This is a genomic window from Telluribacter sp., assembly GCF_035998675.1.
Classification (GTDB): Bacteria; Bacteroidota; Bacteroidia; order Cytophagales; family Spirosomataceae; genus Telluribacter.
In genome coordinates this window covers 173,014-217,360 of the sequence record NZ_DASYHI010000023.1, presented here as the reverse complement: position 1 = coordinate 217,360, position 44,347 = coordinate 173,014, and the positions used below count along the sequence as shown (strand labels likewise).

At 50.4% G+C, this 44,347-nt stretch carries 26 protein-coding genes (1 of these 26 cut by a window edge); 11 read left to right on the top strand and 15 right to left on the bottom strand.

Annotated features, from left to right (window positions below; all coding sequences use genetic code 11):
* The 5 genes from VGN67_RS21685 to VGN67_RS21665 all read left to right on the top strand — a co-directional run.
* A partial coding sequence (locus VGN67_RS21685) for a beta-N-acetylhexosaminidase (RefSeq protein ID WP_327489077.1) occupies positions 1-2,191 on the top strand: 2,191 nt, incomplete at its 5' end.
* A 305-nt stretch (positions 2,192-2,496) separates the two neighbouring features.
* Complete coding sequence (locus tag VGN67_RS21680) at positions 2,497-3,369, top strand: ROK family protein (protein ID WP_327489075.1); 873 nt, start codon at positions 2,497-2,499, stop codon at positions 3,367-3,369.
* A 119-nt stretch (positions 3,370-3,488) separates the two neighbouring features.
* The gene (locus VGN67_RS21675) at positions 3,489-4,739 is read left to right on the top strand and encodes an MFS transporter (RefSeq protein WP_327489073.1); all 1,251 of its coding nucleotides are present in this window, start codon (positions 3,489-3,491) and stop codon (positions 4,737-4,739) included.
* Between the two features lie 43 nt (positions 4,740-4,782).
* On the top strand, positions 4,783-5,946 hold the full coding sequence (locus VGN67_RS21670; RefSeq protein WP_327489071.1) for a DNA-binding transcriptional regulator: 1,164 nt from the start codon (positions 4,783-4,785) through the stop codon (positions 5,944-5,946).
* 53 nt (positions 5,947-5,999) lie between these two features.
* Positions 6,000-6,701, top strand: coding sequence for a DUF1080 domain-containing protein (locus tag VGN67_RS21665; protein WP_327489069.1), 702 nt, complete (start codon positions 6,000-6,002; stop codon positions 6,699-6,701).
* A 40-nt stretch (positions 6,702-6,741) separates the two neighbouring features.
* Here the strand turns inward: VGN67_RS21665 and VGN67_RS21660 are convergent, their stop codons facing one another.
* Positions 6,742-9,429, bottom strand: coding sequence for a glycosyl hydrolase 2 galactose-binding domain-containing protein (locus tag VGN67_RS21660; RefSeq protein WP_327489067.1), 2,688 nt, complete (start codon positions 9,427-9,429; stop codon positions 6,742-6,744).
* 49 nt (positions 9,430-9,478) lie between these two features.
* Entirely contained in the window at positions 9,479-10,708 is a 1,230-nt protein-coding gene (locus tag VGN67_RS21655) for a DegT/DnrJ/EryC1/StrS family aminotransferase (protein ID WP_327489065.1), read from the bottom strand.
* A gap of 208 nt (positions 10,709-10,916) precedes the next feature.
* On the opposite strand from VGN67_RS21655, the gene VGN67_RS21650 reads away from it, so the two are divergent.
* Positions 10,917-12,227, top strand: a complete 1,311-nt coding sequence (locus VGN67_RS21650) for a hypothetical protein (RefSeq protein ID WP_327489063.1) — start codon at positions 10,917-10,919, stop codon at positions 12,225-12,227.
* Positions 12,228-12,240: 13 nt separating this feature from the next.
* Here the strand turns inward: VGN67_RS21650 and VGN67_RS21645 are convergent, their stop codons facing one another.
* The 6 genes from VGN67_RS21645 to VGN67_RS21620 all read right to left on the bottom strand — a co-directional run bounded on the left by VGN67_RS21645 (position 12,241) and on the right by VGN67_RS21620 (position 22,807).
* On the bottom strand, positions 12,241-13,590 hold the full coding sequence (locus VGN67_RS21645) for a metallophosphoesterase family protein (RefSeq protein WP_327489061.1): 1,350 nt from the start codon (positions 13,588-13,590) through the stop codon (positions 12,241-12,243).
* A 108-nt stretch (positions 13,591-13,698) separates the two neighbouring features.
* Positions 13,699-15,387, bottom strand: a complete 1,689-nt coding sequence (locus VGN67_RS21640; protein ID WP_327489059.1) for a SusD/RagB family nutrient-binding outer membrane lipoprotein — start codon at positions 15,385-15,387, stop codon at positions 13,699-13,701.
* A gap of 31 nt (positions 15,388-15,418) precedes the next feature.
* Positions 15,419-18,694, bottom strand: a complete 3,276-nt coding sequence (locus VGN67_RS21635) for a SusC/RagA family TonB-linked outer membrane protein (protein WP_414717357.1) — start codon at positions 18,692-18,694, stop codon at positions 15,419-15,421.
* A 295-nt stretch (positions 18,695-18,989) separates the two neighbouring features.
* A complete protein-coding gene (locus tag VGN67_RS21630) occupies positions 18,990-20,348 on the bottom strand; it encodes a PhoPQ-activated pathogenicity-related family protein (RefSeq protein ID WP_327489057.1) in 1,359 nt (452 codons plus the stop codon).
* Between the two features lie 34 nt (positions 20,349-20,382).
* Entirely contained in the window at positions 20,383-21,669 is a 1,287-nt protein-coding gene (locus VGN67_RS21625) for a hypothetical protein (RefSeq protein WP_327489055.1), read from the bottom strand.
* Positions 21,670-22,240: 571 nt separating this feature from the next.
* Positions 22,241-22,807 carry an RNA polymerase sigma-70 factor gene (locus VGN67_RS21620; RefSeq protein ID WP_327489053.1) on the bottom strand — a complete coding sequence of 189 codons (567 nt, stop codon included), beginning with the start codon at positions 22,805-22,807 and terminating at the stop codon, positions 22,241-22,243.
* Between the two features lie 530 nt (positions 22,808-23,337).
* Between VGN67_RS21620 and VGN67_RS21615 the strand changes: the two genes are divergently transcribed.
* The 3 genes from VGN67_RS21615 to VGN67_RS21605 all read left to right on the top strand — a co-directional run bounded on the left by VGN67_RS21615 (position 23,338) and on the right by VGN67_RS21605 (position 28,821).
* The gene (locus VGN67_RS21615; RefSeq protein WP_327489051.1) at positions 23,338-25,278 is read left to right on the top strand and encodes a PfkB family carbohydrate kinase; all 1,941 of its coding nucleotides are present in this window, start codon (positions 23,338-23,340) and stop codon (positions 25,276-25,278) included.
* Entirely contained in the window at positions 25,275-26,465 is a 1,191-nt protein-coding gene (locus VGN67_RS21610) for a sialidase family protein (protein WP_327489049.1), read from the top strand. Before VGN67_RS21615 ends, VGN67_RS21610 begins: the two co-directional genes overlap by 4 nt.
* Before the next feature lie 124 nt (positions 26,466-26,589).
* A complete protein-coding gene (locus VGN67_RS21605) occupies positions 26,590-28,821 on the top strand; it encodes a hypothetical protein (protein WP_327489047.1) in 2,232 nt (743 codons plus the stop codon).
* Positions 28,822-28,860: 39 nt separating this feature from the next.
* Here the strand turns inward: VGN67_RS21605 and VGN67_RS21600 are convergent, their stop codons facing one another.
* The 7 genes from VGN67_RS21600 to parS form a co-directional block, all read right to left on the bottom strand.
* Positions 28,861-29,526: a bifunctional 4-hydroxy-2-oxoglutarate aldolase/2-dehydro-3-deoxy-phosphogluconate aldolase gene (locus tag VGN67_RS21600; RefSeq protein WP_327489045.1), complete on the bottom strand. Its 666-nt coding sequence runs from the start codon at positions 29,524-29,526 to the stop codon at positions 28,861-28,863.
* 52 nt (positions 29,527-29,578) lie between these two features.
* Positions 29,579-30,007: a response regulator gene (locus tag VGN67_RS21595; RefSeq protein WP_327489043.1), complete on the bottom strand. Its 429-nt coding sequence runs from the start codon at positions 30,005-30,007 to the stop codon at positions 29,579-29,581.
* 93 nt (positions 30,008-30,100) lie between these two features.
* Entirely contained in the window at positions 30,101-36,082 is a 5,982-nt protein-coding gene (locus VGN67_RS21590) for a PAS domain S-box protein (protein WP_327489041.1), read from the bottom strand.
* A 218-nt stretch (positions 36,083-36,300) separates the two neighbouring features.
* Entirely contained in the window at positions 36,301-39,486 is a 3,186-nt protein-coding gene (locus VGN67_RS21585; RefSeq protein WP_327489039.1) for a PVC-type heme-binding CxxCH protein, read from the bottom strand.
* Between the two features lie 94 nt (positions 39,487-39,580).
* The gene (locus VGN67_RS21580) at positions 39,581-40,453 is read right to left on the bottom strand and encodes a ThuA domain-containing protein (protein WP_327489037.1); all 873 of its coding nucleotides are present in this window, start codon (positions 40,451-40,453) and stop codon (positions 39,581-39,583) included.
* 156 nt (positions 40,454-40,609) lie between these two features.
* A complete protein-coding gene (locus VGN67_RS21575) occupies positions 40,610-41,095 on the bottom strand; it encodes an RES family NAD+ phosphorylase (protein WP_327489035.1) in 486 nt (161 codons plus the stop codon).
* Positions 41,073-41,498, bottom strand: coding sequence for a type II toxin-antitoxin system Xre/ParS family antitoxin (gene parS, locus VGN67_RS21570; RefSeq protein ID WP_327489033.1), 426 nt, complete (start codon positions 41,496-41,498; stop codon positions 41,073-41,075). Before parS ends, VGN67_RS21575 begins: the two co-directional genes overlap by 23 nt.
* Positions 41,499-41,760: 262 nt before the next feature.
* Between parS and VGN67_RS21565 the strand changes: the two genes are divergently transcribed.
* A complete protein-coding gene (locus tag VGN67_RS21565) occupies positions 41,761-42,942 on the top strand; it encodes a VCBS repeat-containing protein (RefSeq protein WP_327489031.1) in 1,182 nt (393 codons plus the stop codon).
* 78 nt (positions 42,943-43,020) lie between these two features.
* On the top strand, positions 43,021-44,347 hold the 5' portion of the coding sequence (locus VGN67_RS21560) for an FAD-dependent oxidoreductase (RefSeq protein ID WP_327489029.1). 389 nt of this gene lie beyond the right edge of the window; the window shows 1,327 of its 1,716 coding nt (coding positions 1-1,327); it begins with the start codon at positions 43,021-43,023; its stop codon lies off the right edge, out of view.

Here is a 44,347-nt window from a genome sequence, read left to right as displayed (position 1 = left end):
TGGGAAAAAGGAGCAAATCGTGCAGGTGGATGATTATTCCATCCGGCCCTTTACCCGAACCGAACAGGTACGCCGCAGCGTGGATGATGAGGAGCCGCTGCCTTCGCCGGCGCAAACCTACCGCGACAACCTGGGCATGAGCCTGCTGCCCGCTGACTCGCTTTTACCCATTATTCCGTCGCCGGTGCGGGTGGTGCAGGGTACCCGCACTTTTCCCCTGGACCGACGGTTGACCATTCACTACGAAAAGGATTTCGAAAGCGAAGCTCGGTTTCTGCGCGACAAACTACGTTCGGTTACCGGTGCCAATTTTCGGCTGAGTGATACCCAACCCGTAGCCCAAACTGGTATCTACCTCCGGTCGGGAGAGGTTCTCATCAACGGGAGAAAGGAGGAAGCTTACCGCTTACAGATTGGTGAGTCCGGAATCTCCATTACGGCCAATGATCCGGCGGGGGCATTTTACGGCGTTCAAAGCCTCCTCGCCCTGATACCCAATGAACATATCCGGGACGATACCCGGCCCATTCCCCTGAAATTTGTACGGGTAGAGGATGTTCCCCGCTTCCCTTTTCGTAGCCTGCATCTGGATGTGAGCCGTAATTTTCAGACCAAAGAGTCCATTCTTCGGGTCTTGGATTTACTGGCTTTTTACAAAATCAATCACTTCCTGTTTTATACCACCGAAGACGAAGGCTGGCGGCTTGAGATAGATGGTTTGCCCGAATTGACCGAGGTAGGCGCCCAGCGGAAACATACGGCCGACTGGCGGGACCCGGTCCTGCACCCGGCCTACGGCTCGGGACCTTTTGCCAATGAGCAAGGCAGGTATGGCGGCGGGTACTACAGTCGCCAGGATTTTGTTGAAATATTGAAATACGCCCGGGAGCGGCATATCAAAGTAATACCGGAGCTTAATTTTCCGGGACACGCTCGGGCTGCCATCAAGGCCATGGAGGCCCGGTACCACCGGCTGATGAAGGCCGGAAACGAGCAGGAGGCAAATGAGTACCGGCTGGTTGATCCGGAAGACCAATCGGAGTACCTATCGGCGCAGGGCTACAAGGATAACGTGGTAAACGTGGCGAGTGAGTCAACCTACCGGTTTTACGAAAAAGTAGTGGACGAAATCGCGGAGATGTACCAGGAAGCCGGACTTAAGATGGATGTGATCCACGCCGGGGGTGATGAGGTACCCGAAGGAGCCTGGACCCGGTCACCCCAGGCCAGCCAGCTCCTGAAACAGCTACCGGATATCAAAGATCCCAAAAACCTACAGACGCATTTTTTTCGGGAGTTGCTCAAAAGACTGGAAAAACGTAACCTGACCGTGCATGTATGGGAGGAGGCAGTCCTCAGGAAGGAGCCGGATGGTACCATGGCACCCAATGCCGAGTTTGTGGGGCGCAAGGTAGTACCCTACATCTGGAACAACATGTTCGACTACCCGGACCTGGGCTACCGCCTGGCTAATGCCGGGTACCAGGTGGTGCTTTGTAATGTTTCCAACTTCTACTTTGACCTGGCTTATTCCAACGATCCCCGTGAGCCGGGACTGTACTGGGCCGGATTTGTCGATACCCGCAAGGCCTGGACCTTTGCCCCTTATGAAATGTACAAAACTACCTTCACTACCAACATGGGTAAACCGCTCAATACGGCCCAGGTACCTCCGGGCTGGACCAGCCTTAAACCCGAAGCCCGGAAGAATATAATCGGCCTGGAAGCACAGCTGTGGAGTGAAACCATAAAGGGGCGGGAGATGATGGAGTACTACCTGTTACCAAAGCTCCTGGGCTTTGCCGAAAGCGCCTGGTCTCCGGAAAAAGATTGGGAAACCAGTATAAGTCCCCGTGTACGGGAGCAGAAAATACAGAAGCAGTGGACAATTTTTGCCAATACAGTTGCCCAAAAAGAACTGCCCCGGCTGAGCCGGTTCAACGGGGGGTATACTTACTGGTTGCCCCAGCCGGGAGCGGTCGTAGAAGGAGGGGTACTTAGGGCGAATGTTGCCTTTCCGGGGCTGATTATCAGGTATACTACCGATGGTACTGAGCCTACCGTCGAATCGGTCCGTTACGCGGAACCAGTAAAAGTAGCAGGTACCATAAAATTGAAAAGTTTTGATGCCGCGGGCAAATCCAGCCGGACGGCGGTAGTACCGGCCAAAGAAATCCTCACCAACCGATAGTACATTCCTTTTGCTTTTGGGTATACCTACTAAAAAACGGGTACTCAGCTACGAAGCTGGAGGAAGGGAAAACCTAAATCAGGATTCAGGGTAAAATTCAAAAGGGTCAAAATGGCCTGTTTGGATTGTACAAGTACTTAGTGGCTGGATTTCTGTATAAGCCATTCAGTATTAGTAGTCTGCGATTGTGACTGAAAGGATGCAAATTCGGAAAGAACAATTTTGACAAATATGAAATCCCGGAAGTACATCTATCGAAAACTTTGAAGGAACTAATACAACGGCATTAACCAATATATTCAGATATGACCATAGGTGTAGACGTAGGGGGAACAAACATCCGGGCAGGTATCGAGATAGGAGGCTCACTATCCCGACACAGCAGCGTAACCTTACAGAACAAAGACTCACTGTCGGCAACCTTAAACCAGCTTATTGAACTGATCCGGCCCCTGACGGAGTTTCCGGTGACGGGAATTGGTATTGGAGTACCTTCGGTGGTCGATATTTCTCAGGGCATTGTTTATAACGTCGTCAATATTCCATCCTGGGAAAAAGTAGAACTCAAGGACATTCTGGAAGAGGAGTTTGGCCTACCGGTGTACATCAATAACGATGTAAACTGCTTTACCCTGGGCGAACACCGCTTTGGGCTGGCCAAAGGGTATAGTTCAGTAGTAGGAATTGCCATGGGAACCGGCCTGGGCTCGGGACTGATTACCAACAACGAGCTATACATGGGCCATAATTGTGGCGCCGGGGAAATTGGGATGCTGCCCTACCTGGACAACAACATAGAGTACTATGTTTGTAGTGGTTTCTTTGAAAACACCTATGGCACAACGGCGCTGGAAACGTACCAGGCCGCCTTGCGCGGTAACCGGAAGGCATTTGAAATCTGGGATGAATTTGGTAAGCACCTCGGCTTCGCCGTAAAAACCATTCTCTATACTTACGATCCGGAAATAATTGTTTTAGGTGGTTCCATCGCCAAAGGCTACGAATTTTTCCGGTATTCCATGCTGCGCAGCCTGGACGATTTCGCCTATCCGCAGTCTCTAAAGAAATTGAAAATTGTACCTTCCCAAAACGACGGAATTACCCTGCTGGGAGCCGCTGCGCTGGTTCATCAGCAAATAGGCCAACCTATAAAGGTCAAGGCAGAGTCAAGTACCTGAGTTTTTTGGAAACCAGATAATCCTGCTACTTTCTCAGGTCTACATGTAAATTGCAGCTCCAGCCCTATTTTTACAAAAGATTCAACCCAAACCCTTCTTTATCACTTTTAAATGTTCACATGAAAAGGAACTCCCTGCTTGTCGGATTAATATTCATCATATTCTTTGTCATTTCCTTTTTAAGTAACATTTTAGGTCCCATTATTCCGGATATTGTCGATAGTTTTCAACTGAGTATCGGTTTAGCCGGGTTCCTGCCTTTTGCCTTCTTTGTCGCCTACGGCCTCATGTCCATTCCATCGGGTATTCTGGTGGAAAAGTACCGGGAGAAAAAAATTCTTTTTTGGGCGTTCGTGCTGGCTTTTGCCGGGGCCCTGCTTTTTGCCCTGGTACCTGGTTTCCGGGTCGCGCTGTTTTCGCTCTTCCTCATTGGTGTTGGTATGGCCATGCTACAGGTCGTGATCAATCCCTTGCTACGGGTCGCGGGAGGAGAGGAGCATTTCGCATTTAACTCGGTATTGGCGCAGCTATTTTTTGGTGCTGCTTCTTTTCTCAGCCCTTTGTTGTACAGCTACCTGGTGCGTAATGTACACTCAGAAAATAGGTCTTCTCTCATCAGCCTGTTCAACCAATTGGTACCGGCTGACCTTAAGTGGGTGTCGCTCTATTGGGTATTTGCGCTGGTAGCGTTTCTGATGGTGGTAGTTATAAAGCTGGTGAAGTTCCCGGTGGTGGATCTTCGGGACGATGAACGAATGGGTACCGGCGAGGCCTTCCGGGAGTTGTTGTCCAACCGGATGGTACTGTTCTTCTTTCTGGGAATTTTCTCCTACGTGGGTACCGAGCAGGGCATTGCCAACTGGACTTCCCAGTTTTTGCAAACCTACCACGGGGTAGATCCGGCAACTACCGGTGCCAGCGTTATGTCCTACTTCTGGGGGCTGCTCACCATTGGCTGCGTGCTGGGGCTGGTACTTCTTAAATTCATTGACAGCCGACGAGTACTTATGTTTTTTACCGCTGGTGCGGTGCTGGCGCTGCTCGTGGCCTTGTTTGGTTCCAGGGATGCGGCCATTTATGCCTTCCCCATCACCGGTTTTTTTGCCTCGGTCATGTGGTCCATAATTGTCTCGCTAGCTCTGAATTCGGTGCCCCACCACCACGGTACCTTCTCCGGAATTTTGTGCTCGGGTATTGCCGGTGGAGCCATAGTTCCCCTCATCATCGGGGGACTGGGCGAACTGGTCGGTCTTAGGATGGCCATGTTGTTTAATCTGGTAACGCTGGGTTATATTCTGAGCATCGGGTTCTGGGCCAAACCCCTGATCAATAACGCTACGGTAAGTAGTTTTAAAGACCTTTTTAAGTAGAAAAATTCTTCCTGGTTATTTAGTATGCAAATAGCTTTGAAGCATGTACAAGATTATACTGCTTATTGATTTTGCGGAAGAATACAGTAAGGAGCTCCTGAAAGGAATTAGTAAGTACTCCAGTGAGTACGGTCCCTGGATCTTTTGCCGGATGCCCCTTTTTCACCGCGAAACGCTTGGTATAGACGGTATTCTGCACTGGGCCCTTGAGTGGGAAGCCGACGGTATCATCGGGCAGCTCTACAACGATAAAGATATTCAAAACTTCGTACAGGCGGGAATACCGGTAATTGCGCAGGATTTTAAGGAACGCTTTACCGATATTCCCAACATAACAGGTGCCTACCACGAAACTGGAGTTATGGCGGCAGACTACTTTCTGAAGAAGGGTTTTACCAATTTTGCCTACTACGGTTTTAGTGATATTGTATGGTCAAGGGAACGGTCGGAGGGGTTTGAGAGCCGGATACAACGAGCCGGGTACCAGGTACATTATTTTGAAAACCGGATGGACCGCTCGAGTGAGCTGTGGTACTACAAGCCCAGTTCACTGGGTCAATGGCTGAAATCGCTACCCAAGCCGGTCGCCCTCATGGCCTGCGACGATAATCAGGGACAGCATATCACCGAAGCCTGCCGGCTTTCAGGCATCAGAATCCCCGAGGAGGTTGCAGTACTGGGGGTAGACAATGACGTCATGCTTTGTGAACTGTCGGACCCGCCGCTGTCCAGTATTGGTCTGGATGCCGAAAAGGGTGGTTACGACGCCGCCCGATTGCTCGATTACATGATTCGAAACGGCATATCGGAGTACCAGGATATAGTCGTAAAACCCACGCAGGTAATAACACGGCAGTCAACCGACATTTACGCGACCCATGACCACCACATTGCGTCATCGTTGAAGTACATTCACCAGAATATTGAGAAAAATCTCAACGTAGATGACGTAGTAAAACAAGTACCTCTTTCCCGGCGTTCTCTCGAAAAGCGGTTTCAGGATATTACGGGTTACCCCATTTATAAGTACATCTTTAATCTCCGGATTGAGAAATTCACGCAGAAATTGCTGGACACGGATCAAACAGTTTTTGAAATTGCGTTGGATATGGGCCTCAACGACAGCAAGAATATCGCCCGGCAATTCAGGCAGGTAAAGGGCTGTAATCCCATTGAGTACCGTAACAAGTACCTGGCCGGGAAGTAGTTTCCGAGCTCACATTTTTCGAAGTACCTAATATAACCTTAGACCCCAAATCAATGCAACCATTTATTGCCTGTCTGGCGCTACTCAGCATCCTGTTACCTTCTCCCGCGGCAGTACCGCCTTCGGAAATCCTCCAGGAGAAATGGACCTGGCTTTTTGACGGAAAAAACACCGACCAGTGGGTCAGTACCCGGTACAGACAATTTCCGGAGCAGGGCTGGGTTGTGGCTGACAATACCCTGACCGTCAATAAGGGCGGAGATAAATCAAAGCGCGGCGGTGATATTATTTCCAAAAAGCAATACGCTGATTTTGACCTCCAGTTTGAGTTCAAGCTGGCACCGGGTGCTAATACGGGATTAAAATATGCGGTCAGGAAATACCCGGATGGGGCCTTACTGGGGCCCGAGTACCAGCTCATTGACGATACAGGAAATAAGGATATTGCCAACGACAAAGATGATAAACGCCGAACCGCCAGCCTGTACGAAATGGTGGCGCCTTCGTCCCGGAAACTGAAACCAGCGGGCCAGTGGAACACGGGAAGAATAGTGGTAAAGGGAAATGAGGTTGAGCACTGGCTAAATGGTACCAAAGTGGTGGAGTACCAGCGGGGAAGTGCCCAATTTATGAAAGCAAAAGCGGGAAGTAAGTTCAAAGATGTAGAAGGTTTTGGAATGGGGGAGGGGTACCTGCTCCTGCAGGACCACGGCGACGAAGCCTCCTTCCGGAATATCAAAATACGGGAGCTGTAGTCGCAGACTATTCTTTTTTTACTGCGAAGTACCTTTCCATTTACAGGAGTAGGGGCTTCTGCAGGTTGTATCCTTTGACCCGGACCGCCAGCCCCTTTTGATCTGTGTTCTTTGAGCTGCACCGTACCGTCAGGGTTTTGCTTTCACCGGGTAGTAGTGACACGTAATTATCCGACCAGAAAACGGGTAGTACCGCCGAACCGTCCGGCCCCTGAGCCAGTTCAAGTTCCACAAAGAAGGCCACCTTATCCGAAGGATTCTTTAGCGTGACAGCTACTTCGTATTCGTCCTCGTGTCGGACAACTTTCTTTTCGGCCTGTACTGGTACCCGTGGTAAAGTATTCAGGGCCGTGAAGTCAGCGTATTGTTTCTGTGGGGTATAGTACCAGAAGTACTTCGACCAGTCTAGCAGGTCGGGTCGGGAAGCCAGCCAATAGAAGTTTTCGGCTACTGCATTACCGGCTTCGTCCTTTAATTTCAAATCCAGAAAGTACACTTGCTGCGCACCGGTGAGAGCGGGAAGCTGCATTAGCTCAAGTACCTTATTTTCGCCAACCCGAAGTACCGTGTCCTTTCTCATGACCACCCTGGATTGCTGGTCCAATAGCTGGATCTCCGCTCTAAAATTCGAAATAGGCTCGCGGGTGTCATTGCTTACGTGAATGGTGTGGTGGTGGTAGTCATAAATCAGGTTACGGGGTTGTCCAGCTTTTTTGGTACCGTAGTAGGCGCCCGTGGGCATGAGGTAGTAGTCGTAAAGCTGCCAGTAAAACTCCGGCCAGGGTGAGTTAAGCATCCACTGTACTACTCCGGTAGCGGCAGGCCGATTGACCACAAAAGCCTCGAACATAGGCCGAATGGCTTCGTAGTTCATCAGCTGCGCTTTCAGGGCTAATTCTTCCAGGTTTTTGGGGGTACCGTACTTGTTGTTCAGGGCGGTTAGGTACACCCCTATACTGTTAAAGTCCTTCCGGCCCGAGTGGTAATTCCACTGACTATTGTCGGGTGGCCACAGGTCGGCCTCGGGTATCATTTTCCGGATACTTTCGAGCGGAGGTACCTGCGGGCCGGGTCCGGTTTCGGAGTTAAACCCAAAGGCACCACCCAGTTTTTTATCTTCGTACCAGTACACGGGCGGAACGTACTCGTAGGGGCCGTTCATCTTCATGCCGGAACTACCCGTTACTTCACTTTTAAAATCTCCCGCTGACACCAGGAACGGTCGGGTAGGGTCGTATTTTCTTAGCGTTTCGAGGTACCTCTTTTCCAGGCCGGGTTTGGGCATGGCGTCGCTGCCACCCGCCCAGGTGAAGATGCTCGGATGATTGCGCAACCACTTGACCTGGTCCCGGAAGTAGTCAGACAGGAGGGTTTCTTCGGACGGAGTCAGTTTTACCGCGTATAGGTCCACCCCTTCGTTAATGGGCAGGTTTTCGTCACCGGGCTTTATGTTGAGTTCCAGACCGAGGTAATCGGGCCATTCCCACTGACAGCTCCAGCCCACCATCAGCAGGATTCCGTTTTCGTCGCAGAGGTCATAAATATGTTGGTTGTTGCCCCAAAATCCTTCAAAGCGCAGGGAGTTCAGGTTCATTTCTTTGACGTAGCGAATCTGGGCGGCATCTTTTTCGGGCATATAGCGCAGAAAAAGGTCATCAACCCAACCTCCGCTTTTTATGAGTACTTCCCGGCCGTTTACTTTATAGCCTCTTACGCCTTTGTCGTTCAGGTAGGTTTCTATTTTCCGGATACCAAATCGGGTTTGATGCTGGTCCAGGAGGGTACCTTCCTCCGATAGTTCAAGCTGAATGGTATACAGTTCGGGGTTACCCAGTCCGTTGGGCCACCAGAGCCGGGGATTATTGATCCGGAGCTGCTCAAATTCTTCCGGACTAAACCCGACTTCGGTTTTTTGGTGGGGGGCCAGGGTAACTTCTTTTTGGAGGGTACTATTCTCCAGAGTACCTTTCACGACTACCGTTCTGGCAGCATCGCTATGGTTGATGAGTTCGGTACTTACTGTCAGCGTAGCTTCCGTTAGTTTTTGTGGGTCCAGATCCGATTGGACAAAAGGAGTAGTCATGGAAACCTTGCCGGTTCGTTTCAGGCGAATTTCCCGGTAAATACCCATGTAGTGGTCGGGTGGGGTAGGGGCCCAGTCCACAAAGCCCATGTAAAAATCGCGCACCTGCGGCGGATATACCTTCACCAGCAGCGTGTTCTTTCCCGTTTTGGTAACCCCGCTTATATCTAGTTCAAATTGACGAAAAGCGCCATAAAGTGAATCCTGAGAGGCAATCTGCTGACCATTGAGCCAGAAGTCAGCTCGGTAATTGATACCGTCCACGAGCAGGCGTAGCTGCTCCTGGTCGTAGTTAAATCCATCCACCTCAAAGGTTGTCCGAAACCACCAGGGGTTTTCAAAGGGTGCGCGGGGAATGGCTTCCAGATTTTTACCAAAGAAAGGGTCTTTGTGGATTCCCGCCTCCACGAGTGCACCCAGGACCGTGGTCGGAACGGCGGCTTTAACCCAATTAGCAGGGGAGAAATTGTCGGCAGAAAGTTGTTGTACGCTTTCATTCACCTCTTTTGTGGAGGCAATCGTCCAGTTTTCGCTCAGGGTCCGTTCTTCTACCCGGACTCCGCTCGTGCATCCGGAAAGAAATAGGGACACCAAAAGCGCAAAGGAAAGAAGTAAGTTGGTTAAGAAGGGTTTATGGCTAATCATGGGGGTAGTTAAAACTAAAAAATAGGGTCATTAAACCAATAAAGAATAGTCAGGAAACAGAGCGTTGGATTTTGACAATGGCCCGGGCAAAGGCCTCCATGTCCTCACGGGTACCCAACATCGCGTGCTGAAGTATCCAGACCGCCTCTTCTTGGCAGGCCCGCTCGGCTACCGGGCAGTGTACCTGGGTATAGTCAACGGTCTCGGGAATGGCGTAGCACATAAAGTTTTTTTGTTGAAACAGGGGCTGCCGGTACAAAGGGTGCGGGTAGCCCCGGAAACAAGGTACTCCTTCGGCCGCCAGCATGTCAACGAACCGGTTCTTGGGAACACCACCGAACTTTGACGAACTATATTTGAAAATATACAGGTGGTAAGAGTGTAAGGTTTCGCCCAAACCACGCTCCAGGGGAGTAATGCCTTCAATGGGTTGAAGCAGGTCGTTGAGGTACAGCCCGTTTCTATTCCTAAGTTGGGTTTGCTCCTCCAGCCGTTTGAGTTGCCGGGAAAGAAGTACCGCCTGCATTTGGGTAATGCGGTAGTTGCAACCCGGGTAATAATGGTCATACCACTGCCCTCCTTCAATTCTCCCTACATTACGCAGCGAATCCATCTGCCGGTACAGTGCCTCGTCGTTGGTTACGACTATGCCGCCCTCGCCGCTGGTGAGGTTCTTGGAGGACTGAAAGCTAAAACTGCCCACATCCCCGATTGAGCCCAGCTTCCGACCCTGATATTCCGCTCCGTGGGCGTGGGCCGCATCTTCAATGACCCGCAGGTTATGTCGGCGCGCAAGGGCCATGATTGCATCCATATCGCAGGCCTGTCCTCCAAAATGGACGGGAATAATGACCCGCGTTCTTTCGGTTATGGCTGCTTCAATGGCCTTGGGGTCAATATTATAGGTAGCCGGATCAATGTCCACGAAAACCGGAACGCAGTTTGCCTCAATCACCGTGGACGCCGTGGCAATGAAAGTATAAGGTGGTACAATCACTTCATCACCCGGCTTTACTCCGCAGGCTATCAGCGCCAGTCGCAGCGACACGGAGCCATTGACACAACTGACGGCGTATCTGGTCCCACAGTAGGCCGCAAAGGCTTGTTCAAAGGCTTCTACTTCCCCTTTGCAGTCGGGATTGCCCCAGGCCCCGCTTTGCACGACCTGGGTTACCGCCTGTACGTCACTTTCATCAAAAACAGGCCAGGGAAAATGGGTGGTTACTGTCTTCGCCCCGCCATGAATAGCCAGAGGAACCAGGTCCGTTTGAGGATTCATAAATCTGATTTCTTTTTACTAAAAGTAAGAAGTTCGTGGACAATACTACTCCTTTTAAGTACTTGGAATTTTGCGATTCAGGCTATTTTAGGAGGAAAGATTTAAAGGAATAGCCTGTTTGATAGCGAGGTAAGTAGTATGGTGGATAGCCCGCAATCACTATTCCTAAACCTTCCTCCAACTAAAAATCGGATAAACCTCTTCTGTCATGAAAAGTAAACTACCCCTGTCGGCTATGGTACTGGCAGGTTTATCATTGGGTACGGCCTGGGCCATCCGGGGACAGTTCGGTCACGAGCAGGGCGCGGCCTGGGCGGGAGCAATTGGTTCTCTTAGTGTGCTGCTACTGGCCAGGCGGCAGGACTGGTACAACCGGGCCTTCAAAGCAACCCTTGCCGGTGCTTTGGGTTGGGGAATTGGCGGCATTATGAGTTACGGTATAATAGTTGGCTACGGGCGGGACGCAGAGTTTGTAAACGTGTACTATGGGTTCCTGATGCTTTTTGTGATTGGCGGCTTGTACGGCTTTCTGGGAGGCGGTTTATTTGGACTTGCCCTGTCCGACGGAACGAGGGGAAGAGGAGTAAGCTGGTCCAGCCTTATAGTGGAGATGACAGTCGGGGCACTCCTGTTCTACTTTTTCCTGATTGAACAATTTGGCTGGCTCATGACACCTCCGCGTTCGGAACTGTGGGCGGCCTGTATGGGAGCAGCGGCCGCCTTAACCTGGTACCTGGTACGCAATCGGTACTATGCGGCCCTGCGCGTGGCGGTATTTGCGGGGCTGGGCGGAGGTTTCGGTTTTGCCTTCGGGAATTTTCTGCAGGTACTGGGGCAGGTTTCGGGTATTGAATTCAACTTCTGGAACTTAATGGAGTACTCCCTTGGATTTTTTGGCGGAGCCGGAATGGCCTACGGTACTTTCACCTCACTTTGGGAAGAGCCGGAAGGTGAAGCCACCCGAAACGGTACTTTGTTCCCCCTGCTACTACTAGCCGTGGTAATCCCGTTTATCGTATGGGATCAATCCTTTGGTATCGAGCGCCTCACCGAAACTTTTGTTACTATCGGAGGTTCCGAAACGATTGTAGGGCTGGTGCAATGGGTAACCCTTTTGTTAATTTTGGTTCTGGCTGTTTTCTGGATAAATAAGTACTACTGGTCCAGGCCTTTGGGTACGGTGGTGTACAGTCATTCAGCGATTAAGGCCTTTTTTCTGGGGCACTTCGTCCTGTATATCGTGTTCAGCCTCCTGATAACGGGGGCTTTCTTAAGTACCTACCGGATTGAGCAATACCTGTACCTCCTGAATTTTGGGGTCATCCTGCTCATGATAAATAAAGTAGAGGCTAATTTTTCGGAAAACGGACTTCACCCCAAAAAGTGGGGCATCGGGTTGGTCACGGTGGGGCTTGTGGTAGCCCTGCTGGCCTTTATTGCCATCAATACCCACGATGAACTACCCAATGCTCACAAACGATTCGGCCAGCATTCGGCCGATCCCAAGGCGGGTACTTAGTTAGCTTCCAGACTCACCTTTTCTCGGGAGTATTGGGAATTTTATCAATCAGTTTATTGGGCTTTCCCTCCTTTTTTTCCAGGATAAACGAATCATACAGTTCTCCCTTGGCGGTATAGGCGTGATAAAGGAGCTGGTTATCCTGAATGGTAATTATTTGGAACATCTGACTATTGCCGGCCTTCCGGAACATCCAGGGGTCTTCGGACAGGTCATACATCTTGGGCCCCGAAACGGACACGACATACATGGTACCCGAGGTTTGAGCCCGCAGGTTCTGACCGCTGGGCAAATTGCTTACCATGCCCCGGCCGTACGCATGGTCGTGTCCCTGCAGGACAATGTCCACCTTATGTTTATCCAGAATCGGCTTGAACCGTGACCGGAGTTCTTCGTTATCCCGATTGGCCTTGGTAGAATAAAAGGGGTAATGGATGGTCAGTACTGTCCACTTACGCGGGTCATTAACCAGAATAGAATCCAGCCACCGGGCTTGCTTTTCGGCGAAGTAGGGCGACTCGTCGATCTGCTCAGCATCCAGCGAAATTACCTTCATGTCATGGTAGTTGAGTTGATAGCAGGTTTCTTCCAGGCCACCGGGGCCGTTCATGGGTAAATTGTACTGGGGGCGCCAGTGGGGTGAAAGCTTTACGTTCCGATATTCGTGGTTACCGGGGGTCATGACGCTGGGTACCGAGGCGTGAATGAAAGAACCGGCCTGAAACCATTCACCCCATTCAATGTCGTGGTCGTGGCGGTTAATGAGGTCGCCGGCGTGCAGCATGAAATCCACCGAAGGCATTTTTTTATACGCTTCCCGAATTACCCGCGACCAGTGCGACTTTACATCGTTCTGGGCATCGCCAAAGTACAGAAAGGAAAGGGCGCGGCCTTTTTTGTTATCCGGCATCTGAAACTGAAACCACTCACTCCACTGGTTCTCACTGCCGACGCGGTACACATACACCTGACCGGGCGACAGACCATCCATAACGGCGGAGTGGTAATGGGCGCTTACGACGGGTTCCTTATCGTGCATTACCCGCAGGTACTCCATTTTTGCGGTAATCTTTCTGAGCTCTTTGGTAAACTGGGTACCATCCGTAGCCAGCGCTACTTCTACAATCCCCTGCCGAATGGTCGTATCCGTTCGCCAGTTGACTGCCACCGAAGTTTCTGGATTAGCCGTCAGATTCAAAATGATCCGGTCGGGAACGGGTGAGGGGAACATCAGTTTTACGTCCAGATCTAACTCCCGGGCCCGGTCCAAATCCTGAGGGGAAGCAGCGGTTTGGGCCATCCCAAAAAGGGGCGTAAGCAGGCTGGCAAAACAAAGTAGAAGGGAGGTAGTTGACCAACGCATAGTGTAAATTTTAACCACGGATAATAATTGAGCAGGTATTTAAAAAGGTAGGGGCGGAATCCACATTCCGCCCCCGGGATAATCATTAAATGGATCTAAAAGAACTGACTACCAGGGTTTACCGGTACCCTGCACAATCCACGGTTTAGACCATTGGCTGTTTTTGCCCCTCAGTTTTGAATGTGGAGTTGCTTCGAGCAGGTTTATGGCCTGGTCAATGTTGGACGCATTAAAGTTCATCTCATTATCTCCATAGATAAAACGCAGGGGCAGAACCGGCTCTGCGGAGGCTTCGCCGGCTTTCAAGGATGGTAAGCCCGTTCTACGATAGTCAAACCAGGCTTCGGTTGCAGCAGTCCAGCTGGCTATCCATTTCTGCTCTATAACCTGCGCCAGCGTATTATTAAAAGCCACGCCCGGTTTGGTAATAAAAGTTGCATACTGACCGCCTACACCCCAGGTTTCCAGCGAGTTTTTGATACCGTTATTGTAGTGCGATTCGGCACTTCCTACCGACCAGCCTTTCAGCGCCGCTTCGGCCAGGATAAAGGCCGCTTCGGCCGAGGAAGCCAGTCTGGCCTTCAACAAGCCTCCGCTGCTACCCCGGTACACATCCGATAGTTGCGAAACGTGTTGGTTTTGGACCGTCTGACCCGGGGTTGGATTGTTGTTAAAGTAGTCAGGTTGTATTAATCCGGCAGGTACACCTACGTACTCGCTGGTATTGAGGGTACCTGTGTACAAGGTTGGGTTAAAATGCCGGGTAAACTTATGGCCCTTCTTTTTCTCGGCGTTAAGCACCACATCGGTCAGGTACTTTACACCCTGCTGTATTACGCCGTCCTTCCGGATAAACTGGTCCACCGCCGTAGGCAGGGTAGGGTCGGCCACCCATTGAACATGGACCGGCGCAAGCCATACTTTAAGGCGGGGATCTTCGGTTTTAAGCAGGCTGGTCACCAGTGCTTCGGCCGGTTTTTTTCTTCTGAAATTGGATTGCTCCTGGTCAAAAGCCGTTGCTCCCGGCCATGAATTGGCAGAGGTAGCACCTATATAGTTCATAACGGCATCATCAGTCGGGCTTTTCATGTATACCCCGGAACTATAAATGCTTTCAATTCCAGCCTTAGCTTCGGCGGGCATTTTGGCCGAAACCCGCATGTAGTACCGCAGCAGCAATGTATTGGCAAATTTCTGCCATTGCTGGGCATTGCCGTTGTAATAGACGTCGTACCCGGCAATGTAGCCGGTGTTATCACCCGTTGCGAATAACGCCGAAGCCGCCTTGAGGTCCTGAATAACTCCTTTATAAATAACCTCCTGACTGTCAAACTTTGGCTTCAATAATGCGTCCGATTCGTCGCCCCGAACCCCTTCGGTATAGGGAGCGTCGCCCCACAGGTCAGTGATCGTCCCATAAAGGAATGAACGCATGGTAAGGGCTACGCCCTGATGAAATTTGTAGTCCAGCGCTACGGCCCGGCGGTACAGGAACTCGTTGTTACGGAGTATACCATACCATCCGCTCCAGTCCTGCGGTCCCCAGTTGTAGTGATTGACGCCATCAAACCAGCCGTCGTGCTGGATGTGCTGCACTACCCCGCCAATATCCCCGTAACCCAGTTCCAGGTAGTTTCTGGCGGCAGCGGACATTACCTCGGGCATTACCATGTTGGGATTGGCCGTGGCCGGGTCAATCCCGTTCGGATTCTCATTTATTTCTGAGAGCTTGTCGCTGCACGAAGAGGCAACTACTACAGAAAGCGCCAGAAGTGATTTTGAAATTATTTTTAACATATTCATTGTTTCAGGATTTTAATGTTGTGAATTACAAATTGAAGCTCAATTTAAATCCAACCGGAATCATCCAGGGCATCACGTTCTGTAATTCGATTCCCTGACGGAAACGTCCGTTGTCTGCCTGGAAGGCCCGCTCAGGGTCAATACCAATTTGGGCGGCGGTCCAGAGAATCAGGTTGCGGCTAAACACTGAGATATTGGCATTACGGAAGCCACCCAGATTTGGAAGGTTGTATCCGAATGACAGCTCTCTCAGCTTTACAAAGGAAGCATCAAAAGTGATTTGCTGGTTAAAACTCCAGGCATAAGTATTAGAAATCGGGTAGATGTTGGTACCTGGCCCTCCCAAATGTTCCTTGTAGGTACCATCAGCCTGAAGAATAACGCCCGGTACAAAGGCACCGTCGCCATCAGGCCCTAAGCCACCACTGGCAGCGGTGTAGCCACCTACGCGGGGGAAGTTTCCGTTTTGAGGAATGATGTATTTTTCCGGATCAGATTTTAATAAGGCGGCCAGTTCTGCTTCGGACAGATTACCCGGAATCAGGTTATTAATTTGCCGCTGCGACTTCCAGTCAGACTCTCCGTACCGATAGGTATACGACTGGAAGTTACCACCCATTCTCCAGTCAAAGCTAGCGGTAACATTGAAGCGTTTGTAGGAGAGGGAGGTCTGCATTCCCATGATAAATTTAGGATTGAAATTACCCACCTTCACGCGGGCATCACGATCATTAACGGCAATCCAACTTCCGTTATTACTCAGGATGGGCCAGCGGTAGTAGGGCGAACTGGGGTCTTTCACATGCGCGAATCCGCGGCTGTAAATATTACCAATTTCTTCACCTACGTAGGTAAATGCACCTCCGTTGTTATCATCCCACAGCTGGTAAAACTCCATTCCGGGGGCCAGTTGCTTAATAGTAGTGCGGTTCCGGGTAAAGTTCATGTTAATATCCAGGTTCCAGCCGTTTTTGTCCCGGATTGGCGTACCACCCAGGTTTAACTCCCAGCCGCGGCTCGCCAGCAATCCGGCATTGATTAGCTTGCTGTTAAAGCCCGAAGAACCGGCCGTGGTTATGCCCAGGATCTGGTTTTTATTTTCAACGTAGTAGTAGGTACCTTCAAAACGCAGGCGATTCTCAAACAGATTAAGGTCAATTCCTACTTCCTGAGAAGTCGCGATTTCTGGTTTCAGGTTGGAGTTGAGCAGTGTATTGGGTACCCCCGTGGTAATCTGGGTACCCCAGGCTCCGGTTTGTAAGGTCGGGGTAAGCCGGTAAGGATCGGTATCATTACCAACCTGCGCCCAACCCGCTCTGAATTTGAGCAGGGAAATACTGGCCGGGAGGTTAAATGTATAATTAGCCAGCCAGCTCAGGGAGGCCGACGGATAAAAATAGGAGCGGTTGGAAGCGGGCAGGGTACTTGACCAGTCGTTCCGGGCGGTCAGGTCCAGATACAGCATATTCCGGAAGCCGATGGAAGCCATACCATAGGCGCTGTAAATCGCTTTCTGACTGGCAAAATTACTGACCGACAAGGCTCCCATGGGAATATTAGCCACCCGATAAAGACCAGGTACCGTGAGGGTACTTCCGCCAAAGTTTGAGTCTTTATAGCGCTGATTCATGATATTACCACCACCCGACACGCTGATATCAAAATCACTCGCTTTGGTTGTGTACGTTACCAGAAAGTCGGAGTTGGTTTCTTGCCTGGAAAGATCCTGCATATAGTACCCCCCGTTTCTCACGCGGCTGTAACTCCAGGGTATCTTGGTTTCGCGGCTTTCCATGAATACATCGTGCGAAACGCGGGCAAAAGCGGTAAGCTGAGGAAGTATGGTCCAGTCCAACTTTATGTTGCCATACGCGCGGTCGCGGTTAAAGCCGTTGTTAATTCCGTAGGCCAGGAAGTAAGGGTTGTTATCGTTGGTTGGAGAGCGTTGCTTAATATGCTCAGCTCCCGGCAGCCAGTACTCTTTCAATTCCCGGATATCGACGTGCGACCACTGGTAAACGGCTTCCAGTGGGTTGGCGCCCCGGTTGGCCGTAGAAGGACGGTTGTCTGACTGAGACCGTACAAAATTCAGGTTAGTGTTCAGCTTCAGATTTTTATGAATCTCGTAGGTACCCGTAGCTGACAAACCATTCCGGCTCAGATCCGAATTCGGGATTGGGCCGTTGTTCTTCATCAGGTTGTAGGAAATCCGGTAGGTGGCTTTATCGCTGGAACCCGATATGGCCAGGTTGTTGGTGGACGTAATACCTGTTTCCAGGAAATTCTTCATATTGTCCGGGTAGGAGCGCAGTTCGGTCGGTATTTTGTTGCCGTTGGCATCCAAAGGGCTATTCCATTGCACGGCAGTAATACCTTTGTCCAGCTCGGGACCAGCCCAGTAAGCCGAGGTTTCATCCAGGCGTGCGTTCCGGTTACCATTTGCGTATTTATAGTGGAAGTCCAGGTAGCGGTAAGGCTTTTCAAAGACGTTACTGGTAGAGAAGGAAACCCCAAATCCTCTTCCTTTTTTACCTGACTTAGTCGTAATCAGAATAACCCCGTTACCGGCCCGCGAGCCGTAAAGCGCCGCGGCACTCGGCCCTTTCAGCACCGATACACTTTCAATGTCTTCGGGGTTAATATCCGAAATGGCATTACCGTAGTCAACATTATTCCGGTCGCCCATTTGGCGCAGGTTGTTCAGGCTGTTGGCAACGGGTACGCCGTCAATTACAAACAACGGCTGGTTGTCGCTGCTGAGGGAGGTAGCCCCCCGGATAATAACACTTACCGAAGAACCCGGCCCACTCGTCTGGTTAATCTGGACACCGGCCACCCGACCTGATAGGGCATTCAGGACGTTTTCCTGGGGCACATTGGTAAGCTCCTGGCCAGCAACCGTACCTACTGAGTACCCAAGCGACCTTTTTTCCCTTTGGATACCCAGCGCGGTAACCACTACCTCCTGGAGATTTTCTGCGCTCGGTGTTACGCTAACATCAATAGTGCTTCGGCCGTTCACCGGTACTTCTTCTACATTGTAACCCACAAAAGAAAAAACCAGTACGGGATTGTTTCCACTTACTTCAATAGAATAATCACCCGAGGCATTGGTACTGGTTCCCTTTTGAGTACCTTTTAATACCACGTTGATTCCGGGCATACCGGTGCCGTCTTCCCTGGAAGTTACCTTTCCGGTGACGACTCTTGTTTGCGCCCAGGCTGCTGATACACTCAGCACCACGGCCAGCGTCATCAGGAGTAAATGCCGGACTGTTCGATTAATAGAGTTATAATTCATAGCTTTTGTTTAGTGAAGTTGTCATGATAACTATATAGTTAAATGGAATGAATTTGGTGTGTGGGTACCTCTGAATCCCCCGTTTGGTCAGGAAGTGTTCTGATACAGGAACATAGCGGTCTGAGTTTTGAAAATCAGTTGTTTAAGAGGATACTTCCAAAGTAGGAAAATGGACTAGTCTGTTCAAAATTAATTAATGATTATCTTACGTAACAATTACTTAAAAACGGGGAGTACCTATCCAATTTGGATAAGTACTCCCCGTTACCGGCACACCTGAAATTTCCTTTTTATATTAAATTACCTTTTTCGGGTCAGTCAGAAAGGCGCGGGTGCTGACGGTATAGGTACCACCAGCTGGACTTTTGTATTTTAAATCTACATAAAAAGCGCGATACCCGTTTTCCGGATAAGCTTGCTCTATCTGTAAGGGAGCGTTGTTTCCGGCTCCCAAACTTTGGGAAGTCCAGGTTTCATTCCGGAAATCCCTGTCGGTAGAGTTGGCCGACCACACAAGTACCTCGACCAGATCTTTTTTATCAGCCTTAATGTCCAGGGTAATTCCATTTTTACCGGATGCGGTCTTCCAGGTAGCTACCGGATAGTTTTTATTTTGCAGCGTAGTACCAAAAAAAGCGCTGAGTGCTTCAAATGCCTGCTTTCCTCCGCCCAAATCGTGCCCGGCGTTAGGTACGTAATGAATCATGTTCTTACCCGGAATGTCGTCGTAGTAATGCTTGATGGCATCAATGGTCCAGTACTCGTCGTTGGTACCCATAAAAATCAGCTTGGGCATGGTAAGTTTGGCGCGGTAGGAGTAGGGGTCAATCATGGTATTGATGGCCCGGCCCTGCTCTGTTTTGGCACTCTGCGGAATCCCCAGCTTTACATAATCGTCAATTTGTTCGCTGTAAGTACCATAAGTAGTGAGCTGGTATTCCAGGTTTACGGGCATATTCAGTACATCAATTACCATGGGCGCGATGGCCTTTACCCGGTTGTCGTCCACCGCTCCCGATAGCCAGGTAGTCCAGCCGCGCTTGGAAGCACCCGAAATGACAAACCGGTTCAGGTCATGTTTCAGGGTTTGCTTTGAAAACTGCTGAACGGCGTCCATGGCCCGCACCGCACTTTTTACCATGGGAAAAAGCAACGGCCAGCTATAATCCCCGTCCTGCTTGAACTGGTGCAGCGTGTAGGAAATAAGAGCATCTTCGGTCAGGTCACCATATAGGGGCTGATTGGGAGTTTGTTTTAAAAGGGCTACAATAGCCTTATTATCAGAAGCAATTTTGGCCAGCGGGGCCCACATCTTATCCTGCTTACTCCAGTTGGGTTCTTCGTTTTTATTAGAACCCCCGGTAACAAAAAGCAACGCTCCGTCAAAGTTATTTTCTTTCGGTACCAGAATCGTCAACTGATGCTTCCAGGTAATATTCCGCCATTTCTGGGAAGTTACCAGCAGATTATAACCCGTTACCTCTCCGGCGGCAAACTGGTCCTTAAGCTCCCATTTAAACGAGTTGTCCCCGTTGTTCAGGTAGCTTTTCAGGGCCGTTTCGGGGGTAACCCAACTCTGCGCCAGCGCGGACAGCCGGAGTAGTACTAAAAACAGAAAACTTAAAATAGAAATGTCTTTGGATTTCATTTTCATACAAATAGTTATTCGTGGTTGTAAACTAGGGTACTTATTTTTTGCTGATTCCGGCTGGTACCGGGGCCGGACTTTCCCGAATGATTTTCAGAGCCTGTTCCATGTACACTTCACCGGTCATTTCACCCAGGCTAGTCTTACTAATATAATCATACCGTTTGAAACTATTGTAGTCGACCTTGGTCAGCATGTACCCGAAGGCGTCGTTGGTGAGGCCAAACAAAAACGGGTACCTGGTGGGCATATTCCGCTTGAGGTAGTAGCCAATATTGGGCAAAGCTTCGCCGGGGATGGTCAGGATTTGAGCGGGACCAATGTTGAGCAGATTGAGTTGCGTAACAGCCTTATCAGTGGTAGACATTTCGTACTTCAGGGGAGAATTTTTGAGGATATACTTCATGATGTCCGACTCAATCGGGAATTCAATTTTTCGGGCCGAGTTGTAAACGGCCGGATCTGGAAGTACCTCCGCATCACTGACAATACGCAGGGCTTCGTCGGCCAGTAGCTCACCAATGCGGATACACTCCTCCCAGGTATTGGCCTCGGTGCCGCCCTCCCGGCGGGTATCGGCCGTTACCATACCACCTTGCGCGCCGTTCATGAACATGGCTACGCCACCTGCCTGCTTTTCAATACGGTCATACAACGGGCCGCACAAATCCGGACTCAGAATTCCCCGACCCGCCCCTATAACTTCGGGATGTACCGCGTAGTTGACAAGGGTCGCAATGGTCTTCCCTTTTCGGGTACCTTCCCTGACCACCGCCTGCAGTACTCCACAGCGGGGGTCGTAGAGTTCGGGGGCGTAGTAGTTGTAGGCAATTTTTCCTTTAGCTTCACCCATCGCCACTTTCAAAGCGGCGGGTTCCAGTTTAGCTACGGCTTCGTTGATGGCCTCGGCGACCTGCTTCACGCACCAGTTCAGGTACTTGAGGTCCGCGAGCGATTTGCCCTGCTCATCCGGGAAACCGTAGGCGTCGGGTCCGCTGTGGGTGTGGGTAGCGCCAATGAGAATATTTTCCGGGGCAATACCTTTCACCAAAGCCCGTGACTGATTCCCCAGGGCCGAAGGCCAACCCAGGTTATCAATGCCGACGATAGCAATGCGGGTACCTCCGTTTTCCAGGACCAGAGCGCGAACGAACAGGTCACCCTTTTTTTCTTTAGAAGGACGAGGGGTACCTATACCGCCGGAAACCGGCAGCAGTGGGTCCGGGGTAATGACGCGGACGGCAGCTCCGGCCCGGAAGTTCTGGGTGTAGCCGTTGAATTGAACCGTGAGGAGAAGCAGCAGGAAAACGAAAGGTGCCTTTTTCATGGAAAAGCCTCTTAAGAGATGGAAGTTCAGAAAAGTAAAAAGATCAGCGGGCTACGTGTATTACCCGCTGATCCTGAATTATTATTGGCAGGCACTATTACCAGGGTTTAATGGTACCCTGCAGCAGCCACGGTTTGGACCTGTAGATCACCATCCTCAGTAGGGCTACTAATATTTGTTGTGAGTTTTATTGATATGTTCGGGGGAAAGTAATAATCCAAAGTAGTCACTGAGCAAATCAGAGTAATCTGCAAGTACCTTTTCATCCCGCAGGCCCGCCAGAAATTCGTCAAATTCAGCAGGAGAAAGCTCGTTTCGAATAAGCTTCTCAATAAGGTATGTTGTTCGCGGGCTACCCATGCCAATAGAATTAAGTAATCTATGTACCCCTATGATACGTTACTTACCAGACAATGGACTATCAGCCAGCAATTTATTTGGGCTTTCAGGGTAAATCTTTTTGAGGAAACGGCACCCGGACGCCTGCGTAGGCTTCCGGGTGGATAAATGCTGGATTTGTAGCACCTGAAACAGCTATAATTAAGGAAAGAAAAACTGGTCTGCCCGGGTTTTAGGCCACCAACATGATTACGCAGACCGCCAGCGAAGCAAAATCAACATTTTCGCGCAGGATCTGCTTTGCCTTCACCAGTTGATTCTTCACCGTGTTTTTTGAGATTTTAAGGAATTCAGCAATTTCCTGGTACGACTTTCCCTCTTCTACGTTGAGGCGAAGAATAATCTTTCGCTTGACCGAAAGCGATTCTACCGCCGCCTGAAGTACCCTGAATCTGCTTTCGGCTTCCTCTTTGTCTTCCTCCCGCGCCATTTCCATGTTTTCGAGGTACTGCTTTTTAAGCTTTTGACTTTTCTCAATTCGTTTGAGCTGGTCAAAAGCCAGGTTACGCAGGCAGGTAAATAAATAGGAGGTGAAGTTAAGCTCGGGCTTTATGTGTCCCCGTTTTTCCCAGATTTTCATAAACACCTCCTGCACCATACTCTCGGCCTCTTCCTCATCCTTTAATAGCGAGTAGCAGAATTTGAGAGCCGGCCTCCGGTAAAAGTTATACAACTCAGCAAAAGCAGATTCATCACCTTCCATTATTTTACGGAGTGCAATTTCGTTTGGGTAGTCCACGGTAGTATTGTTTTATGGGCAAGTATAAAGCGTCCTGATTACGTGGTAATGACGGGAAGATTAATTTTGTATTAACTTAATTAAAAAAAAGTTAAGAAAAATACAATTCAATTTTCTCGTAAACGTCTCTACTAATCCTTACAGGAAAACTAGATTATGGCTTTTTTACAGTTTTATGGAAAATGTCCGGAATGATAAGGTTAAGGGTTTTCTATGGCAGAAACCGGCTTTACTTTATCGGGACAGATGATTTACAGTTATAAATGTACAGAATCAGGATAGCTTTTCTGTCGCAAAATGCGAAAATAAGTCTTCAATTTGCGTAAGTCTTAAAATTCGTAATTTTTGTATGAGCCCGAGTAGCCCTGATGAACAGGTACCGAGTATACTTATCAGCAGGTTGAGTTTACTCCTTCCGGCTCCTTTATGTGTCCGCCTGGCCTTATACGTAGAGTACCTGGGCAGTAGAACCCGGCAGTTGGCCTTCTTATTGATTCACCAAAAAAGCACTTCAATAGTTTACCAGAACCATGGATCAGGAATCAATCTATTCAATACTTGAAAAAATAAAATCCGTGCGAATTGCTGTCTACGGAGATTTCTGTCTGGATGCCTACTGGATCATGGATAAACCGGGCACCGAAATTTCCATCGAAACGGGGCTGCCGGTCTATTCGGTGGCCCGGCATTACTATTCACCGGGTGGCGCGGCCAACGTGGTGGCCAACCTGTCGGCCCTGCAACCGGCGGGTATTAAGGTCATCGGCGTGGTGGGGGACGATTTGTACGGCCGTGAATTAACCGCTCAACTCCAGACTTTAGGAGCGGATACTTCTTCCTTTATTGTCCAGGAGGAAAACGTCAGTACTTATACCTATTTAAAAAGGTACGTAGAGGGTCGGGAAGAGCCGCGGATTGATTTCGGTATTTCCAATAAACGCTCCGAGGAAACCGACCAGCTGCTTCTGCACGCCCTGGAGTTGGCGCTCAGGGAGTACGATGCGGTTATTTTTAACCAGCAGGTGGTAGGTAGTATTACCAATGAAAAATTTATTGAAGAGGCCAATTGCCTTTTTGAAAAGTATGATGACAAGATTGTCATGCTGGATTCCCGGCATTATAACGAGCGTTTCCGGAATACCTACCGTAAAGCCAATGATAAAGAGATAGCCAGTCTGTGTGGGGTAGAGGTAGAGGTGGCCCCTTCCGTGGCGGTGCCTATGAAAGAGGTGAAAAGGTACGGGCAGAAAATCCATACCTTTTCGGGTAAGCCGGTGTTTGTGACCTGTGGTAGCCGGGGCATCATTGCTTTTGATAAAGAGGGCTCCCACGAAGTACCCGGCCTGCAACTTACTTCCGTACTCGATACCGTCGGGGCTGGCGATACGGTCATCAGCGCGGTTACGCTTTGTCTGGCGGCTGGGGTTTCACCCGCTGCGGCGGCGCAGTTTGCCAATTTTGCCGCCGCCGTTACGGTGCAGAAGCTGTTTATTACCGGCACCGCCTCGGGCGAGGAAATCCTGGCAATTAGCCAAAACCCCAACTATGTGTACCAGCCCGACCTGGCCGATAACCCGCGTAGCGCTGAGTACCTGCCCGAAACCGAAACAGAATTGTGTGATCCGACGGTACTTGAAAAAATGGGGGACATCCGGTACGCCGTCTTTGACCACGATGGTACCATCAGTACCTTAAGGCAGGGCTGGGAGGAGATAATGGAAACCGTGATGATGAAGTCTATCCTGGGCGAACAATATACCACTATCGATCAGGCCAGCTATACTCACGTGCTGGAGCAGGTCAGGGAGTTTATTCATAAAACCACCGGTATTCAAACCATTTATCAGATGGAGGGACTGGTCAATATGGTACACGAGGCAGGCTTTGTGCCCGAAGAGAAGGTACTTGATAAATTCCGGTACAAGGAACTTTACAATGAGGCCCTGATGGAAATGGTAAGTCAGCGATTGGCCAAACTTCAGGCCGGTGAGCTCGAGCCGGAAGACTTTACCATGAAAGGTGCAGTACCTTTCCTGAAAGAGCTGAAACAGCGCGGGGTAACCCTATACCTGGCCAGTGGTACCGATGTAGAAGACGTTATCAACGAAGCCCGAGCCCTGGGCTACGCTGAGTTGTTCGCTGGAGGTATTTACGGTGCCCTAAAGGAATATACCAAGTTTTCGAAGAGGATGATAATTGAGCGCATTATCCGGGACAATGGACTCAAAGGAAATGAATTGGCTGCCTTTGGCGACGGCCCCGATGAAATTCGGGAAGCGCGCCGGTATGGCGGTATCGCCGTGGGTATCACCAGCAATGAAATACGTCGGCATGGCCATAACCACGAGAAACGTCCCCGCCTCGTGCGGGCCGGAGCCCAACTACTCATCCCGGACTTTTCACAACCTGCCCAACTCTTATCCCTTTTATTTAAGGAAAAGGTTGGTTCTGCTTCACTTCAGACCCTATGAAAAAAACTGTTTTTCTTCTCGCCTTCTATTATTTTTCTTCCGTTTTGGCATTCGGACAATCTCCCGCGGCTCCCCATGTAGTCCGTCAAATGCTGCTATTCCCCGTTCAGGAGCAGCATGTACACGGTAGCAGTATTGTCAGCCTGCCGAACGGAGACTTTCTGGTGGCCTGGTTTCAGGGGAGCGGAGAGCGAACGGCCGATGATGTAAAAATAATGGGGGCCCGGCTCCGCAAGGGCGAAAGCCAATGGAGTGCGCCTTTCCTGATGGCCGATACACCCCACCTTCCTGATTGTAATCCGGTCTTGTTTTTAAATGGTCAGGGAAAGCTTTTTCTGGTATGGATTGCCGTGCAGGCCAACCGCTGGGAACATTCTATTTTACGGTTTAGAACATCCCTTGATTTTACGAAAGCAGGCCCTCCGGTATGGAACTGGCAGGATAACATCCTGCTTAAACCCGACGATAGTTTTGCCCGGGAAACCGAGACCAAGTTCAAACAACTACCCCAAAATCCGGCGGGTTGGTCGGAGTACGCGCCCCGGTACGACAACATGATTATTGAAGCCAGTAAAGATGTGAGAAAGCGGAGCATTGGCTGGATGACCCGGATTAAACCTCAACTCTATCCCAATGGACGAATTGTGCTGCCGCTCTATTCGGACGGGTATAATATGTCAATGATGGCAATTTCGGAAGACGACGGTACTACCTGGCGTCCCAGCCTGCCGGTAGTGGGTAGGGGGCCGATTCAGCCGGCCCTGGCCCGAAAGAAAGACGGTACTCTGGTGGCTTACATGCGCGATAGTGGCGACTACCCTACCCGGGTGCAGGTAAGTGAATCGCGGGACCAGGGCGAGAGCTGGACGGCGGCCCAAAAAACGGACATTCCCAATACGGCCAGTGTGGAGCTACTGGTACTTCGCGATGGTACCTGGGCGTTTCTGGGCAATGATATTGACGATGGCCGCTACCGGCTGAGCCTCTTCTTCTCAAATGACGAAGGAAAAACCTGGAAGTGGAAAATACCCGTGGAAAGTGTAGCGCCCGATAAAGGCGGGTTTTCCTATCCGTCCCTCATTCAGACCGCCGACGGGTTATTGCATCTTACCTACTCCTTCCACCCCGGCAGCAAGGAAAAATCTATTAAGTACGTGGTGGTCGACCCTAAAAAAATTACCAGTTAGCGAAGCGGGTAGTAGTCGTTTTCAATTTTGGAGGAGTACTTATTACAGGTATTCCTGCTAATGGCTCGTTTTGTGGCCATTGCTTCGCCTTAAATTTGTCCTAAACCCTTGATATTTTTTATTTATGCAACATTTCAAGTACCTGGCTATATTGATTGCCTGCTTTGGGGGTTTTTCCTGCAGTAAAAAGGTCAGCACGCTTCCGGTTCACCAGGACAAACCTTTTATTCAGGATTATAGCGTAAAGTATTATTTCAACCAGCCCAACGTTTCCCTTTTACGGGCGGGCAGCGACCGCAACGGGGTCGTGAAAGTCCTGTCTTCGGCTGGCCTGCTGCATCCCGCCGGAGGGCAGTTTCTCTCTCCGGGTCTCCTTATTCCCGACAATACGTACCGTTTCCTAAAGGACAAAAAAATCAAAGGCATTGGTGTGTATGACCAGCAATATGTGTACCTGGACGATAAAGCCATATTGAGCAATGCCTGGGGTGGTAGTTTGTATTCCAAACATACAGTACCTGCCGCCCGCCTGTTGGCCGGTGGAAAAGATTTTTCGTTCCTGGTTTCGGATGGTAGCTCGCTGCAATTGATAAAAGACTCTAATTTACTCTGGAAGGGAGGGCTTACCGACGACGAGGTACTTACTATAAAGTTTCAGGAGGAAGCCAATCAATTTTGGGTACTTGGGAAAAAGGGTCTATACCGTTTTACCCCAGCTACTTTTAATTTAACCAAAGCTTTGGCCGGTACCAATTTTACGGATTTTGACGTGGCAGCACGGGGCAATAAAATCATTGTTGGTACCCGGGATGGCTACCTGGAGTTTGATGCCGCGGGTCAGCAACAGGTAGGGGAAATCCGGAAAAAACTACCCTGGACCGAAATAACCACTGTAAAGGAAATAGACGGGAAATGGTGGTTTGGTTCAACCCAGGGGGCTTTTGCCCTGCGTCCCGACGGCAAGATTGACTACTACTACGGGGAAAGATGGCTGCCCGGCAATCTGGTAACGGACATTGCGCCGGGCCCTGAAAATTCGGTTTTGGTCCTGACAAATGCTGGCTTAGGCGAAATCCACTTCAAGCCCATGACTCTGCATGAGAAAGCAGTTTACTTTGAAGATCAGGTACGCAAACGACACATCCGTAATGGCTTCAATGCTTCCCTGAGGGGAATGCAAAAAGGCAATCCGGATACCGGTTTTCTGGAAGATTCGGATAATGATGGTTTATGGACTTCGATGTACCTGGGAGGGGAAATTTTCCGGTACGCAGTAACCCGGGAGCCGGAGGCACTGCAGAACTGCCGGGAGTCATTGGATGGCATGGAACGCTTATATACCATTAATCCGGTGCCGGGTTTTCCGTCGCGCTCCTTTGAGCGCAGCGGGTATATCAATCAGCTTTCGGACCCGGAACGCTGGCAGCACGCCCAGGACCCCGAATGGGACTGGAAAGCCACCACCAGCAGCGACGAGGCCATCGGTCATATTTTTGCCTTTGGGGCCATGGCCGAACTGGTCGATGACCCGGAATTGAAAAGAAGGGCCATCAGCCTGATTGATACCCTGATGGGGCATATCGTAAAAAATGATTTTTACCTGATTGACTACGATGGTAAGCCCACGCTTTGGGGCAAGTGGCATCCTGACTATGTCAACGCGTTCCCTACTACGGTGGGAGACCGAAAGCTTAATTCGTCCAATATCATAGGGATGTTGCAAACGGCTTACCATTTCACCGGCAAAGAGATATATAAGCAAATGGCCTTTGAGCTGATGCAGAAACACGGCTACCTGGAAAACCTGATGAGACCGATGCAGGAAATTGGCCGTGCTTCCGACCAGGCCGATGAAAAAAGTAAAGTACTTTCTGATGGCTGGAACCACTCGGATGATGAAATGTACTATGTCGGTTACTGGGGCTTGTATCGTTATGCCTTCAATGACAGCCTGAAAGCTATGTACAAAACAGCAATTTTGGACCATTGGGAAGCCGAGCGGCCCGAAAAGGAGGGGCTTTGGAATATTTTTACGGCCATAACCGGGACACCAAACTTTGATTTGTCAGAGGCCGTATGGTACTTACAGGAACACCCGCTCGACCTGGTAGACTGGTCCATCAAAAACAGCCACCGAAAGGATATTGAAAAAATGGAGCCAAATTTCAGGAATCAGACTACCCGGGAAGTACTTCCACCCGACGAGCGGCCAATCCAGCGACACAATGGTAATATGTTTAACCTTGACCGTGATCGGGGAAATGGTACCTCCGAGCACAGTGCCGGGGATATCTGGCTGTTGCCTTATTGGATGGGGAGGTACCTGGGCGTAATCAGTGCGCCTACAACTAAGTAACAAGGAATTGTTCAAATGGGCGAATTGCCTACACCAAACTTATAACGGGGGTACCTTAGAAACTGCTTTGTGGAAGGACTCAAAGTGGTGACTAAGGGCCTTCCAGTTTTGCTCCTGAATCAATGTTTTATCAAAAAGCTGGCTGCCGATACCATAGCCGTCGGCACCGGCCTGTCTGAAGAGGTGGATATTTTCCAGGCCCACTCCGCCCGTTGGTAGTAGCTTTATGTTGGGGAGGGGCGCTTTTACATCTTTGATATAGGACGGTCCCAGGGCGGTAGCCGGAAAAATTTTCACCATAGCGGCCCCCAACGACCAGGCTTTGTAAATTTCGGTGGGCGTGTAGGCACCGGGAAAAACAGGTACTCCTTCTTTTACACAAGTCTTAATTACCTGCTTGTTGAGGATAGGAGTAACAATAAACTGGGCACCCGCATCCAGGGCCCGATCCAGATCCTCAATAGTACAAACTGTACCGGCCCCTACGTTCAGCTCAGTCGGAAAATGCTCCCGGGCGTACCGGATCATGTCTTTCGCTCCTGCCGAGTTCATCGTTATTTCCAGGGTAGTCAGCCCGGCCCGCAGGTACAGTGGAATAACCTGTTGCAGCACCGGCATGGGTACATGGCGTAGTATGCCTACCAGCGGAGCCTTTGAAAAAAGCGGCCAGGAAAAGGAAGTGGAAGGGAGGGGAGTGGGTGTCACGGGCAGTGTCAGGCGTGGAGAACCAGCACAAAGTACTGGTTCTCCACGCGAATTAATTAGTGGGAAGTTGGACAATTGAAATCCAGAAATCTTCGATGTTCCGGATTATCTTAATAAATTTATCCAGATCTACGGGTTTGCTGATGAAGCAGTTAGCCTGGTTTTCGTAGGATTCTTTAATGTCTTTTTCGGAGGAAGAAGTAGTCAGGATAATCACCGGGATTTTCCGAAGCCGGTCGTTGTTCTTGATAAAGCCCAGTACTTCCTTGCCATTCATGCGGGGCAGGTTCATATCCAGCAGGATCAGGTCCGGTAGTTCAGCCTCGGTATTCGAAAGTAGTTCCACGGCTTCCACCCCATCGCGGGCAATGGCAATCGTGTTTCTGATTCTCCCTTCCGAGAGTGCTTCTTTGGTCAGGACTATATCACCTTCATTATCTTCAACTAGTAATATGCGGATGGGCTTTTGAAAAAATGACATGTTAGTTCTATGGTGAATATTGGAACCAAAGTACTAAAAAATAGTAATCAGTACCAATACCGGTCAAAACTATGGGAGGTAGCTGCCTCTGTTTTATTTTTGAACCGTGAAATAGAAGGTACTTCCTTTTCCCGCTTCGGATTCAACCCAGATTCTCCCCCCGGTTTTGTCCATAATTTTTTTACAAATAGCCAGTCCAATACCGGTACCCGTATAGTCTTTGTTGAGGTGGAGGCGTTGGAACAGGATGAAAATTTTATCATGGTAACGTTTGTCAATGCCAATACCGTTATCCGACACCGCAATGACCCAATCGTCCTTTTCCTCCGTGACCGAAATGGTAATGCGGGGTAGGTCTTCGCTGCGGTACTTGAAAGCATTGCTGACCAGGTTTTGAATAACCTGCACCATATACAATCTAACGCTTCTTACAACCGGCAGCGGATGGAGGTGAATCTCCGCTTCGTGCTGCTCTATCTGCGGCTGGAAGTTATGAATAACCTCCTGGACCACCTGGTTTAGGTCTACCTCTTCCTGCCGGCCCATGTTGGTATTCAGGCGGGAGTATTCGAGCAGGTCAGTGATGAGTTTTTTCATCCGGCCGGCCCCTTCCACGGCAAAGTTAATGTACTCCTGCCCGGTTGCGTCCAGCTGATTGGCATACTTGCGCTGGAGCAACTGCAGAAAGCTGGTTATCATGCGCAGGGGCTCCTGTAAGTCGTGGGAGGTAACATTCGCGAACTGTTCCAGTTCCTTGTTGGAAGCCACGAGCTGGGCGGCCCGTCGGGCCAGCTTTTCATTGAGTTCTTTAAGCCTTGACTGGTGGTAACTGCGTTGGGTAATATCCTGCATAGCGCCAATCATCCGGTACGGCTTTCCGTCCTGGTCATGGAGAACCAGCCCTCTGTCAACTACGTAGGCGTAGTTCCCGTCGGCCTTTTGGTACCGGTACTCTTCTATCCAGTTTTTTTCGCCGCTTTGGATGGCTGAGTTTATGCTTTCAATGACCCGGTCGCGGTCGTCCGGATGCAGGTGACCATGCCAGGACCGTATGTGGTTCTCTTCATTTTCGATACCATACCCGAACAGTTCCTTATATCCATCCCCAAACAATAAATTGTCAGTGGTAAGGTCCCAATCCCAAACTGCGTCAAATGTGGCTTTTATGGCGTATTTGTACCGCTCATTGCTCACCGAAAGCGCTTCTCTAATGGTTGCTTTTTCGGTAATATCGTTACAGACCACCAGCAGGCACCGCTTGCCGTTGAACTCAATGGTATGGCCCGTAACTTCAACCGATATGATTTCCCGATTTTTTTTGATGTGCCTCCATTCTCCAAATTGAACGATAGAATCATTCTCTACGGTAGCAAGTTTTTCAATGAGTTTTCCGACATCTTCTTTGGGGCGAAGGTCTTTGACGGTCATGGTCAAAAACTCTTCGCGCGAATACCCGTAATGTGAAATAGCCGCATTATTTACATCCTGGATCTGTAAAGTTTCCAGTTCATAAATCCATTTGGGAAGCGGGCTGGAATAGAAAATGCTCTTATATTTGTTTTCCGAATCCAGGAGGGCTTTTTCAATATTTTTGATTTCGGTTATGTCCTGAATGGTACCTTCCACTTTTAGTAATTCACCGTTTTCTCCCAGAAGCAAAGTACCTCTTCCCTGTACTACTTTTTCAATTCCATTTTTCAGGGTAATCCGATGTTCAATATTGATGGGCAGTCGCTGCTCAATACATTGTCTAATTTCCTGGAAAATATTTTCGCGATCGTCCGGATGAATGACGGAAGTATACAGTTCAATGTTGTCAGATAAGGTACTTTGGTCGAAGCCAAACAGGCTGTATACCTGGTCGGACCAGTATAGCTTCCTGGTAGTAAAACTATATTCCCAATAGCCCAGCTGGGCTATTTCCTGGGCGGTTTCCAGCCGTTGGTTGGCCTCCGTAAATTTTAACTCTGACAATTTCTGAGCGCTGGCATCCCGACCAATGGCGTACAGGCGCCGGTCTTTTTCATCCCAAACTGCCGACCATACCATCGATACCACCGAGCCGTCTTTACGGAGCACACGATTTTCAAAATTGGTTTGGGGGGCTCCGGTCAGGAAATCAGCTCTCGCCCGTTCTGATTGGTTATGGTCTTCGGGGTGAACAAAGTCCATGGTGTGCCGCCCGATTAACTCGCCGGGAGCATAGCCCCAGATGGTCTCAGCGGCTTTACTCACCTCAAGAAAAGCGCCATGTTCATCAACGGTACATATTACATCCAGAGAAAAGTCCATTACCTTGCTCAGGTCACTTACCGCTTTTTCCAGTTTTTGACGACTGCCTTCGCCGTCATTTACCAGGTTCCTGAGCTGTACATCCTGCTCCTTAATCCTGGAAATATCCAGCATCATGGTACTATTGGTTTCTTCCCCAAACTGGTTTCGGAACATAACCGAAGAGAAGAGGCAGGGAATAAGCCGACCGTCTTTGGTCCGCACGGTTAATTCACCGGACACCCTACCGTTTTCTGACCGTTCCCTCACCAAAGGACGCAACTGTTCATCGTCCTCCACCACGATACCCTGCCGGCCCAGCTTTCGGAATTCTTCGGTGGTATAACCAAATAGTTCGCTGGCTCTGTTGTTTGCCTCCAGAATTGAACCATCGGGCTGCCCCAGGAAGAAGGCGATGAGGGAATTCTCAACAATAGACCGGTACTTTTCTTCGCTGGCCCTGGTGACAAACTCCGATATTTTCTGGCCGGTCACATCCTGAAAAGTACCAAAGAGCTTTATCGTTTTATTGTGTATCCGGATGGGCTTGCAGGTAGCCCTTATCCACAAAGGAGTACCGGAAGTAGTTTTGCTTTCCAGCTCAAGACTAAAAGTTTCTCCTTTTTCAATGGCGTTCTGAATGGCAAGCCGAAGGTGTTCGCCCGCCGGTGGGTTGAAGCGCTCAAGCAGTACTTCTTCGTTAATGGGGGAATGGGTCGGTACTTGAAAAATGGTGTAAACTTCCTCGGTCCAGGTTACTTCCCGGGTTAAAATGTCCATTTCCCAGCCCCCTACCCCGGCGGCTTCCTGGGTCTGCAGCAGTAGGTCTTTGTAACGTTTATTCTCGGTGATGTCCCGCACGGAGGTAATCTTAAAGCAACTGCCGTCGGGTTGTTCCAGCAACTCGGCGCTAACGTAAACGTCGATAATGGTACCGTCTTTGCGCTGTACTTTCCATTCCCCCGGAAACTCCTGGCCCACCCGGAAAAATTCATCGTGGGCCAGCTGCGCCCACACCCGGTTTTCGGCTGGAACCACCAGGGTGAAACTTTGTCCTGTGAGTTCCTCTTTCTGGTACCCATACAAGCGGGCGTACTGGTCGTTGACCGATACAAATCGTCCGTCTTTGTCGGTGATACAAATACCGATGGAGGTAGCGTTGAAAACCGAGTCCAGCATTCTTTCTGACGAATACAGCTCCTGCTGGACCCGCCTGGATTCGGTACTGTCCATCATCCCAATGGAAATTACTTTAACTTCCCCTTCCTCATCAATAACCGGGGAGAAATTCACTATGAACCAGTATTCATTGCCTTTGGTATCCAGCAGCTTACGCTCCACCGCAACTATTTCACCCTTACTGACCGTAGCGAAGTCCCGAATAAAGAGTTCGAGCAGCTGAGGCTCCAGCAGGTCAATGACCGACTCACCCACCTTTATTTTCCGGTTCCGGAGCCGACGGAAAGTTTCCTCGGAAGTAGCGTTAAAAGCAATGATTTTGTAGGTGGTATCAACCAGGATGAATGACTGCAGGGTGTTCTTAAGCAGCGCGTTGAGGTTGGCCTGGTTGCCTTTTAGGAGTAGCTCCTTGCGCTCCAGTTCTTCGTTCGCGGCTTTTAGTTCGGTATAGGCAACCTGTATTTCTTCATTGGTAGACTGCAGCTCCTCGTTGGTAGTTTCCAGCTCTTCGTTGGACGACTGCAATTCTTCGTTCGTAGACTGGAGTTCCTCGTTTAACGACTGCAGCTCTTCGTTGGTAGTTTCAATTTCCTCGATGTACGTCTGCAGGTGCTCTTTGGTGGCCAGCAATTCCTGTTCTAGCTCAATCAGTCGGTAGTTTTCACCGTTCTGCTCGGGTATCTCTACCCCCTGCATCAATAGTTCCTGGAGGTCGAGCCGCTCAAATATAACCACAAAAAGCTCATTGGTAGCCTCCGTAAAAAGCAGCGGTTTAACCACTACCCGTACGTAGTGGGTTTGGCCAAAAAGGTCAAACTTCCGGATGTTGCTCTTCAAAGCCAGCCGGTTACGGATGGCCTGCGTAATTACTGACCGCAACTCTATCTGCAGCTCCTTGTTGACTAGCTTAAGAATATTGGCATTCATGGTACCCGCCGAAAGCGACAGGTACAACCGAACGTCGCCTTGTACTTCCTGAATATCGAAGGAATCGTTAATGACAACGTAAGGATGCTCATAGGTATTGAAGAGCGTTTCCTTGACCAGCTCAGCAATAGAACGTTCATTGGACGCTTTTTTTACGGCCGATTGTGGAAGCGGGTTAATCTGGGCCTTTAAAGCCGAAAACTTGATGGCGTTGAGGCTTCCGCCGCGCTTCCGCTGAAAAAGTTTGTTCTTGCCATCAACGGTCGAAAAAAGGTCTGAAAAGTGCCCCACCGTCTCCGATTTTCCCAGAAACAGGTACCCCTCGGGATTGAGGGCGTAGTGGAAGAGCGGAATTACCTGCTTTTGCAAATTTGGACCGAAGTAAATAAGCAAATTGCGGCAGCTGATCAGGTCCAGCTTCAGAAAAGGAGGATTATTCGTAACGTCATGCCGGGAAAACAGCACCATGGAACGGACTGATTTGAGTAGTTCGCAGGAGTCCCCATTCCTGATAAAGTACGTATTTAGTATTTCGTCCGGCAGGTTTTGTACCGCAGAGTCGGGATAGATACCCCGACGGGCAAAAGAAATAGCACGGTCATCAATGTCGGTGGCAAATATCTGCACCGACTGTTTCTTATTCATTTCCTCAATCAGAGAGCAGAGCAAAAGGGCAATTGAATAGGGTTCTTCGCCGGTAGCGCAACCGGGGCACCATATTCGTAGTATTTCCCCGTCGGGCTTTGCCGCCAGAACCTCTTTAAAGCACTTACGAAGCGTGTCAAAAGCCTCTATATCCCGAAAGAAAGTAGTTACCCCGATCAAGATGGCGTTGAAGAGTTCGTCCAGTTCCCGGGGGTGCTGCTCGAGGTAAGCCAGGTACAGGTCCACGGAAGGAATAGACAGTACGGCCAGTCGCTTTTCGAGTCTGCGGCAAATGGTGGAAGGTTTATAGTCAGAAAAATCGGTACCGCTGCGCTTTAACAACAGCTTGAATATTTTTTCCAGGCTGGGGCTTTCGGCATTTTCATTCTGGACCGCCAACTTTGATTGCCCCGGATGGAAAATATGGTCTTTTATTTCTTCCCCCATTTTATCCGGAGAAAGTACTACATCAACGACCCCCGCTTCAATGGCGGCCAGTGGCATTCCGTTGTACTTGGCGGTTTGGGGTTCCTGTGCCATGATAAATCCCCCGTTGGCCCGAATCGCCTTTACCCCCGCCGCACCGTCGGTACCCGTTCCCGACAGAATAATACCAATGGCTTTGTCTTTAAATCCTTCCGCCATAGACTTAAACAAGATATCTACGGAAGGCTTGGGACCAGTAGGAGAATGAGGTTTGACCAGCGAAAATTTAGTATTGACAATGGTAATTTCGGAGTCGGGGGGAGTGATATAAATGCAATCCTTCTGAATTTGGGCATTATGTTTTGCTTCGGAAACGCTGAGTTTTGTCTGCTTGCTAAGTAGCTGGACCAGCATACTTTTATGGGTGGGGCTCAGGTGCTGCGCAATTATTATAGCCACGTCAGCCAGGTCCGACGGAAAATGGAATAGAAAGTCCTGTAAAGCTTCCAAACCGCCGGCCGAAGCGCCTACCCCGATCAGGTACAAAGGGGTTTCAGTAGAGGTAGTTGAGGGCTGGGGCCGGTTTTTTTTGTTTTCTTTTGTGGAAGAAGGCTGTTGGGCAGGCATAGTACTCACCGGTCAATAAACAGGAAAAATAACTTTAAAGGTAAGGAACATTTCGATTCGGTTGGGAACGGCCAAACGGAAAAATATGAGGTTGCGAAAGGAGAAAGCCGGGTAGTTGCGGGTGGGGTATAGGTTGAAATGGCAATGGGTACTATACTCGCTATAGTACCCATTGAACCTGGTTTGTATTACCGCTTTCCTGTAAATTCGGTTGGCCTTTATTTTTCCATCGGGTGTTCTTTCAGAAGCCTCGAAGGGTCATAAAAATCTTTTTTACTTTCGGTTGCTGCTCTTACCTGCTTCACCTTTTCGGGAGTAACAGCCGGCGCTTTGTTGCCAAAAGAATTGCGTACGTAAGTCAGGACGGCGGCTACTTCCTCGTCATTGAGCATGCTCCCGAAAGGAGTCATAGGTACTTGTCCGGCGTATTTTTTGTCCTTCACTTCAATTGGTCCCAGCAACCCTTTCAAGACTACTTTTATCAGGCGGTCTTCGTTGCCAACTACCCACTGGGTACCCGCCAACGGCGGAAAACCCGAGGCCGACAAGCCGTTACCATCGGCCTGGTGGCAGGTCATACAAAAACCATCCCGCGCGTATATTTCCTTGCCTTTGGTGTACAGCGCCAGGTCTTTTCCTTTCAAAGTAGATTTTACGGCGTCCTCTTTTTTCTTGCGGGCTGGTTCTCCGTTCAGGTGAGCAACGGCGGTTTCGTGGGAGGCCACCATCCACTCATCCAGGGGTTTTTTTTTGGCCTCGGCCAGTATGGGCAATCCTTTTTCTTTCCCGATCCAGGAGGCCGCTACCAAACCCTCCAGCCTGACCCGGCCGTGATCGTCCCGGACGGCCTGCATGAGCAGTTGGGGCTGGTCGGCTACCTGGTGTCCCGTATAGCGAAGTACCCGTACCGCCGCCGCCCGGGCGTGGAAATCCTTAGCCTTAAGGAGTTGACGCAGGAGTTTCTGGTCTACTTTATTCAATCCCCAGCTAACCCACAGGGCTTCGACCAGGTGGTGCTCGTACTGCGGATCATTTTTATCCAGACGGGCTACCCAGGTATTCATCTTGGAAAGTACTTCGGAGGCATTTCTTCCCCTCAGCTCGCGGCGGGTGCGGTACCGGGTGCGGAACTCGGGAAGTTTGAGGTTGTCCAGGAGCTGCTCTATACTGGCACCATCAATTTTGGCGGGTTGCACCAGCGGACGTGATGGATACGTGATGCGGTAAATGCGGCCGTGCACGTGGTCACGCAGGGGGTCACGGGCGTTGTGCTGCATGTGGCCGATCAGGATGTTGTGCCAGTCAATAAAATAGAGTGAGCCATCCGGCGCAAATTCCATGTCCACCGGGCGGAAATTCCGATCGGCGCTTTTCACCAGGTCCATCACAAAATTACTTTGGTAGCCGGTGCCTTTGTCCTTGAGGGTATGCATTTTCATGCCCAGGAACCCAATGGTATTGTTAATCAGGAAGTTGCCCTGTACCTCGTCCGGGAAGTGCCGGCTGGAAACAAATTCAAGGCCGGAGGTGGGACGTACCCGGTGCGCCGGCTCAATGAGATCAACCGATTTATCATGGGATTCACCATAAAGGGGAAGGACCGTACCGGGTAGCATCCAGCGAACATCGGGACTGGAGGTTTCGGCAAAAATCTGCTGCCCCCACTCGTCAAAGGCAATGCCCCAGGGGTTCGGGATGGGTAATTGAGCGGTGCGTTCCAGGTGGCGGCGCTGGGGCGCGTAGCGGTAAAAACCACCGTTGGTAGCCCGTACTGTACCGTAGGAAGTTTCGACGTTCGTGTGCAAAAATACCCCTTCTCCCATATAAATAGCGCCCGAAGGATCTGCTACGTAAGCGCTTATTTCGTGGTGCGTGTCGTGGTCATCAAATCCGCTCAGGAGTATCTCGGCTTTATCGGCCTTGTCGTCTCCATTGGTATCGGTGTAGAGCATGAAATTGGTACCCTGCGAAACGTAAACGCCCTCCGCTGCAATTTCAAAACCAACCGGAACGTGCAGGCCATCCACAAAAACCGTCTGCTTGTCGGCTTTGCCGTCTCCGTTGGTGTCTTCAATGATGAGTAGTTTATCATTTGGTTTGGTATCGCCGGGCTTGTAATGCGGGTAGCTGGGCATGGTAGCCACCCAAAGCCGGCCTTTGTTGTCAAAGGTCATCTGGACCGGGTTAGCCAGGTCCGGAAATTCCTTCTCCGAAGCAAACATTTCTATTTTGTAGCCTTCACCCGCCTTCAGGTGTTCAAGGGCTTCCTCTCCGTACAGGTAGGTCAGGCTGCCGTTGGCTTCCGGATTAAAGTTGGTTTTTACCGGGGGGAGCGTCACGGTATTTTTGTCAGCGGCTGCCACGTCCATTTTCTTACCCTGCGAAGCAGCCATCCAAACGGCTTTCTCCCGGATTTCGGTCATTTGCCGGATTTTTTCAATTTCAGCCGGGTAGTTGTCCGGTCCGAAGGGCTTGAACCGGCGGCCATAGGCGTGTACGCCGTTTGGTATTTTGTAGTCGTTGTGCCACATCCAGTTCTTTTCCATGACGGCTTCGTGAATCAGGGCACGGTTGGCTTCTGCTTTGGGGGCGGCTTTTCCAAATACCTGGTCACTAAGCAGCAGCGCTAATTTTTTGTAGCCTTCTTCGTTCAGCTGGCTTCCGTCAATGGTCAGTGGCTCGGTGGTAGTGGCGTACCAGTTTTGAGAAGGAGTAAAGGCATCTACGAACAGGACCCGCCCGGCGGTCCGGTTATTGTCCTCGGCCACTTCCTTCATGGCTTTGGCGTATAGGGCCAGGTTTTCGTTTTCTTTTTTACCGTTGGGCACGTCCAGCGTGGCCGACAAATCCTCAAAGGCAATGGGCGACACCAGGGCCAGCTGAGGCGGAGTGCTTCCGTTGTAGCGCTGGTTAAGCGTATGTTTTACAAAAGCATCCAGTTCGGCCTTATAGTTGACCAGTCCGGCTTTGCCCTGGAAAGACTCGCTGTACCCAAAAAACGCAATGATTACGTCAGCCTTAAGGCGCGTGAGCCACTGGTCGTCCGATTCGAAATGTCCCTGACTATCCGAAGGATTGGCGTACTCGGTCTGGAATTTTTCGGCCCCCGGAAACGCCCAGGGAGAAAAACGGGCCGAACGCGGCCGGAAGCCGGGGGTATCGCCGGGATCACTCATATTACGGATAAAAAGGAGGCTGTCCGGGTAGCGCACCTGCATTTCGGTTTCAAAGTGACCGTAGTTCATCATGCGTGAACCCAGGTTATTGCCTATCAGCACCAGGTGGGTGCCTTTTTTTAGGAGGAGCGTTTCAGACTGGTTAAACTGAAAGGCACTAAAAGCGATTAGTATGGATGCAAGTCCGGCCAGTAGGCCGTAAATGCTTTTTTTGAGGGGTTTAGCCATGATTGTTTGCAACTTGCTAGGTAAATTTTTTTTTTTGCTTTAGCTCCCGGCTTCTTTTTGTCGGCAGCAAAAGAGCTTTTTGGTAATGACGATTTTACTTTACGATTCCCCTGTAAGGTACCTGAATATCAACTTTGCCTTTCCACTTTTTAGGTACCGGTTTATCCAGCAACCAATGAATGGCATTGACTGTCATACGTTGCATGCCTTCTTCCTTGAAATCTTCGGGGTGACCCAGCGTGGTAAAAAATACCTTAGCGCCGTGTTTGTTTTTCCAGGTCCAGGCCACGGGATTTTCAATGGCTGCCTTGTCCGGATTTACCGATTTTCCCAACAACAACAGGGTCGCGTCCTTGGGTGGGTAGTCGGGCCGAACCCGGTAGAGCCAGGAAGGTACGTGAAAGGCGGGAGTAACACCGGTCATTATGGGATGTTTGGCTGCTTCCGGAATAATGGAAACATCCGTAGTACTTTCGTGGCCGTAGTGGGTGTGTCCGGCTTTACCCCAGCCCGGAGGCGAGCCAAACGCCCGCTCGCCAAACGCATTCCAGACCTCTGACTCGTGACCCTTTGGAAAGTTAAAGGCGTGGGTAGAGGTACGGAAACCCATGACCGGCTTGCCCGAGTTGAGGTAATTGTCAATGTGTTTTAACTGATCGGAAGGGAGTTGTCGCCAGCGCAGGAAAAATACGGCCATATCCGCCTCGCGTAGTGCTTCCAGTCCGGGTATATTCTGTTCTGCATTCTGGTTGGGTGACGCTTTAAGTACCTTGGTCCGAAAGCCGTAGTTTTTTTCGAGTTCGGCCGCCAGCAGGGGCAGCGTTTGTTCACCACTGTACTCGTGGTCGCCGGTAACAAATACCACCAGCGGTTTATTAGCTTTGGATTGGCCCTTACCGGGTAGTTGCGTGACAACCAGCAGGCTAGCGGTAAAAACAGCGATTAGTACGAATCGTAATTTCTGCATCGGGTACTTTTTTAGGTAGGTAGTAGGAATTTTAATGTGAGAATTGACACGTGGGGCGAGGAATGAAAGGGAACGCCCGTTTCAGACTTTGACAAATAAGGTAATTTATACATAAAATATACCCTTCCCGGGCCGGAAAAATTTAAGTAGAACCGCTTACATCAGCCTTTTGTCGTACTGAAACTCCTCAATCCGAACCGTACGGACCGCCTCAATCTGAGAATGTAGCGGATCGATCAGCAAATTCTTCGACCAGGGTACTATCACCGACGGAACCGAATAGGCCAGCGCCCGGCGTTGGTTCAGGTAGGGGACCAGGTACTGCTGTACTTGCGGGAGTACCGGATAATCCTGCCAGTGGTTGGGTAAGTCTTCCGTCTCAATGGGTTGTACAGAATCGGGAATCTCTAACTCCACCAGGACCAGCGGGGGCAAATCGGCCCAGGGGGTACCTTCGGTATGGACCAGTGACTCGAGTAGCGCCAGCTCCGGCGAGGAAGAAGTATACACCAGGGGAACTCCCACCGGATTCCACCGCCCGCCGTACAACTGGGCCCCTACGCCCGAGAGAATACTAGCCAGATGCTGCCGCTTCTGTATTCGGTATACCAGCGGCATATCAGCTATGGATACCGTATTCAATCCGCCCCAGCAGGGTATCAACCATGCTCAGGCCGGTAGTGGTATCCAGCAGGTCCAGCGGGGAGTTACCCCCAAGTACCTGGAGGGGCCGGCGCAGCCAGCGGTTGAATTTTCCTTCGTCTTCAAATACCTCTTTTCCGTGCTCGGCCAGCCTTTGAAACAGCAGGATTCGTTCCGAAGCGACCAGCCCCAGCTTTTCGTCCGCCTTGCGGCGGTGGTACGTCCGTAGCGACACGGCCAGTACCCGGGCCATTTCCTGGTCGGTGAGGCCCAGCCGGAGCGCCAGGTCGTCGGCGTCCCGGCCCCATACTCCTTCGCGGGCCTGTTCAATTAATCCGTATGGACCGGTTTTCTGCACCTGAGGAGTGGAAGGTACCCGTCTGTTTTTTGATCTGACATCCATATTACTTGCATTATGGCACCAATATACATGCCATTTGGCACAAATCCAAGTACTCCCTTTCGAGGACAATAGAAACAGGCTGGTTTTCATTTCCTCGGGCAGAGGGAAGATTTACAAATAGGTACTACTTTTCTTTTCCTACCAATACGATATAAAAGTCGGCCGATATTCTTTTAATTTAAATTATAAAAATCCTGACCGGCGGTTGCTCGGGTAATAATCAGGAGATATTTTACCAGCCATAAATTTGTTTTTACCCCAGATGAAAAAAATTATACTGTGTAGTGTCCTTCTGGTTGGCGGTTTGTGGCTTAGCCCGGATGCCCAGGCCCAAAAGAAAAAGCCGACCGGTACCATCACGTTTAAAAAGGCGGTTCTGCATACCGAGTTCATCGCCGAAGGCGTAGCGGTGGGGGACGTCAATCGGGACGGAAAAATTGATGTACTGGCCGGTGCCTACTGGTTCGAAGCGCCCGACTGGAAAAAACACGAACTGACCCCGCCCCAGAAATTTCATTATGACAAAGGGTACAGCGACGCCTTTATCAGCAAGGGCATGGATGTCAATGGCGACGGTTGGGTGGATTTTGTGCGGGTCGGCTTTCCGGGAAAAGCGGCGCAGTGGTTCGAAAACCCCAAAAATAAGGAAGGACACTGGAAAGTTCATCCCATTCACGCGACCGTTGGAAACGAGTCGGCTGGGTTTTATGACGTGGACGGAGACGGTCGGCCTGATTTGCTGGGCGGCAATTCCTCAATGCGTCAGATGACCTGGTTTCGCGCACCGATTTCTTCCAATGATACTACCTGGCAAGCTTATTCTATCGGGCCCGAAAATGGGCCGGGTTCCGAACCATTCTCGCATGGACTGGGTATGGGCGACATGAACAAGGACGGCCGCCCCGATGTCCTGGTTAAGGAAGGTTGGTGGGAAGCGCCCCAAAACCGGCAGCAACCGGACTGGACCTTCCATCCGGCCAAACTGGGTGAGGCCAGCGCCCAGATGTACGCCCATGATTTGGATGGCGACGGTGACCAGGATGTAATTTCGTCCTCGGCCCACGCGCTGGGAATATGGTGGCACGAGCAAACCAAAGATGAGCAGGGGGCGACCCAGTGGAAAACCCACCTGATTTCCGACCAATTCACCCAGACCCACGGCCTTGCGCTGGTAGATATAAACGGCGACGGTCATTCCGACCTGGTTACGGGCAAACGCTACTTCGCGCACATGGGGAAAGACCCGGGCGAGTATGAGTCGCCGGTACTGTATTGGTATGAATATAAACCGGGTAAAAACCCTACCTGGACACCTCACCTGATTGATAACGACTCGGGCGTGGGAGTTCACGTGGTGGCGGAGGATATTACCCGGGATGGCCTTATTGATATAGTTATTGCGAATAAAAAGGGAGTCTTTGTTTTTACGCAGGAGAGAAAATAACATGGAGTACCCTGGATTAAAAACGCTCTTACTTTTTACCTTCTCACATTATAAAAGCATGGTAACAATGCAGACCAAATGAATCGCCGGAGCTTTATTGAAAACATAACCGCCGGTGGGGGAGTACTGGCTTCGTCGGTACTTTGGGTGCCTTTTTCCCCGACGGCTCCTGCCACTGAAAAAGTGCCAGCCCGTGAATTAAAAGCTGACGTGGTAGTAGCGGGAGGAGGATTAGGTGGTTTTGCCGCCGCCCTGGCCGCGCTGCGAAACGGCCTCACGGTTATTCTTACCGAAGAAACGGACTGGATCGGTGGGCAGATAACCCAGCAGGGCGTACCGCCCGACGAACACCCGTGGATAGAAACCCACGGAGCGCCGCAGTCGTACCGGGACTTCCGAACGGGGGTCAGGGATTACTACAAAAAGCACTACCGGTTAACCGACGAGGCCCGGGCGCGTCCATTCCTGAATCCGGGTGATGGCTCCGTATCCCGTCTTTGCCACGAACCACGCGTCGCACTGGCCGTACTGCTCGATACGATGGCGCCTTACCTGAGTAGTGGAAAACTAACGCTGCTGCTGGAGCACAAAGCAACAGGAGCCGAGGTGGATGGTGATAAGGTACAGGCGCTGAAGGTACAAAATCGCCGCTGGGGCAACAGCCTGGTACTTTCGGCCCCGTACTTTGTAGATGCCACCGAACTGGGCGACCTGCTGCCGCTAACGGGTACTGAATTTGTGATGGGCACTGAATCCCGAAAGGAAACGGGTGAACTGCACGCGCCCGAAGTGGGAAATCCACAAAATAACCAGGCATTTACGATGTGTTTTGCTATGGATTATGTGAAAGACGAAAATCATGTCATAACCAAACCCCGCGAGTATAATTTCTGGCGCAACTATGTACCCACCATGGCCCCGGTCTGGCCGGGAAAAATGCTGTCGCTGTGGTACTCAACTCCCAACAACCCTACCGTACCCAAGGTACTGGGCTTTCATCCGGAGGGAATAAAAACCGGCGATAGCCTGAACCTCTGGAACTACCGGAAAATTATCAATCGGAACAACTTTGCCCCAAGTACCTACTCCGGCGATATTACCCTGGTCAACTGGCCCCAGAATGACTACCTGCTGGGAAATATCGTGGGTGCCACCGAAAAAGAATTTAACCGGCACGTAGAGCGGGCCAGGCAGCAAAGCCTTTCGTTGTTGTACTGGCTGCAGACCGAGGCACCCCGCCCCGATGGCGGTCAGGGCTGGCCGGGCCTCCGTTTGCGTCCGGATATAATGGGTACTGACGATGGCCTGGCCAAGTACCCGTACGTTCGGGAGTCGAGGCGCATCAAGGCGCTTTTTACGGTACTTGAGGAACACGTAGGCGCGCAGCAGCGCGTGCAGGTTACCG

Coding starts and splice junctions, on each gene's coding strand:
- VGN67_RS21590 (WP_327489041.1), bottom strand. CDS start 36,082: ATGCCTGCCCAACAGCCTTCTTCCACAAAAGAAAACAAAAAAAACCGG.
- VGN67_RS21635 (WP_414717357.1), bottom strand. CDS start 18,694: ATGAATTATAACTCTATTAATCGAACAGTCCGGCATTTACTCCTGATG.
- VGN67_RS21655 (WP_327489065.1), bottom strand. CDS start 10,708: ATGAATCCTCAAACGGACCTGGTTCCTCTGGCTATTCATGGCGGGGCG.
- parS (WP_327489033.1), bottom strand. CDS start 41,498: ATGGATGTCAGATCAAAAAACAGACGGGTACCTTCCACTCCTCAGGTG.
- VGN67_RS21565 (WP_327489031.1), top strand. CDS start 41,761: ATGAAAAAAATTATACTGTGTAGTGTCCTTCTGGTTGGCGGTTTGTGG.
- VGN67_RS21645 (WP_327489061.1), bottom strand. CDS start 13,590: ATGCGTTGGTCAACTACCTCCCTTCTACTTTGTTTTGCCAGCCTGCTT.
- VGN67_RS21605 (WP_327489047.1), top strand. CDS start 26,590: ATGCAACATTTCAAGTACCTGGCTATATTGATTGCCTGCTTTGGGGGT.
- VGN67_RS21650 (WP_327489063.1), top strand. CDS start 10,917: ATGAAAAGTAAACTACCCCTGTCGGCTATGGTACTGGCAGGTTTATCA.
- VGN67_RS21580 (WP_327489037.1), bottom strand. CDS start 40,453: ATGCAGAAATTACGATTCGTACTAATCGCTGTTTTTACCGCTAGCCTG.
- VGN67_RS21675 (WP_327489073.1), top strand. CDS start 3,489: ATGAAAAGGAACTCCCTGCTTGTCGGATTAATATTCATCATATTCTTT.
- VGN67_RS21625 (WP_327489055.1), bottom strand. CDS start 21,669: ATGAAAAAGGCACCTTTCGTTTTCCTGCTGCTTCTCCTCACGGTTCAA.
- VGN67_RS21630 (WP_327489057.1), bottom strand. CDS start 20,348: ATGAAAATGAAATCCAAAGACATTTCTATTTTAAGTTTTCTGTTTTTA.
- VGN67_RS21660 (WP_327489067.1), bottom strand. CDS start 9,429: ATGATTAGCCATAAACCCTTCTTAACCAACTTACTTCTTTCCTTTGCG.
- VGN67_RS21610 (WP_327489049.1), top strand. CDS start 25,275: ATGAAAAAAACTGTTTTTCTTCTCGCCTTCTATTATTTTTCTTCCGTT.
- VGN67_RS21640 (WP_327489059.1), bottom strand. CDS start 15,387: ATGTTAAAAATAATTTCAAAATCACTTCTGGCGCTTTCTGTAGTAGTT.
- VGN67_RS21595 (WP_327489043.1), bottom strand. CDS start 30,007: ATGTCATTTTTTCAAAAGCCCATCCGCATATTACTAGTTGAAGATAAT.
- VGN67_RS21680 (WP_327489075.1), top strand. CDS start 2,497: ATGACCATAGGTGTAGACGTAGGGGGAACAAACATCCGGGCAGGTATC.
- VGN67_RS21615 (WP_327489051.1), top strand. CDS start 23,338: ATGGATCAGGAATCAATCTATTCAATACTTGAAAAAATAAAATCCGTG.
- VGN67_RS21665 (WP_327489069.1), top strand. CDS start 6,000: ATGCAACCATTTATTGCCTGTCTGGCGCTACTCAGCATCCTGTTACCT.
- VGN67_RS21585 (WP_327489039.1), bottom strand. CDS start 39,486: ATGGCTAAACCCCTCAAAAAAAGCATTTACGGCCTACTGGCCGGACTT.
- VGN67_RS21670 (WP_327489071.1), top strand. CDS start 4,783: ATGTACAAGATTATACTGCTTATTGATTTTGCGGAAGAATACAGTAAG.